The 56,081-nt window shown below is 54.6% G+C and carries 59 protein-coding genes, 3 tRNA genes and 1 pseudogene (1 of these 63 running past the window's edge); 39 read left to right on the top strand and 24 right to left on the bottom strand.

Going from position 1 to position 56,081, the window contains the following annotated elements; translation table 11 throughout:
- Nucleotides 1–359 precede the first annotated feature (359 nt).
- On the bottom strand, nt 360–1,487 hold the full coding sequence (rlmG, locus tag FVB43_RS16825; protein WP_167864342.1) for a 23S rRNA (guanine(1835)-N(2))-methyltransferase RlmG: 1,128 nt from the start codon (nt 1,485–1,487) through the stop codon (nt 360–362).
- 82 nt (nt 1,488–1,569) lie between these two features.
- Between rlmG and FVB43_RS16830 the strand changes: the two genes are divergently transcribed.
- Entirely contained in the window at nt 1,570–2,073 is a 504-nt protein-coding gene (locus tag FVB43_RS16830; RefSeq protein WP_159336820.1) for a M48 metallopeptidase family protein, read from the top strand.
- 214 nt (nt 2,074–2,287) lie between these two features.
- On the opposite strand, the gene FVB43_RS16835 is transcribed toward FVB43_RS16830, so the two are convergent.
- Together FVB43_RS16835 and FVB43_RS16840 are read right to left on the bottom strand one after the other, a co-directional pair.
- Nucleotides 2,288–3,139 carry a DUF4435 domain-containing protein gene (locus tag FVB43_RS16835; protein ID WP_167864343.1) on the bottom strand — a complete coding sequence of 284 codons (852 nt, stop codon included), beginning with the start codon at nt 3,137–3,139 and terminating at the stop codon, nt 2,288–2,290.
- Nucleotides 3,140–3,145: 6 nt separating this feature from the next.
- The gene (locus tag FVB43_RS16840; protein ID WP_167864344.1) at nt 3,146–4,423 is read right to left on the bottom strand and encodes an AAA family ATPase; all 1,278 of its coding nucleotides are present in this window, start codon (nt 4,421–4,423) and stop codon (nt 3,146–3,148) included.
- A gap of 303 nt (nt 4,424–4,726) precedes the next feature.
- Here FVB43_RS16840 and FVB43_RS16845 point away from each other — a divergent pair.
- A pseudogene (locus tag FVB43_RS16845) lies at nt 4,727–4,849 on the top strand (metal-dependent hydrolase); the annotation flags it as partial.
- Nucleotides 4,850–4,868: 19 nt separating this feature from the next.
- Here FVB43_RS16845 and FVB43_RS16850 read toward each other — a convergent pair.
- From FVB43_RS16850 to FVB43_RS16860, 3 genes are all read right to left on the bottom strand, one after another.
- Nucleotides 4,869–5,801 carry a TPM domain-containing protein gene (locus tag FVB43_RS16850; RefSeq protein ID WP_167864345.1) on the bottom strand — a complete coding sequence of 311 codons (933 nt, stop codon included), beginning with the start codon at nt 5,799–5,801 and terminating at the stop codon, nt 4,869–4,871.
- A 9-nt stretch (nt 5,802–5,810) separates the two neighbouring features.
- Entirely contained in the window at nt 5,811–6,425 is a 615-nt protein-coding gene (locus FVB43_RS16855) for a LemA family protein (RefSeq protein ID WP_167864346.1), read from the bottom strand.
- Between the two features lie 72 nt (nt 6,426–6,497).
- Entirely contained in the window at nt 6,498–8,198 is a 1,701-nt protein-coding gene (locus FVB43_RS16860; RefSeq protein ID WP_167864347.1) for a chloride channel protein, read from the bottom strand.
- Nucleotides 8,199–8,331: 133 nt separating this feature from the next.
- On the opposite strand from FVB43_RS16860, the gene FVB43_RS16865 reads away from it, so the two are divergent.
- From FVB43_RS16865 to FVB43_RS16880, 4 genes are all read left to right on the top strand, one after another.
- Nucleotides 8,332–9,315 carry a Gfo/Idh/MocA family protein gene (locus FVB43_RS16865; RefSeq protein WP_167864348.1) on the top strand — a complete coding sequence of 328 codons (984 nt, stop codon included), beginning with the start codon at nt 8,332–8,334 and terminating at the stop codon, nt 9,313–9,315.
- Between the two features lie 372 nt (nt 9,316–9,687).
- Nucleotides 9,688–10,650 carry a TerC family protein gene (locus tag FVB43_RS16870; RefSeq protein WP_133842491.1) on the top strand — a complete coding sequence of 321 codons (963 nt, stop codon included), beginning with the start codon at nt 9,688–9,690 and terminating at the stop codon, nt 10,648–10,650.
- Between the two features lie 164 nt (nt 10,651–10,814).
- A complete protein-coding gene (gene sstT, locus FVB43_RS16875) occupies nt 10,815–12,053 on the top strand; it encodes a serine/threonine transporter SstT (protein ID WP_133842492.1) in 1,239 nt (412 codons plus the stop codon).
- A gap of 142 nt (nt 12,054–12,195) precedes the next feature.
- Nucleotides 12,196–13,353, top strand: a complete 1,158-nt coding sequence (locus tag FVB43_RS16880; RefSeq protein WP_167864349.1) for an integrase core domain-containing protein — start codon at nt 12,196–12,198, stop codon at nt 13,351–13,353.
- An 84-nt stretch (nt 13,354–13,437) separates the two neighbouring features.
- Here the strand turns inward: FVB43_RS16880 and rutG are convergent, their stop codons facing one another.
- From rutG to rutA, 6 genes are read right to left on the bottom strand one after another with little or no spacing between them, the layout of a single operon-like run.
- Nucleotides 13,438–14,766, bottom strand: a complete 1,329-nt coding sequence (rutG, locus tag FVB43_RS16885) for a pyrimidine utilization transport protein G (protein ID WP_133840975.1) — start codon at nt 14,764–14,766, stop codon at nt 13,438–13,440.
- Between the two features lie 51 nt (nt 14,767–14,817).
- The gene (rutF, locus tag FVB43_RS16890; protein ID WP_133840974.1) at nt 14,818–15,351 is read right to left on the bottom strand and encodes an NADH-dependent FMN reductase RutF; all 534 of its coding nucleotides are present in this window, start codon (nt 15,349–15,351) and stop codon (nt 14,818–14,820) included.
- Nucleotides 15,336–16,160, bottom strand: a complete 825-nt coding sequence (gene rutD / locus FVB43_RS16895) for a pyrimidine utilization protein D (protein ID WP_133840973.1) — start codon at nt 16,158–16,160, stop codon at nt 15,336–15,338. Before rutD ends, rutF begins: the two co-directional genes overlap by 16 nt.
- Before the next feature lie 10 nt (nt 16,161–16,170).
- Entirely contained in the window at nt 16,171–16,557 is a 387-nt protein-coding gene (gene rutC, locus FVB43_RS16900; RefSeq protein ID WP_133840972.1) for a pyrimidine utilization protein C, read from the bottom strand.
- Nucleotides 16,558–16,586: 29 nt separating this feature from the next.
- A complete protein-coding gene (rutB, locus tag FVB43_RS16905; RefSeq protein WP_167864350.1) occupies nt 16,587–17,333 on the bottom strand; it encodes a pyrimidine utilization protein B in 747 nt (248 codons plus the stop codon).
- Entirely contained in the window at nt 17,333–18,424 is a 1,092-nt protein-coding gene (gene rutA, locus FVB43_RS16910; protein ID WP_133840970.1) for a pyrimidine utilization protein A, read from the bottom strand. Before rutA ends, rutB begins: the two co-directional genes overlap by 1 nt.
- A gap of 299 nt (nt 18,425–18,723) precedes the next feature.
- Here rutA and rutR point away from each other — a divergent pair, with 299 nt between their 5' ends.
- Both rutR and FVB43_RS16920 read left to right on the top strand, forming a co-directional pair.
- Nucleotides 18,724–19,389 carry an HTH-type transcriptional regulator RutR gene (rutR, locus tag FVB43_RS16915; RefSeq protein WP_133840969.1) on the top strand — a complete coding sequence of 222 codons (666 nt, stop codon included), beginning with the start codon at nt 18,724–18,726 and terminating at the stop codon, nt 19,387–19,389.
- Nucleotides 19,390–19,414: 25 nt separating this feature from the next.
- A complete protein-coding gene (locus FVB43_RS16920) occupies nt 19,415–20,395 on the top strand; it encodes a metal-dependent hydrolase (protein ID WP_133840968.1) in 981 nt (326 codons plus the stop codon).
- 35 nt (nt 20,396–20,430) lie between these two features.
- Here the strand turns inward: FVB43_RS16920 and cycA are convergent, their stop codons facing one another.
- Nucleotides 20,431–21,825 carry a D-serine/D-alanine/glycine transporter gene (gene cycA, locus FVB43_RS16925; RefSeq protein WP_133840967.1) on the bottom strand — a complete coding sequence of 465 codons (1,395 nt, stop codon included), beginning with the start codon at nt 21,823–21,825 and terminating at the stop codon, nt 20,431–20,433.
- Nucleotides 21,826–22,027: 202 nt separating this feature from the next.
- On the opposite strand from cycA, the gene FVB43_RS16930 reads away from it, so the two are divergent.
- From FVB43_RS16930 to FVB43_RS16940, 3 genes are all read left to right on the top strand, one after another.
- Complete coding sequence (locus tag FVB43_RS16930; RefSeq protein WP_242462158.1) at nt 22,028–22,726, top strand: extensin-like domain-containing protein; 699 nt, start codon at nt 22,028–22,030, stop codon at nt 22,724–22,726.
- Nucleotides 22,727–23,490: 764 nt separating this feature from the next.
- Complete coding sequence (gene sdiA / locus FVB43_RS16935; protein ID WP_133840965.1) at nt 23,491–24,213, top strand: autoinducer binding domain-containing protein; 723 nt, start codon at nt 23,491–23,493, stop codon at nt 24,211–24,213.
- Between the two features lie 129 nt (nt 24,214–24,342).
- A complete protein-coding gene (locus FVB43_RS16940) occupies nt 24,343–24,969 on the top strand; it encodes an autoinducer synthase (protein ID WP_133840964.1) in 627 nt (208 codons plus the stop codon).
- Nucleotides 24,970–24,974: 5 nt separating this feature from the next.
- On the opposite strand, the gene FVB43_RS16945 is transcribed toward FVB43_RS16940, so the two are convergent.
- Together FVB43_RS16945 and FVB43_RS16950 are read right to left on the bottom strand one after the other, a co-directional pair.
- Nucleotides 24,975–25,313 carry a GlpM family protein gene (locus FVB43_RS16945; protein ID WP_133840963.1) on the bottom strand — a complete coding sequence of 113 codons (339 nt, stop codon included), beginning with the start codon at nt 25,311–25,313 and terminating at the stop codon, nt 24,975–24,977.
- 87 nt (nt 25,314–25,400) lie between these two features.
- The gene (locus FVB43_RS16950) at nt 25,401–25,625 is read right to left on the bottom strand and encodes a DUF2594 family protein (RefSeq protein ID WP_133840962.1); all 225 of its coding nucleotides are present in this window, start codon (nt 25,623–25,625) and stop codon (nt 25,401–25,403) included.
- Between the two features lie 479 nt (nt 25,626–26,104).
- Here FVB43_RS16950 and uvrY point away from each other — a divergent pair, with 479 nt between their 5' ends.
- From uvrY to FVB43_RS16980, 6 genes are all read left to right on the top strand, one after another.
- On the top strand, nt 26,105–26,764 hold the full coding sequence (uvrY, locus tag FVB43_RS16955; protein ID WP_167864352.1) for a UvrY/SirA/GacA family response regulator transcription factor: 660 nt from the start codon (nt 26,105–26,107) through the stop codon (nt 26,762–26,764).
- The gene (gene uvrC / locus FVB43_RS16960) at nt 26,757–28,589 is read left to right on the top strand and encodes an excinuclease ABC subunit UvrC (RefSeq protein WP_133840960.1); all 1,833 of its coding nucleotides are present in this window, start codon (nt 26,757–26,759) and stop codon (nt 28,587–28,589) included. The genes uvrY and uvrC overlap by 8 nt, the downstream gene beginning before the upstream one ends.
- Before the next feature lie 71 nt (nt 28,590–28,660).
- Complete coding sequence (gene pgsA / locus FVB43_RS16965) at nt 28,661–29,209, top strand: CDP-diacylglycerol--glycerol-3-phosphate 3-phosphatidyltransferase (RefSeq protein WP_133840959.1); 549 nt, start codon at nt 28,661–28,663, stop codon at nt 29,207–29,209.
- A 173-nt stretch (nt 29,210–29,382) separates the two neighbouring features.
- Nucleotides 29,383–29,458 (top strand) — tRNA-Gly (locus tag FVB43_RS16970).
- 44 nt (nt 29,459–29,502) lie between these two features.
- Nucleotides 29,503–29,576: transfer RNA gene (locus FVB43_RS16975), tRNA-Cys, on the top strand.
- A 12-nt stretch (nt 29,577–29,588) separates the two neighbouring features.
- Nucleotides 29,589–29,674 (top strand) — tRNA-Leu (locus FVB43_RS16980).
- A 126-nt stretch (nt 29,675–29,800) separates the two neighbouring features.
- Here the strand turns inward: FVB43_RS16980 and FVB43_RS16985 are convergent.
- From FVB43_RS16985 to FVB43_RS17020, 8 genes are all read right to left on the bottom strand, one after another.
- Nucleotides 29,801–30,763, bottom strand: a complete 963-nt coding sequence (locus FVB43_RS16985; protein ID WP_167864353.1) for a KpsF/GutQ family sugar-phosphate isomerase — start codon at nt 30,761–30,763, stop codon at nt 29,801–29,803.
- Nucleotides 30,764–30,767: 4 nt separating this feature from the next.
- Nucleotides 30,768–31,535, bottom strand: coding sequence for a glucitol operon DNA-binding transcriptional repressor SrlR (gene srlR / locus FVB43_RS16990; protein ID WP_167864354.1), 768 nt, complete (start codon nt 31,533–31,535; stop codon nt 30,768–30,770).
- A 90-nt stretch (nt 31,536–31,625) separates the two neighbouring features.
- Nucleotides 31,626–31,988 carry a transcriptional regulator GutM gene (locus FVB43_RS16995; RefSeq protein WP_167864355.1) on the bottom strand — a complete coding sequence of 121 codons (363 nt, stop codon included), beginning with the start codon at nt 31,986–31,988 and terminating at the stop codon, nt 31,626–31,628.
- A gap of 48 nt (nt 31,989–32,036) precedes the next feature.
- Nucleotides 32,037–32,816 carry a sorbitol-6-phosphate dehydrogenase gene (srlD, locus tag FVB43_RS17000; protein WP_062743790.1) on the bottom strand — a complete coding sequence of 260 codons (780 nt, stop codon included), beginning with the start codon at nt 32,814–32,816 and terminating at the stop codon, nt 32,037–32,039.
- A 12-nt stretch (nt 32,817–32,828) separates the two neighbouring features.
- The gene (locus FVB43_RS17005; RefSeq protein ID WP_167864356.1) at nt 32,829–33,197 is read right to left on the bottom strand and encodes a PTS glucitol/sorbitol transporter subunit IIA; all 369 of its coding nucleotides are present in this window, start codon (nt 33,195–33,197) and stop codon (nt 32,829–32,831) included.
- 14 nt (nt 33,198–33,211) lie between these two features.
- Nucleotides 33,212–34,204 carry a PTS glucitol/sorbitol transporter subunit IIB gene (srlE, locus tag FVB43_RS17010; protein WP_167864357.1) on the bottom strand — a complete coding sequence of 331 codons (993 nt, stop codon included), beginning with the start codon at nt 34,202–34,204 and terminating at the stop codon, nt 33,212–33,214.
- A gap of 14 nt (nt 34,205–34,218) precedes the next feature.
- Entirely contained in the window at nt 34,219–34,767 is a 549-nt protein-coding gene (gene srlA, locus FVB43_RS17015; protein ID WP_062743787.1) for a PTS glucitol/sorbitol transporter subunit IIC, read from the bottom strand.
- Nucleotides 34,768–35,011: 244 nt separating this feature from the next.
- Complete coding sequence (locus FVB43_RS17020) at nt 35,012–35,488, bottom strand: GNAT family N-acetyltransferase (RefSeq protein ID WP_340139009.1); 477 nt, start codon at nt 35,486–35,488, stop codon at nt 35,012–35,014.
- 143 nt (nt 35,489–35,631) lie between these two features.
- Between FVB43_RS17020 and FVB43_RS17025 the strand changes: the two genes are divergently transcribed.
- The 22 genes from FVB43_RS17025 (at nt 35,632) to FVB43_RS17130 (ending at nt 55,193) form a co-directional block, all read left to right on the top strand.
- Nucleotides 35,632–36,063: a MarR family winged helix-turn-helix transcriptional regulator gene (locus FVB43_RS17025; RefSeq protein WP_133840957.1), complete on the top strand. Its 432-nt coding sequence runs from the start codon at nt 35,632–35,634 to the stop codon at nt 36,061–36,063.
- Nucleotides 36,064–36,124: 61 nt separating this feature from the next.
- Entirely contained in the window at nt 36,125–37,756 is a 1,632-nt protein-coding gene (locus tag FVB43_RS17030) for an MFS transporter (RefSeq protein ID WP_205945556.1), read from the top strand.
- A 37-nt stretch (nt 37,757–37,793) separates the two neighbouring features.
- Entirely contained in the window at nt 37,794–38,885 is a 1,092-nt protein-coding gene (locus tag FVB43_RS17035; RefSeq protein ID WP_167864359.1) for an HlyD family secretion protein, read from the top strand.
- Nucleotides 38,882–40,264: an efflux transporter outer membrane subunit gene (locus tag FVB43_RS17040; protein ID WP_167864360.1), complete on the top strand. Its 1,383-nt coding sequence runs from the start codon at nt 38,882–38,884 to the stop codon at nt 40,262–40,264. The genes FVB43_RS17035 and FVB43_RS17040 overlap by 4 nt, the downstream gene beginning before the upstream one ends.
- Before the next feature lie 289 nt (nt 40,265–40,553).
- Nucleotides 40,554–40,940, top strand: a complete 387-nt coding sequence (locus tag FVB43_RS17045) for a hypothetical protein (protein WP_167864361.1) — start codon at nt 40,554–40,556, stop codon at nt 40,938–40,940.
- Nucleotides 40,941–41,212: 272 nt separating this feature from the next.
- Complete coding sequence (locus FVB43_RS17050) at nt 41,213–41,941, top strand: beta-ketoacyl synthase chain length factor (RefSeq protein ID WP_133840951.1); 729 nt, start codon at nt 41,213–41,215, stop codon at nt 41,939–41,941.
- Nucleotides 41,934–42,728 (top strand): lysophospholipid acyltransferase family protein, encoded by a 795-nt coding sequence (locus tag FVB43_RS17055; RefSeq protein ID WP_133840950.1) that lies wholly within the window; start codon nt 41,934–41,936, stop codon nt 42,726–42,728. The genes FVB43_RS17050 and FVB43_RS17055 overlap by 8 nt, the downstream gene beginning before the upstream one ends.
- Nucleotides 42,729–42,743: 15 nt before the next feature.
- A complete protein-coding gene (locus FVB43_RS17060; protein ID WP_133840949.1) occupies nt 42,744–43,013 on the top strand; it encodes a phosphopantetheine-binding protein in 270 nt (89 codons plus the stop codon).
- A 22-nt stretch (nt 43,014–43,035) separates the two neighbouring features.
- The gene (locus FVB43_RS17065; RefSeq protein ID WP_133840948.1) at nt 43,036–43,284 is read left to right on the top strand and encodes an acyl carrier protein; all 249 of its coding nucleotides are present in this window, start codon (nt 43,036–43,038) and stop codon (nt 43,282–43,284) included.
- A 29-nt stretch (nt 43,285–43,313) separates the two neighbouring features.
- The gene (locus FVB43_RS17070; protein ID WP_133840947.1) at nt 43,314–43,865 is read left to right on the top strand and encodes a COG4648 family protein; all 552 of its coding nucleotides are present in this window, start codon (nt 43,314–43,316) and stop codon (nt 43,863–43,865) included.
- A gap of 17 nt (nt 43,866–43,882) precedes the next feature.
- A complete protein-coding gene (locus FVB43_RS17075) occupies nt 43,883–45,193 on the top strand; it encodes an AMP-binding protein (protein ID WP_167864742.1) in 1,311 nt (436 codons plus the stop codon).
- On the top strand, nt 45,180–45,524 hold the full coding sequence (locus FVB43_RS17080; RefSeq protein WP_133840946.1) for a 3-hydroxyacyl-ACP dehydratase FabZ family protein: 345 nt from the start codon (nt 45,180–45,182) through the stop codon (nt 45,522–45,524). The genes FVB43_RS17075 and FVB43_RS17080 overlap by 14 nt, the downstream gene beginning before the upstream one ends.
- Nucleotides 45,518–47,233 (top strand): glycosyltransferase family 2 protein, encoded by a 1,716-nt coding sequence (locus tag FVB43_RS17085; protein ID WP_167864362.1) that lies wholly within the window; start codon nt 45,518–45,520, stop codon nt 47,231–47,233. Before FVB43_RS17080 ends, FVB43_RS17085 begins: the two co-directional genes overlap by 7 nt.
- The gene (locus FVB43_RS17090; protein WP_159337103.1) at nt 47,227–47,649 is read left to right on the top strand and encodes an acyl-CoA thioesterase; all 423 of its coding nucleotides are present in this window, start codon (nt 47,227–47,229) and stop codon (nt 47,647–47,649) included. Before FVB43_RS17085 ends, FVB43_RS17090 begins: the two co-directional genes overlap by 7 nt.
- The gene (locus FVB43_RS17095) at nt 47,646–48,251 is read left to right on the top strand and encodes an outer membrane lipoprotein carrier protein LolA (RefSeq protein ID WP_133840943.1); all 606 of its coding nucleotides are present in this window, start codon (nt 47,646–47,648) and stop codon (nt 48,249–48,251) included. Before FVB43_RS17090 ends, FVB43_RS17095 begins: the two co-directional genes overlap by 4 nt.
- Nucleotides 48,223–50,541, top strand: coding sequence for an MMPL family transporter (locus FVB43_RS17100; RefSeq protein ID WP_167864363.1), 2,319 nt, complete (start codon nt 48,223–48,225; stop codon nt 50,539–50,541). The genes FVB43_RS17095 and FVB43_RS17100 overlap by 29 nt, the downstream gene beginning before the upstream one ends.
- Nucleotides 50,538–51,104 carry a DUF3261 domain-containing protein gene (locus FVB43_RS17105; RefSeq protein WP_133840941.1) on the top strand — a complete coding sequence of 189 codons (567 nt, stop codon included), beginning with the start codon at nt 50,538–50,540 and terminating at the stop codon, nt 51,102–51,104. The genes FVB43_RS17100 and FVB43_RS17105 overlap by 4 nt, the downstream gene beginning before the upstream one ends.
- Nucleotides 51,104–52,255 carry a beta-ketoacyl-[acyl-carrier-protein] synthase family protein gene (locus FVB43_RS17110; RefSeq protein ID WP_133842083.1) on the top strand — a complete coding sequence of 384 codons (1,152 nt, stop codon included), beginning with the start codon at nt 51,104–51,106 and terminating at the stop codon, nt 52,253–52,255. Before FVB43_RS17105 ends, FVB43_RS17110 begins: the two co-directional genes overlap by 1 nt.
- Complete coding sequence (locus tag FVB43_RS17115) at nt 52,255–52,731, top strand: hotdog family protein (protein WP_133840940.1); 477 nt, start codon at nt 52,255–52,257, stop codon at nt 52,729–52,731. The genes FVB43_RS17110 and FVB43_RS17115 overlap by 1 nt, the downstream gene beginning before the upstream one ends.
- Complete coding sequence (locus FVB43_RS17120) at nt 52,728–53,459, top strand: 3-ketoacyl-ACP reductase FabG2 (protein WP_167864364.1); 732 nt, start codon at nt 52,728–52,730, stop codon at nt 53,457–53,459. Before FVB43_RS17115 ends, FVB43_RS17120 begins: the two co-directional genes overlap by 4 nt.
- A complete protein-coding gene (locus FVB43_RS17125; protein WP_167864365.1) occupies nt 53,459–54,685 on the top strand; it encodes a beta-ketoacyl-ACP synthase in 1,227 nt (408 codons plus the stop codon). The genes FVB43_RS17120 and FVB43_RS17125 overlap by 1 nt, the downstream gene beginning before the upstream one ends.
- Nucleotides 54,686–55,052: 367 nt before the next feature.
- On the top strand, nt 55,053–55,193 hold the full coding sequence (locus FVB43_RS17130) for a hypothetical protein (protein WP_162900974.1): 141 nt from the start codon (nt 55,053–55,055) through the stop codon (nt 55,191–55,193).
- Here FVB43_RS17130 and FVB43_RS17135 read toward each other — a convergent pair.
- On the bottom strand, nt 55,174–56,081 hold the 3' portion of the coding sequence (locus FVB43_RS17135) for a beta-glucosidase (protein WP_159337097.1). 244 nt of this gene lie beyond the right edge of the window; 908 of the gene's 1,152 nt are visible here — the last part of the coding sequence; the start codon falls outside the window, past its right edge; it ends in the stop codon at nt 55,174–55,176. The genes FVB43_RS17130 and FVB43_RS17135 overlap by 20 nt on opposite strands.

Consider the following 56,081-nt stretch of genomic DNA (forward strand, 5'->3'; position numbering starts at 1 on the left):
TCTCCTCCGCTATGCCGTTTATAACTGTTACCCATGTGGTCAGTCTAAAGTGTTACCCATGTGGTCGGTCTGTACCCGTGCCTCGCCCCTACGGAATGCGGTTTACGGAATGCGGTGTGCGTAGGGGTCGGGCATGCCCGACCCGCAGGCCGACGCGGATTGAGGGCGCGGGCGAGGCGTGCCTCACCCCTAAGGAGTACAGTTTACGGAATGCGGTGTGCGTAGGGGTCGGGCATGCCCGACCCGCAGGCCGACGCGGATTGAGGGCGCGGGCGAGGCGTGCCTCACCCCTAAGGAGTACAGTTTACGGAATGCGGTGTGCGTAGGGGTCGGGCATGCCAGACCCGCAGGCTAACGGGTTAAGGCATCTTCACCGAACGTAACACCACAAATTTCTGGTTGCTTGCCACGGTGGTGCAGTTACCAAATAGCTTTTTCATTTTGTGGTAATTGTCGAGATGACGGTTACCGACAATACGCAGTTCGCCGCCATCTTGCAGGCAACGGCGTGCATCACGCAGCATCTGCCAGGCAATATGGTCGGTGACCGCACTCTGCTGGTGGAACGGCGGGTTACACAGCACCGCATGCAGGCGGTCTGACGGATAGCCCGCCAGCGAATTGTTAACGTGGAACGTCGTGCGATCCCGATCCTGTGGAGAGTTCACTTCAATGTTCATCCGGCTGGAAGCGACCGCCATATAGGATTCATCAATGAAATGGACCTGCGCCAGCGGGTTCTGTTGTAACGCCATCAGGCCAATCACACCATTGCCACAGCCCAGGTCGGCAATCTCACCTTCCAGATCGGAGGGCAGATGCTGTAAGAAGAAGCGCGCCCCCACATCCAGCCCGCCACGGGAAAAGACGTTGGCATGGTTGTGGATCTGGTATGGCGTACCGTCCAGCGGCCAGGTGGTAATCACATCACTTTCTTTCAGCTCCGGTGCGCTAAAAGTACCGAAGATCAGGCGTGCTTTTTTGCGTGCCAGCGAGGTGGTGGTGGGGCCCAGCACTTTTTCAAACAGCTGCAACGTCGAGGTATGGATATCTTTCGCTTTACCGGCGGCAATAATCTGGGTTTCCGGGGTCACGACATCACGCAACGCACGCAGCTGGTATTCCAGCAGGGCGAGGGTTTTCGGGACTTTAATCAGGACACGTGCCGGTGCCGCAGGAAGCGGGCTCAAACTGTCGAGCAGCTGTACATCGGCTTCATCGAGGTGATTCAGCGCCAGATTCTGGCGTGTCGCCTGCTGGTTCAGCCAGGAGTCGCTGATGCTGTAAACACCCTCACCCGCCAGCGCACAGGCCAGCGCGCCAAAGGTGTCATTGAAGATCAGCGTTGGGCCGCTGACCGGGGCATCGCCCAGATGCTGCAACACATATTCGTCGGCCGCATCCCAGGCCTGCAACGGGCTTTCTTCGCGCATTTGGGGAAAACGATGCAGCGTCAGCATGCGGTTGCTTAGTTCGAGTTGGCTCATGGGATCACCTTAGTGGTAAAATTCCCGCGTTTTATCCCCTAAAACGGGCGCACAGTAAACGTTTTTCTTCACCGGAGTCCGCATGTCGTCGCTTATTTATCTACAAGGTTACCCTGAATCGCTGCTGTCACAGGTCCGCACGCTGATTGAGCAACAGCGCCTGTCAGAGGTGCTGAACCAGCGTTATCCCTCTATGCACAGCATCACCAGCGACAAAGCGCTCTATGACTACGCACTGGATTTAAAGAACCAGTCGCTGCGCAATGCGCCGCCGCTCAACAAGGTGATTTATGACAGTAAGATTAAGGTCATGAAACATGCGCTGGGGTTACATACGGCGATATCTCGCGTGCAGGGCGGCAAGCTGAAAGCCAAAGCGGAGATCCGCGTGGCGACGATTTTTAAACAGGCCCCGGAAGCATTTCTGCGCATGATCGTGGTCCATGAGCTGGCGCATATCAAAGAGAAAGACCACAACAAGGCGTTTTACCAGCTCTGCTGCCATATGGAGCCGCAGTATCACCAGTTGGAGTTCGATACGCGCCTGTGGCTGACCGCACAGGCGCTGGAAGGACGTGAGGGGTAAGAGGAAAGTGTTGAAGCCGGTCAGGATACTTCAATCCCCCCAATTTTACCCAGCGCTAGGTTAGAAAATATGTATAGATTAACCATAGCATTCAGACACATGAAAAATCGCCACCTCATTCCTTAGGGGTGGCTAATAAATCTACATTAGGAAAAACGACCCAATAATTACCTAACCAGATATATCATCGACAGAAAAATAATTACTGATAGTCTCAGGCCACTAAGACCGACTCTATATTTCTATTCAATGAGGTTTCTATAAATTTTTCAGTTGAATATGCCAACCGCATCATATGCTCAACAGACGAAAATTTTAGATTCCTTCCACGGGAAAAACCTTGACGATATACAATTAACAATATATGCATAAAATCATGTCCATTGCATATATGCAATTGATCAGCATTCATTGCCGTTAGCTTTTCAATTCCATCTTTTAGATATTCTTTTGAAACTGTAATTCGTTCACTACAAATAACAATCCTATTGATAAAAATATCCAGATCAATATTAACACACTCATTACTAACGGTGATAAACTCCGAGTGATTCATACCCTTAAAGTTAAGGTTCAATGACTCTCTGCAATTTAACCATTTCAACATGCCAATTTTGTAACATGCATCCATAATTGATTTCTTTAATGAATCCTTAAACTGATCGGAAGAAAATGGACGAACGCTATCATAATCGGTGAAATTATCAATAAACTTATCAATAACTCCCCCCTGAACAAGCATCATTTCAAGATCATGAAAATCAGTAAAGTAAACATGCTCATATGTTACACCTTGAATATGGTCAAAATCAGCATCACAAATTCCATAAACCTTCAGCACATCCCGCAAACGAAGTTCACGAACGGCTTTAATAACCTCTGGCTTCCCACTGCAAGGTGAATCATAAATTATTCTATCGTGGCACTTATAAAGTTTAAAAAATGCCAAATCAGTTTGTCCCTCAAGAAGAAGGAGAATTTTATGCTCATTCATAGGATTTCTAAAGAGCATAGTCATTCTATCGATCCAATTACCGTCCCTATCTATTTCATCCAAAGAAAACATATCGCATCACCTCCCTTGTGATAATTTGTAAAGATCAGTCACCGACTCCCAGTCATGATCGATTATGCTAGTTGAATGTGTTGCAATGATAACTTGTGAGAAATCATTAAGTGCTATGATTTTATTTATTGATGTAAGAAAATCCTGCTGCCAAGCAATATGCAATGAATTTTCAGGCTCATCTATCAATATTAACTTGTGTTTATTTGCGTTAAAAATCAAATCAAACAATATTACAATTTGATTTTGTTCTCCAGACGAAAGTACGTTCCTATCTATAACGTTATTATTCACGCCATTAAAATAAAAACCTTTTTCTTTAGAGATAATAACGCTCTTGTTCGCCATCACTTTATCTTTGATAGAACTCTCAAAAAGTTTTATTTTTGTGTAGAGATTCTCAAGAGGCTCGAGCTTTTGAAAAGCATCCGATATATGTAAATCCAGCACAGTATAAAATTCAGAACTGTCCAGAGTTTCATTGTCATAGTCTGCACTTATGACATCCTCAGATTCAATCAAACCACTAGCCATATATAACTTTCTTCTTTCTTGTAGAGTAAACAGACGCTCACGGAGAAAAGAACGGTTAGGGGATTTACTTTTTTTCAATGATGAAAAAAGCCTCGACGGAAATGTAGAATCAAGTTTTTGAGAAATAGCAGCCGACTGGTCATTAACCTCATTAATTAACTCCCTTAACATTTCCGCTCGATTGTCAATTATACTAACATTGCCACCTAAATTATCTAAACGTTCAGCTTTAATGAAAAAAATAAAATCATCTGGAAAATTAGACTTTAAAAATTTCACATTGAAATTACTTTCACTTTTCTTCTTTTTATCTGATATGGATTTATTAAGATTATAGAAAATCTTAATAAACCTATCACTATCGGGCCCATGCCCTGTAACACTAGATATTCCATCATCTATAACTTCATTTTCACCAGAAAATAAACCATCATCACCTTCAAAGCCGTCAACAATCAAAGATATTAACTTCTCCCTAACTTCTTCATTTTTATTTAAAATAACCTTTATGCTACTCCTTGTCTTTATTAACTCAACAAATCCAGATGTTGTTGACAGTTTTATGTTTTTAAAAGGTAGGTTTTTAAATAAATAAAGCTCACCTTTAGATATTGATTTAATAATATTTAAAATAATAGTTTTACCATAACCGTTAGGCCCGGTCAGGAATGACACTTTTCTATTATCTAATGGTATCAAGTAGTCAAAGTTGTCAAAAAGCTTTTCAATTCTTAGAGAAATTAGTTGCATTTCATGTAGTCCATAAAGAAAAACAATTATGGCGGTGTTATATAGTAGATAACCCATAAGAAACACCAAGAAAATAATTCAAATTACAAGAGTAAAAAATAACAAAGGAAATCCATATGAGAAACTGGGGGAATTAGGAAAATAAGAGAATCAATTAAAAACCAACATATTCTAATACTAGATACATAGGTTCAAAAAAACATCCATTATGAAAACTCCAGTTTAGTTGTTGTAAAATATAAACATATCATAACTAAAACACAACTTACTTATCTACAATACATTAAAAAAATTTTAGACTAAGAGAAAGACCACAACAAGGCGTTTTACCAGCTCTGCTGCCATATGGAGCCGCAGTATCACCAGCTGGAGTTCGATACGCGCCTGTGGCTGACCGCACAGGCGCTGGAAGGACGTGAGGGGTAAACCCTCACGCGCTAGAGCGTTACCATTTCCCCGATGCGCCGCCGCCGCCGCTGCGACCGCCGCCACCGCTGAAGCCGTCATCACTGCTGTCGGAATCCCGGCTATGACTGGAGCGGGAGTCAGAACTGTCGTCAGAACGATCGCGGCTACCGCCACCGCCCAGCAGGGTGCCAATTAGCGATGAGATAAGCATCTGTACCATCAGGCTGCCGCCAAACAGCAGGCCGACATTATCACCATTTACAGCCTCGATACCTGAGGACAGCAGCGTGCTGATCAACGAAATACCGGTGACAATCCCGCTGACAAAAAGCGCCCTCAGCAGCGGGTTGCGGCGCAGGAAGAAGAACGGCAGCACTATCATGCCCAGTAGCCAGAGACCGACGCTGCCGCCGGACAGGGTAATGGCGTCATTAGATACTGTCGGAGCAGGTTCAGCCAGCGGACGCGGTGGCGTTGCCGGGGCATCGCCCTCGACCGGGACGCCCAGCTGGCGTGAAATACTCTGCACACCGGCGACTAATCCGGGGCCCATTTCCCCCTGTTTAAAGTGAGGAATGATGCTGCCGTTGATCACCTGTGCGGCCTGCACATCGGTGAAATCCCCTTCCAGCCCGTAGCCGACCTCAATGCGCACCGTGCGGTCGGTTTTCGCCATCACCAGCAGCAGGCCGTCATCGCGCTGTTTGTCACCGAGTTTCCAGGCATCGAATACCCGCGTGGCAAACTGCTCAATGCTGTCATCCCCGGTAGTATCGACGGTCAGCACCGCAAGCTGGTGGCCGGTTTTTTTCTCCAGCGCCACTATCTGAGTCGTAATCTGCTGGACATCCGTGGCGCTCAGTACGCCCGCGTCATCCGTCACGCGCTGCTGCAATGTCGGTACGGCCACTGTCGCGGCCAGACTGGTCAGGGGCAGCACCGCTAGCAGGATCAGGGTGAAAAATCGCATGGTGATCCCTTATTTCGCGCGGGCAGGCTGTGAAAAATCCACTTGAGGGGCGGTGGATATCTGCGCCACATTTTCCGGCTGGAAATTTTCTTTACGCTGGTAGCCCATCACTTTGGCGGTCAGTGAACCCGGGAACTGGCGGATCATCAGGTTGTAGTCCTGCACCGCACGGACATAGCGCTGGCGCGCCACGGCAATACGGTTTTCCGTACCTTCCAGCTGCACCATCAGGTTGTTAAACATCTGATCCGCTTTCAAATCAGGATAGCGTTCGCTGATCACCAGCAGGCGCGACATCGCGCTACTCAGCTCTGACTGCGACTGCTGGAAAGCCTGCATGGTCTGCGCATCTTCCGGGGCATTTTGTACCTGGGTCAGGCTGCCGATTTTCGCGCGGGCGTCGGCGATGCTTTTAAACACCTCGGCTTCATGGCTGGCGCTGGCTTTTGCCGTGGCCACCAGATTCGGGATCAGGTCGGCACGGCGTTGATACTGGTTCAACACTTCTGACCATTCAGTGGAGACGGCTTCGTCGCGCTGCTGGATTTGGTTATAGTCGCAGCCGGAAAGCCAGAACATCACAGGCAGCAACAGCAGCCAGCGAAAACGTGCAGGGAATAACATGATTTCGTCCTTAAAATAAAGAAAGGGGCAAGGTGAGCATTATACAGGCACCGCCCGATAGCGCTGTTTTACTTATATAAAATCTTTCGCCTGCTGGATCAAACTGGTTTTGGTCAGCGCCCCCAGATATTTCCGCTCCAGCGGATTATTCAGCACCGGCAGGCGCTCCAGCGTGACGCGCGCGAACGCTTCCCAGCCTTCTTTGATGGTCTGGTTCTCGTAAACCGTGGGGAATTGGGTGTCGACCACACAGCTGACCGGGGAGGTCAGGGTGATCTCTTTATCCAGAACCTTATGCGAGATATCGTGGATCGACACCGCGCCAATAAACTCCCCTTGCTCGCCAATCACATAGACAAAGCGTTCACGCTTGAGTGAGCTGACCGCCAGCGCTTTACCGACAGAATCCTGTGGCGTCAGCGCCGCGCCGGAGACGATAAACTGCGAAATAATGCCGTTATCAAAATCAAACTTGGCGTCAGAGCGGCTGAAGTGGCGGGTCATTACCGAGTAGGTGCTGCTGGAGTGCAGACGGTAGACGGTCATGGAAGCCAGTACGCTGGCGATCATTGCCGGGAACAGCAGGCTGCTGTTGAGCGTCATCTCCAGCACCATCAGCATCGCCATCAGCGGCGCCTGACTGACGGACGCCAGCACCGCGCCCATCCCCACGGCGGCAAACACTTCGGCATTGCCAACCGGTAATCCGGCGGCGGCGGCCAGCAACGCCACCATTTCCCCCATCAGTGCACCAATCAACAGCGCCGGAGTAAACAGGCCGCCCACAGCATTGGAACCGACGGAGATCGCCGTGGCCAGCATCTTCAGCAGCAGCAGTGCCAGCAGCATCGGCAGCAGGAAATCCCCCGCCATAATGCGCACAATCACTTCATAGCCGTTACCGAGGATCTGGGTGCTGCCAATCGCCAGCGCGCCCACCAGCAGTCCGCCAAGGCCGAGGCGTAGCGGCAGGCTGCGAATGGGCGCGAAGCAGCGCTTACTCTGACCAATCAACCACAGCATGCCCCAGCCCAGCAAACCCGCCAGCAACCCGATGACCACGGTTAGCGCAATACTGCCGGGCGTCAGATCAAACTGGCTGTGGGAAAACGGGTACATTGCCGAACGGTGCCCGAGGGACCACATGGTCAGCACCGCCACGCCGGACGCGATAATCAGGGGGATCAGACGCTGCATGGCAGAGATACCGAAAGCGATTTCCGCGACAAAAATCGCCGACGCCAGCGGCGCATGGTACACCGAGGCCAGCCCGGCGGCAGCAGCCATCGCCACCACGTCACTGTTTTTCAGCGGCAGCGATTTGAACCACCAGCGCCCCATCAGGCTGCCTGCCAGCGCCGACAGCTGCACCATCGGCCCTTCACGCCCGATAGACGCGCCGCTGCTGATACTCGCCAGCGATGACAGCCCGCGAAACAGCGAGGTGCGCGTGGGCACCGCATCCAGCTGGGCGTTAATCACTTCCAGATAATCGGTTCGCACCGTCTGCTTTTGCTCAATGGCGGTGGCATAACGCAGCAGGAAACCGGCAATCAGCCCCCCCGCACCGACAATCAGCGGCCAGCAGTACCAGGGGTAAACACGCATCGCCTGGGTAATATCGGTTTGTCCATTAAACACCAGACCATCAATCAGGTTTATCGCTTCACGAAAGCCCAGCGTCACCAGGGAGGCCACCAGCCCGACCGGGATCGCCACCAGAATACTGGTCCAGTTAAGTGCATGTTTACTCTGCGGGCTGCGAACGCTCATCGGGTTCCCTCGGGATGATTTTCTGTATGGTGCGAGAGGTGAGCTGAAAAATCAAATCACTCCTTTTAGTCATTGCCAGGCTGCACACAGATGGTAATCTGCTTTTTCGTTCACTCAGCCGCACAGGAACACTATGATTCGCTTTGCCGTCGTTGGAACCAACTGGATCACCCGTCAGTTTGTCGATGCTGCCCATGAAACCGGAAAAATGAAGCTGACCGCCGTTTATTCACGCTCGCTGGCACAGGCAAAGACCTTCGCCAGCGACTATCCGGTAGAAAAGCTGTTTGATTCGCTGGAGGAGATGGCCGAATCCGATGCTATTGATGCCGTCTACATCGCCAGCCCCAACGCTCTGCACTGTCCACAGTCACTGCTGTTCCTACGCCACCGTAAGCACGTAATCTGCGAAAAGCCGCTGGCCTCGAATCTGCGCGAGGTTGAAGCCATGATCGCCTGCGCCGCTGAACATCAGGTGGTGCTGTTTGAAGCCTTTAAAACCGCCAGCGTGCCGAACTTCCTCACGCTGCAACAGGCGCTGCCGAAAGTGGGCACGCTGCGCAAAGCCTTGATCAATTACTGCCAGTACTCCTCCCGCTATCAGCGTTATCTGGATGGCGAGAATCCCAACACCTTTAATCCGGCATGGTCTAACGGCTCAATCATGGATATCGGCTATTACTGCCTCGCTACGGCGGTGAATCTGTGGGGGGAACCTGCCAACGTGATGGCCAGCGCCAGCCTGCTGGAGAGCGGCGTTGATGGTCACGGTACGGTGATCCTCAACTACGGCGATTTCGACGTGACCTTACAGCACTCAAAAATCAGCCAGTCTACGCTGCCAAGCGAAATTCAGGGTGAAGAGGGATCGCTGGTGATTGAGCAGGTGTCTGAGTGCCAGCGCGTCAGCTTTATCCCGCGCGGTGGTAAAGCGCAGGATCTGACGCAGCCGCAGCATATCAATACCATGCTGTATGAAGCGGAGGTTTTTGCCCGCCTGGTGGAGAATAATCAGTGGGATCACCCCGGACTGGAAACGTCACGCATCACCGCGAAGCTGTTGACGGAGATCCGCCGCCAGACCGGGGTGATCTTCCCGGCCGATGCCACTGTGTAAATATTTCTAAATATTACTGAAGAAGATTGACCTTCGGCGGCTGCCCGCCTATCTTTTGCAACAGCAAAGGGGAGTAACTTCTTCGTCAGTTAATCGTCAATACGACATCCACATGATGTCCGGTTACTGAGCAACCAAATGCTGGTTGTAAGTGAGACCTTGCCGGAAGGCGAGGTTTGCTTACAGCATCAATAATATTGTGGCTAATCCCTTCCGATATACCCTATAGATTTCAGGTCGCAGAAAGGCGGCAACTGAGTGAATCTCCATGAGCTTACATCAGTAAGTGACTGGAGTTCGTGAAGGCAGCCAACGCATCTGCGGCATGAAAGATGACGGGTAGTTGGCCATTTTTGTTATTGGGGCAAAAAAATGAATACTGTCGGTACGCCGTTACTCTGGGGCAGCTTCGCTGTCGTTGTCGTGATTATGCTGGCGATTGACCTGCTGTTGCAGGGCCGTCGTGGCGCACACACCATGACCATGAAACAAGCGGCCGCCTGGTCGCTGGTCTGGGTCACCCTCTCACTGTTATTTAACGCTGCCTTCTGGTGGTATCTCACCGGCACCGCCGGGCGCGAAGTCGCGGATGCGCAAGCGCTGGCCTTCCTCACCGGTTATCTGATTGAAAAAGCGCTGGCCGTCGACAACGTGTTTGTCTGGCTGATGCTGTTTAGCTATTTTGCCGTTCCGGCCGCATTGCAGCGCCGGGTGCTGATCTACGGCGTGCTGGGCGCGATTGTGCTGCGTACCATTATGATCTTTGCCGGAAGCTGGCTGGTGACCCAGTTTAGCTGGCTGCTCTATATCTTCGGCGCATTCCTGCTGTTTACCGGGATCAAAATGGCGCTGGCGAAGGAAGATGACAGCGCGATTGGCGATAAGCCGCTGGTGCGCTGGCTGCGTAGTCGTATGCGCATGACGGACAAAATCGAAGGTGAACGCTTCTTTGTGCGTAAGAATGGCGTGCTGTTTGCCACACCGCTGCTGCTGGTGCTGATTATGGTTGAGCTGAGCGACGTCATCTTCGCCGTCGACAGTATTCCGGCTATTTTCGCGGTGACCACCGATCCGTTTATCGTGCTGACGTCTAACCTGTTTGCGATCCTCGGCCTGCGTGCCATGTACTTCCTGCTGGCAAACGTGGCAGAGCGTTTCACAATGCTGAAATACGGCCTGTCGGTGATCCTGGTGTTTATCGGGGTGAAGATGTTGATTGTCGACTTCTTCCATATCCCCATCGCCATTTCACTCGGCATTGTGGGCGGTATTCTGGCGCTGACGCTGATCATTAATGCCGTGGTTAACTATCGGAACGATCAGAAGACATCCTGATCGATAGCGGCAAACATCCAGGGGCCGATCGTCTTTTTCGATCGGCCCTTTTTGTTGTGGATGGCATAAAAACACGCACTTTTCCCTTTCCCTGTCAGATGATTTCCTTATACTCCCCTGCGCAAACACCCCAGAAACATCGATAACGATAGCGATTTTAAAATATGCGTACAGAAAACAGTGACCGTGGGCTGGTTCAGCGCCTGCTCCAGGGCAGCCTGGTAACACAAATTATGATTGGGCTGGTGGCCGGCATTGCCCTGGCCTGGTTCTCAAAAAGCAATGCGCTGGCCGTCGGCCTGCTGGGTGAGCTGTTTGTCAGCGCACTGAAAGCCGTGGCCCCCTTGCTGGTCCTGGTACTGGTGATCGCCTCAATTGCTAACCATCAGCAGGGACAAAAAACCAATATTCGCCCGATTGTGATGCTCTATCTGCTCAGTACCTTCTGTGCCGCCATTGTGGCGGTGGTCGCCAGCCATCTGCTGCCGCAGACGCTGACATTACAAGCCGCCAGCACCGAGATTGTGCCGCCGTCCGGGATTCTTGAAGTGCTGCGTGGCCTGCTGATGAGCATGGTCACCAACCCGATTGAAGCGCTGATGAAAGCCAACTATATCGGCATCCTGGTGTGGGCTATCGGTCTGGGCTTTGCATTCCGCCACAGCAGCGATACCACCCGTGCATTTCTCAATGATGCCTCCGATGCCGTGACGCGTCTGGTGCGTATTGTGATCCGCTTTGCGCCCATCGGGATTTTCGGCCTGGTGGGATCGATTCTCGCCTCGACCGGCTTTGATGCGCTGTGGGAATATGCCAGCCTGCTGATCCTGCTGCTGGGTTGTATGCTGCTGATGGCGCTGGTGTTTAACCCGCTGCTGGTGTGGTGGCAGATCCGCCGTAATCCGTATCCGCTGGTGTTTACCTGCCTGCGTGAAAGCGGCGTAACCGCCTTCTTTACCCGCAGCTCGGCCGCCAATATTCCGGTGAATATGGCGCTGGCGAAAAAGCTGGGTCTGGATGAAGACACTTACTCGGTGTCCATTCCGATTGGCGCCAATATCAGTATGGCGGGCGCATCGATCACCATTACCGTGCTGACGCTGGCAGCGGTGAATACGCTCGGGATCCATGTCGATGTGGGTACCGCTATTCTGTTAAGCCTGGTGGCGTCGATTTGTGCCTGCGGGGCTTCAGGTGTGGCGGGCGGTTCGCTGCTGCTGATCCCGGTCGCCTGTAATATGTTCGGGATACCGAATGAAGTGGCGATGCAAGTGGTGGCTGTGGGCTTTATTATCGGGGTCTTGCAGGATTCAGCTGAAACCGCGCTGAACTCATCGGCGGACATTCTGTTTACGGCTGCGGCCTGTATGGCGGAAGATCGCCGGGTTGAGCAGAACGCGTAAATTAACCCAGGGCGAGGCGTGCCTCGCCCCTACGTTGTTCAGGTGTAGGGGTCGGGCATGGGTACAGACCGACCACATGGGTAACACTTTAGACTGACCACATGGGTAACAGTTATAAACGGCATAGCGGAGGAGACTCACTATGCCCTGGACTGAGACTGTTACCATGCAACGCCTCGATTTTATCCGTGCCTGCCTCGCAGGCACACACTCTGTCGCTTCACTTTGCCGCCAGTTCGGCATCAGCCGCAAAACCGGCTACAAATGGATTGAACGCTTTGACCCCGGCGACCTTCGCTCCCTTGAAAACCTCTCCCGGGCGCGCCTCACCTCATCCTGCGTTATCCCTCCCGGCATGGCACAGTGCCTGATATCCCTGCGCCGCGCCCACCCGGACTGGGGACCAAAAAAACTGCGCCACTGGCTGATTAACACGGGCCATCCCGGCCACGTTCCTGCCGCCAGCACCATCGGCAGCCTGCTTGACCGCGAAGGGCTGGTCACGCCCCGTAAAGTCCGCCGCCGCACGCCCGGTAACGCCGCCGGTCTGACGGATATCTGCCGCGTTAATCAGGTCTGGAGCGCAGACTTCAAGGGCTGGTTCCGTCTGCGTGACCGCAGCCTCTGTCGGCCCTTCACCCTGACGGATAACCTCAGCCGCTACCTGCTGGCGTGTGAAGCAGGCACCCGTGAAACCGGGGCGTTCGTCCGCCAGAATCTTGAGCGGGCCTTCCGGGAATACGGGCTGCCGGACGTGATACGCACGGACAACGGGCATCCCTTCGCCGGTACGGGCATTGCCGGCCTGAGCCGGCTCAGCGTCTGGCTGATAAAGCTGGGCATCCTGCCGGAACGGATCAGGAAAGGGCATCCGGAAGAGAACGGACGGCATGAGCGGATGCACCGTTCACTGAAGGGTGCGCTGGCGTGCGGCAACATCTTCACGACGCAGGCAGAGCAGCAGGCGTGGTTCGACGCATACCGGCGAGAGTTCAACGCAGAACGGCCGCACGAGGCGCACGGAGGAAAAACGCCGTCGACGGTATGGACACCGTCAGCACGGAGGTGGGACGGGGAGGTACCGGAGGTGAAATACCCGGAGGGCTCAAGGCTGCTGCGGGTTCAGGCAAAGGGAGGGATAAAGCTGGATGAATGGATGTTCCTGAGCGAAGCGCTGAGGGGAGAATACGTGAGGCTGGTCGAAGTGGATGACGGCGTGGATGTCATCCTCTTCGACCGGCTGATACTGGCTTACTATGAACGGGCAGAAAAGCGTATTATCAGGGTCGACCCGGCATAAAAGTGTTACCTGTGTGCCCGGTCTGATCTGTTACCTATGTACCCGGTCCTACACATGCCCGACCCGCACATTCGTACAGAGGGATTAATGATCCTGACGCACTACACTACTGCCGCTGAGTGCGGCGGCGCGTTTATGGCTGAGTAGGGCGTTCAGTAAAATCGCCCCAAACGTTGCCGTACCGATCCCACCGAGCGTAAAGCTGCCGATTTTTAGTGCGAAATCTCCCGCACCCAGTACCAGTGTCACGGCAACCATAATCAGATTACCATTCTGGCTGAGATCGACATTGTTCTGTACCCAAATGCGAGCACCGGCTACCGCAATCAAACCAAACACAACGATTGATGCGCCGCCAATAACAGGCCCCGGGATGGTATGAATCAGAGCGCCAAATTTGGGTGAGAAGCCCAGTACCATGGCAATCAGAGCCGCGGCGACAAAGACCAGCGTGGAGTAAACTTTCGTCACCGCCATCACGCCGATATTTTCCGCGTAAGTGGTGACGCCGCTGCCGCCAACGCCGCCGGATAACATCGTTGCCACCCCGTCACCGACAAATGCCCGGCCCATATAAGGGTCAAGATTGCGTCCGGTCATACCGGCTACGGCCTTGATATGTCCGAGGTTCTCGGCCACAAGAATGACCGCCACCGGCGCAATCATCACCATGGCCTGAGTACTGAACGTCGGGCTGGTGATCAGCGGCATGCCAAACCAGGGGGCATTCGCCAGCAGGCTGAAGTCGACGGGTTTCCCTAATCCAAAGCCGTTGGTCAGCAGCGCATAGATTGCCCAAGCGACAATCAGCCCAACGAGGATCAGCAGGCGCTGCACCATGCCGCGGGTGAATACCGCGACCACGCCGATACACAACACGGTCATGACTGCCATCCAGCTATCGAACATCGAGGCTGAAACGCCGCGCACGGCAATCGGTGCCAGGTTCAGACCAATCGCCATGACAACGGCACCCGTCACCACGGGCGGCATCAATTTTTCTATCCAGCGGGTGCCTGCTTTCATCACCACAAAACCGATCAGGGTGTAAACCAGACCGCAGGCAATGATGCCACCCAGCGCCACGCTGAGGTTCGGGTTCAGTCCCTGACCGCTAAAGCCCGTCACGGCGATCACCACGCCCACAAACGCCGCGCTGGAGCCCAGATAACTGGGTACGCGGCCTCCGGTGATCAGGAAGAACAGCAACGTACCCACGCCCGACATCAGGATCGACAGGTTCGGGTCCAGCCCCATCAGCAAAGGCATCAGCACGGTGGCACCAAACATGGCGACCGCGTGCTGCAGGCCCATCACTACCGTTTGCCCGAGGGGCAGTGTTTCATCAGGCGCGACAATACCGGTTGTCGACGCTGTCGTTTTCGACCATTGAGGGAACCAGGAACCTGCCATCGTTATCTCCAGAGTGTGAGCACTGCATTGACCGGCGAGTAAAGCCCGGGATCAGAAACTACGTTGTGGTAACGGGTGGTAGCCACGATCGAAATAGATCAGGCCATGATTGCTGTCGCTGAACACCAGTGCCTGTGCCTCGCACACTAAAATATCGTGGGTGCCGACGCTCATCACCTGTGTCACCAGACAGTCAAACGACACCAGTGCGCCGCTGAGGATCGGCGATCCGGTGACCTGCGTTGACCAGTCAGCGGCGATAAATCGCTCGGCCATCGGCGTTTTACCGCCAAACAGGTTAGATAGCGCTTCATGACCGGACGCCAGCGTATTCACGCAAAGCTGTCTGTTTTCTCTGAAGGTCTCATACACCGATGCGGAACGGTTCAGGCACACCAGCAGCGTCGGTGGCGTGTCGGTGACGCTACACACCGCCGAGGCAGTAAATCCGGCACGTCCGGCAGGGCCATCGGTGGTGATAATATTGACGGCGGCACCCAGGCGTGCCATCGCATCGCGGAATTGTTGCTTTTCCACGCCGGTGACAGGCGGGGTGGGTGCCAGGGTATTCAAGGTTTCTGCCATAGTGGCTCCATATCAGCGGTATTCGCGGCCAGGCTGTCATCTTGCAGCCAGCCCATCAGCAGGTGATTAAAGGTGGAAGCGTCGGTGACACTCATAGCGTGGCCACCCCAGTTCATGCGTTGCAGGGTGGCGTGCGGCAATGCTGCCAGCAGTTGTTCGGAACAGGTCCATGGCACCAGCAGGTCGTCGCGTGAACAGAGCAACAGCACGGGCTGGGTAATCTGTGCGGCATGAGAACTGTAGTCGCAGGCCATCAGCGCATGCAGGCGCTTGAGCAAGTTATCCATACCCTGAAAATGCGCCGTATGCAGCGTATCTTCAGCTTCAATACGTGCCTGATGTTCCGACAGCCAGTCAGCGGGATAAAGAAACAGTGGCTGGGCACGAACATAAGCCTCGACCCCGACATTAAGCAGCAGATCCTGGCGTACGCGGAAACAGCGACGGGTGTGTGCATCCAGTTGTAACCAGCCGTTAACCAGCACCAGCCGCGACACACGTTCGGGGTAGTCGAGTGCCAGCTGTAGGGCAACCATGCCACCGAGCGCATGGCCAACTATATCGAACTGCATAATATTGTGCTGTTCCAGCAGCATCGCCAGCTCACTGGCCATCTGCGACATACTGTAGCCTTCAGGCAGCGTATCCGGACTTTTTCCGGTGCCGCGCTGGTCGTAAACCACCACGCGAAATGCCGCGCGTAGCGCATTCATTTGCGGCAACCAGAAACTCCCCAGTCCGCCCAGTCCGGCAGATAACACTACGGTTCTGGCCCCGGGTTCATCGCGACCTGACAGCTCAATATGCATGAGTCACTCCTTATTTACCGATATGCGCCACGCTGGCGATTTCAATCAGCGCATCGGGTTTCACCAGTCCGCACTGAATGCAGAAGCGGGCGGGCTTTTCGCCGGGAAAATAGTCTGCGTACACCGCGTTCACGGCAGCGTAGTTACTCCAGTCGGTAATAAAAATGGAGTTAAATGTCACGTCATCCATTGTGCCGCCTGCGGTTTCAATCACGCTCTTAATCGTTTCCAGCACGTGGCGGGTTTGCGCGGCGGCATCTCCCACGTGAACCACATTATTGTCTTTATCGAACGGCAGCGTGCCGGAGACATACACCACGCCATCGGCCAGCGTTCCCGGAACAAAAGGGGCGATCGGTACGCTGGTGCCTGGTGGGGTAATAATCGTTTTTGGCATTGTTTTTTTCTCCGTTTAAAAAGCAGGTGTCAGGCTGTCTGGGCTGCAGTGGCCGGTTCCGTTTGTAATGCCGAGCAGAAACTGCCGACGTCAGACACCCAACCAAAGAAGGTTTCAATATTGAACAGGGCGGCCTGCTGGGCAAACAGTGGGCCTGCCTGATAGGTGGCGTCCTCAAGGACGATGCCGAAGTATTCAAGGAAGAAACCGTCACGCAGGGTGGACTCCACGCATACGTTGGTGGCAATGCCGGTAAACACTAAATGACGGATGCCCCGACTGCGCAGCATGCTGTCGAGTGCAGTATTAAAGAAGCCGCTATAGCGCGGTTTAGGCAGCACGATATCGCCCGGCTGCGGTGTCAGCTGATCGACCAGCTCATAATCCCAGCCACCCTTTGCCAGCAACGTGCCCTGCAGTTCCGGGTTCTGGCGCATGGTTTTCAGCGCATTCGATTTATGCCAGTTCGGTGAACCGGGTCCGCCGGCTTCGACGTACTGATCGTCCCAGCCATTCTGGAACCAAATCACCTGGATCCCGGCCTGACGGGCAGCCTTGACCGCCACATTGATCTGATCGATGACCGGGCGAGTGGCCGACACGTCAAACCCGGCGAGATCGAGATAGCCGCCGGTGGTGGCATAAGCATTCTGCATATCCACGACGATCAGTGCCGTTTGCTCCGGTGGGAAGACAATCGCTTCCGGGCGCGCGGGCAGGGTGATAGCGTCCAGGGTGGATGCGGTAGTGCACACAACAGCAGGTTTGTTATTCATTATGCCACCTCCTGTGCAGCATCAATCACATCGATACGGCACTGCATCAGCGGCTGGATACGCTCGCCAAAGTTCTCAATACCTTGCAGGAAGTCATCGAAGGTCAGCAGCACGCCGTGGGTGCCTTCCACCGTGGCAACGTCGTCGAGCATCCGCGCCACGTTGGCATAGGAGCCGACGAGGGTGCCCATATTGATATTCACGGCGGAAGTCGGGTCGGCCATCTGGCGTACGTTGGTGTCGCTGCCGGATCGTTTGTCCTGCTGGCTTTGGGTGGTCAGCCACGACAGCGCCTCTTCATCGGCACCGGCTTTGTAATGTTCCCATTTGGCGCGTGCGGCCTCATCGGTTTCATCAGCGATGATCATAAACAGCACATAGGAGCCGACATCGCGGCCTTGTGCATCGGCTGCGCTTTTCATCCGAGCCGCCGTCGGGGCGAAAGCGGTTGGCGTATTCACACCCTTACCAAAACAGAAGTTGTAGTCGGCGTGTTTGGCTGAAAATTCCATGCCTGCGTCGCTCTGTCCTGCGCAGATGACCTTCATCGGTTTCTGCGGTTGCGGGCTGAGGCGGCAGTCATTCATGGTAAAGAACTCGCCTTTCAGGTCGGACTTACCGTTGCCCCAAAGATCGCGCAGGACGCTGACATATTCAGTCAGATAGTCGTAACGGCGTGAGAAGTATTCATCACCCGGCCACAGGCCCATTTGATCGTATTCGGGTTTCTGCCACCCGGTCACCAGGTTGACGCCAAAGCGGCCATTAGAGATGGAGTCGATGGTTGACGCCATGCGGGCCACAATCGCCGGAGGCAAGGTCAGGGTGGCGGCGGTGGCATAGATTTCAATGCGCGAGGTGACGGCGGCCAGGCCTGCCATCAGAGTAAAGGACTCGAGGTTATGGTCCCAGAATTCGGTTTTGCCACCGAAGCCGCGCAGTTTGATCATAGAGAGCGCAAAATCGAAGTGATAATGCTCTGCCTTCTGCACAATCGCTTTGTTCAGTTCAAAGGTCGGCATGTATTGCGGCGCGTTTTGAGAAATTAACCAGCCGTTGTTACCGATCGGGATAAAAACACCAATTTTCATGTGACATCCTCTGCTTGAGTGAAAGAGTGAATCCCGGCGCTGCGATGCATCCTGCAGTTTCCTTTGAAGCGGCGCTGTGAATCAAATTGCAAAGGCTGTGCCAGTTTGAAAATTGTTATTTAAAACAGTGAGTTGTTTTTTGTTTGTAAAACTCTGGTGGAATGAGTGGTCCATTTCAGACCATTTGGTAAAAAATGTTGCACAAAAAGCAGGCGAGGATGGTCAATTAGAGTGCATGCCTAAGGGATAGCGCTAATTAGGTATGCGTCAGCTGTTTTGCTATTATCCCCGCAACCCACATGGATCATGGAGTCACGGTGAATTCTACTGATAAGTTACCGGCTAAAGCCCCGACGCGTCGTTCGCGCGCGGTGGCTGCAAAGCGTTCCGCTATTCTCTCTGCGGCGCTGGAGTTTTTCTCACAGTTCGGCATTCATGGCACCAGCCTGGATAAGGTAGCCGAACGTGCAGATGTATCGAAAACCAATCTGCTTTACTACTTCCCCTCTAAAGAAGAACTTTATATTGCTGTGCTGAAGGACCTGCTGGATGTCTGGCTGGCACCGCTGCGCGCGCTGCGCCACGATCAGCATCCTCTGGAGGCAATACGCGATTACATTCGTCTTAAGCTGGAGGTTTCACGCGATCACCCTCAGGCTTCACGTCTGTTCTGCATGGAGATGCTGCAAGGCGCACCGTTACTTAAAGCCGAACTGGCGGGGGATTTGCGTCATCTGGTTGAAGATAAGGCGGCCATCATAGAAACCTGGGTTTTGCAGGGAAAACTGGCCGCTGTTCAGCCTGATCATCTGATCTTTATGTTGTGGGCCACGACCCAGCACTATGCTGACTTCGCCACCCAGGTGGAGGCGATAACCGGGCAGACGCTGAATGATGAGCATTTCTTCAACCAGACGGTCGAAAATGTGCAGCGTATGGTGATTGAAGGTATCCGCGTACGCTAAGAGCCGTGATTAACAGGGAGCGATGATGGATTCCGTTTCACAACTGGTATTGGGCGCATCGGTCGCTGTTGCCGTGATGGGGCGTAAAGCCCCGGTATGGCAGGCGGCTGCCGTGGGGGCGGTTTGTGGTACGCTGCCCGATCTGGATGTCTTTATTGATCACGGCGATGCCATCCGCAATATGACTCTGCACCGCACTGAGAGCCATGCGTTGTTCTGGCTGACGCTGGCGTCGCCGCTGCTTGCCGGGTTGTGCAGCCGTCTGTGTCGCCAGCCGCAGGCTTTCGGACGCTGGTGGGCGGCAGTGTGGCTGGCGCTGATTACTCATCCTCTTCTTGACCTGACCACTATATATGGCACGCAGTTAGCGCTGCCTTTCACCGATCGTCCTTTTGCCATCGGCAGCATGTTTATTATCGATCCGCTATATACTCTGCCCTTGCTGGCCGGGCTGATAGCGGCACTGGTATGGCGACACCGTCACGGGCGGCGCTGGAATACGCTGGGCTTAAGTCTGAGCTGCCTGTATCTCGTCTGGAGCATGGTGGCGCAGGCATGGGTCACTCACGAGGTGAAGCAACAGCTGGTTCAGCAGCACGTCAGCGCAGAGCGACTGCTGGTGACGCCCACGGCATTTAACACAGTACAGTGGCGTGTGGTGGTGATGTCGGCTGATGATTATCAGGAAGGATTTTGGTCGTTATTGAGCCCGGATAAGCCGCTGGCGCTTACCCCTCATGACAACGGCAGTGCACTGTATCAACAGTACAGCAGTAACTGGTATGTTCAGCGCGTGGTCTGGTTCAGTCGTGGTTTTTATGCGATGAAGCGGGTGGGGGATCATATTACGATCACTGACCTGCGGATGGGGGAAGAACCCAATTACAACTTTACCTTTGATCTCGGCCCTGAGCCATTACAAGACGGGCCATTTAAACCGGAACGCTTACCGGTTCAGCGCCCTCCACTGGGGCAGGCGCTGCATAAACTGTGGTCACGATTCTGATGCAGCAGGCAAGGTTGACCTGGCCTGCTTGTTTATCAGGCAGATTTACGCTGACGCAGGAACCATCCCACCGCCAGAATGATAAACCACAGTGGCGTGACCATCAGCGCCTGACGGGTATCCTCTTGCAGCGTTAACAGTACCAGCACAAAGGCAAAGAAGGCCATACACACCCAGCACATAAATTTGCCCAATGGCATTCTATAGCTGGATGTCGCGTGGCGTTCCGGATGCTTCTTGCGGTAGGCCAGATAAGAGCAAAGGATAATCGTCCAGACAAACATAAACAGAATGGCAGATACCGTCGTGACCAGCGTGAACACCGTCATCACATTGGGGATCAGGTAAATCAGCGCGACGCCGCCCAGCAAACACAGGCAGGAGAAGAACAGACCTGTGGTCGGCACCGAACGGCGTGACAGCAACCCAAAGCGGCGATGTGCCACACCCTGCTGAGCCAGACCGTAAAGCATGCGGCTGGTCGAGAAGATGCCGCTGTTAGCCGATGAGGCCGCGGAGGTCAGTACCACAAAGTTCACGATGCTCGCCGCTGCCGGTAAACCAATCAGCATAAACATTTCAACAAACGGGCTACGATCGGCCACCACCTGATCCCACGGCGTCACCGCCATAATCACCATCAGCGACAAAACGTAGAACATAATGATGCGTAAAGGGATGGCGTTAATGGCGCGTGGCAGGACGGTCTTAGGGTCATGCGTTTCTGCCGCCGCAGTACCGACCAGTTCGATACCCACAAAAGCAAACACCGCAATCTGGAAGCCGGCGAAGAAACCACTCAATCCTTTCGGGAACATCCCGCCGTGATCCCAGATGTTGCTCAGGGAAGCGGTACCGCCACCCGGTGACGGATAATGCATCGCGACCAGCACAATGCCGGTGGCAATCAGCGCAACAATGGCGACGATTTTAATAATCGCAAACCAGAACTCCATCTCGCCGAACAGTTTCACCGTCGCAATATTGAGCGACAGGAAAACGACGATGCACAGCAGGGCGCTCATCCAGATAGAGAAGTCCGGGAACCAGAGCTGGAAATAGGAACTGATGGCCACGACATCGGCAATCCCGGTGACCACCCAACAGAACCAGTAGGTCCAGCCGGTGAAATAGCCTGCCCACGGACCCAGCAGGTCGGCGGCGAAGTCGCTGAAGGATTTGTACTCAAGATTAGAGAGCAGCAGCTCGCCCATCGCGCGCATGACAAAGAACAGCATAAAACCGATGATCATATAAACGAAAATGATCGACGGCCCGGCAAGGCTGATCGTTTTTCCAGATCCCATAAACAGACCGGTGCCGATAGCACCGCCGATGGCGATCAGCTGAATATGGCGATTGTGCAGATTGCGCTGGAGCTGGTCCGCTCCTTTTTCAGAGGCAGCAGCCTCTTTTGATTGATCAACCATTAATGGGTTTCCTGTCCTGTGGTAATGATATGAAAGCTCTGATGGCTTTTCGTATGTCTGATGTTGTTGAGGTTAGTGCGATCAAGAGCTTAACGTAAAATCCCGGTCGATAAAGCAAAATTGCAGCTAAACTACGATAACGAAGCGTCATATGCTTAAAAACCCGGCATCACTTCTTTGTGCCAGGGTAAAAGGAGGGGAGTTGAAGCGATTCATCACGTTGGTTGCTGTTCTCCTCGCCGGAGGATGGCTGTGTTCGCTGCTGTTACGTGTTTTACCCCCCGCCTGGGATCCCTTTGCGCCATTGTCGGTCACCGATGCACCGACGCTGGTTACACGTTATAAACTGAAGAGACTGGCTGCCAACCCGGAGGCCTGTTTCGCGGTGCTGCAACAGGCTCGAACACAGGGATATCTGAGCTACACCCGACCAGGCACACAGCAGGGACGTTGTCCGTTGGTTGACCCGGTCAGAATAACGGGCTTTGGCGATGTGACCCTCAGCAGCACCTTCCTCAGCAGCTGCACGCTGGCGGTCAGCAGCGCGATGCTGGTCACTCAAACGCTCAAACCCATGGCTACTCGTGAGCTGGGGTCGCCACTAACGCGCATTGATCACCTCGGTAGCTACGCCTGTCGTAATATTTATCACCGTGCAGAAGGTCGCTTAAGTGAGCACGCCACGGCTGACGCCTGGGACCTCAGCGGTTTTCGTTTACAAAACGGCCAACGCATCAGTGTACTGAGTCACTGGAGAGGCGGAGATGATCGCAGCCGATGGTTGCACCTCGTCTTTGCCCGTAGCTGCCATCTGTTTGGTAATGCCTTAGGACCGGAATATAACGCGGCACATGCCAATCATTTTCATCTCGGTATGCGCGGTTTTGGTTTGTGCCGCTGAAAGCGCGTGGAGATGGCTGATACCTGCGGACAATAAATGAGACAACGAGTGATGAGCAATATTGATATAGCGCGATGCAATTAATGATGCATAAAGTCGATGCATTTGTAGGGCATGCACTCATGCTGCTTGTTTCAGGAGGCAGGTATTCGCAGAGACGTATTTTCGCATAACAATACGCAGCTGAACTTAAAACGAAAAGATGATGATGCAAATTGTACATATTGCCGTTAACCCCATGTGATAACTGTGGGATTGTCTGCTGTTGCTACATAGTCATTAACCTATTGCGTGAAAGCCAAATGGTAACAGGAGGGAGGTAATTGATAGTTATATCAATAAGTTTTGACTTTTTGTCGGACGAGTCACATTTTTTTTACTGAAAAAAAGCCCTGAAACACTGTAAAACTATTGTGCGTAAACGCCATGACAAAAGGGGCAAAATTATTGAATCTTTATAGGAAAAATCCTATTCTAACCCCTGTGGTGAGTGGTGCGATAAATCGATGTATCTCGTTGGCGACACTGAGAACAAAATGTTACATAGGTTATTATCGGTCTGGTGTCCATTTTTTGGGCTTATTTTCCTGGTGATTTTTATGCCCAAACAGATCAATACCTGAACGTTGTAAACTGTTTTTTGTTCAGAAATATCACTCTGGACAATTAAAATTTTTACTCGATTTCATTCATTTTTTTACTGCCATATTCACAATGACAATTATAATCAGGGCGGGGATTTTCCCTGTCGGACTGAGGCATTAATGACATCTGAGAACTATTTCAGTTGGCGAAACAGGATGCAATTGGCTTTTGGTACGGGAAGCAACACCGCTCATATTACCAGGATAATTGAGCAACAGGCGGGGGAGCTGGAATTCGATTTTTATGCTCTTTTTATTCGTCATCCCGTTCCTTTTACCCGGCCAAAAACTTTTTTTTACAGTAATTATCCGCAGAAGTGGATTGAGTATTATTTGCATGAAGACTTAGTGCAGCGCGATCCTGTGATGAAGAAGTGCCGTTCACCGGGAGCGATGTGGTTGTGGGGAGGCGATCTGCTCCCCGAGGAGCAGTGCGTTCTGCAAGCTGCCAGAGAACATGGTATTTATCACGGTATTTCTTGTTCCGTGATGGCGAAAAACAGATCCGTAGGTATATTATCGCTGTCGTCTGCCAATCCTTCTAAAATGATAGCGTTAACGACAGAACTTGAACTTAAACTCCAGTATATTTCGGAGCTGTCAATGGCTGCATTGATCGAAATGGATGATATTTCGATGCTGGCAACGAAACTGGAATTAAGTGAAAGAGAACTCGAAATTCTCAAATGGACCGCAGAGGGAAAAACATCGGCAGAAATATCACTGATCCTCTCTATCTCAGAGAATACCGTTAATTTTCACCAAAAAAACATGCAAAAACGATTTAATGCACCAAACAAAACGCAAATTGCCTCTTATGCCGCAGCAATCGGTTTAATCTGAAAGAGGATGCAACTACCAAATTTGGTAGTTTCGAATTGCCACCCGGTTGTCTACCCTGCGCCCAGGGTAACAACCCTGCCCGAACCGTCAGGAGCGGCGCTCACGAGGGAATGCGACAGGGGATCATGAATGAAGATTATCCAGACCAAGCTGAAGGACATGCCGTCATCTTTACTGGCAGAATTAGGAAGTTATCGTTACAGCGTCTTTGCCAGAGGTGAAGGTTGGTCGATTCCGTCTCGTCTCAGTACCCCGGGCCAGGAGTACGATCGCTTCGATCGTTCCGATGTGATCTGGTTGATTGCCTGGACTGCGCAGTTTGGTATCTGTGGTTGTGCGCGTTTAATGGCATGGCAGGATCCGGACAGCAACCGTTCAGCCGCAGGTGCTGAAAATAGTAACAATGAGAGTGATATCGTCTGGGAAATGTCACGTTTCTCTGCCCGGCTTGAAATTGATGCGGAGTTGCCGCTGAACATTTTATGGCATGCGGTGCAGTTGGCGGGACAATCGGGCATTCAGTATCTCTACAGTGCGGCAACGCCGATGCTGGAGCAGATGTTTGAACAGCATCAGGTGAACTATGATCCGCTCACACCAGGGATCATTCAGTCAGAAGACAACCTGTTTGCGGTCAAAATCCCGATTGCTCAGCCGAATCTGGCTGAAAAGTTCCATGGCGCACGTCGCTTCCGGCCTGAAGAAGTGCTGCCTACACTTGGGGTATCTGTTAGCTGGGGGCCACGCGGGCGCTAAGTTTATTATCCATGCCATTTCGACCACAGCGTGATCAGCACCCACGCTGCTACGCCCCAGCATAATACGGCTGCCAGCAGTGCCAGTGGCAGCCGCATCATCGTAATAAAATACCAAAGTGCCAGCAGATAGATAAAGTAGGGCAGAATCGCCCACATGCCAAAGACGATGGTGGTTCGCAGCGCCTCGATGCCCCGCTCACTGGCCACAATATAGTGGGCTATCAGTGCGAAGGTGGGAAACAGCGGAATGAGACCGGCAAGATAGTAATGACGGGTTCTCGATAACAGGCCGATTAACACCACGACCGCAGCACCCAGTATTGCTTTGAAAAGTAAGCCCATTGCTTTGTTCTGTCAGTTAAAACACTACGGTGTGACAAAACCAATAAAAAAGCAACGGGCGTTTAACGCGGCGGGAAGGCGGGTGTATTACTGACGATAAGCGTGTTTGATCTGCTTGACCGTATTGCTGAACACTTCTGCCTGCTGCTGATCTTCCAGCGCGGCGATGTAGCGTTCCATATTGATGATGACTTTCCCGGCATCTGCCTGACCCATACCTTTCAGCATCAGTGTGACAAGTGCTTTCATGCACGTCACTTCGTTAGCTAATGCCTGCACTTCTTCGCTGGTTGAAAAGTCAGTCTCGCTCATGATTTCTCCCGATAGTCTTTGAAAAAACAGTGCTTCCGGTTAGTTTACCAGGCACGTAAAGTGTTCGAAAGTATATCATATAATGGCATGAAGAAAGCAGTGAGTCGGTTAAGATTAATGATAAAACAATCGGTTGTGCGTTAGTGTTATGTCACGTTGTAGAAAGTGCTAAAATTTAGGAAAATATTGACTTTATTTTTAAATGAAAAATAGCATTTTTTATACAACTTATTGTAAATTATAATTTATTTTATTATGGTGCTGGCGGATGAGATTTTTTTCGACCTAAAAGATTAACGTTTACAAGTTACACCTTTGCATTATTGAAGAATTTACGTGCTATTTAGCTTCTGCAGATAAATTAGATTTGGTATAAAGTTCGACATTATTTCTGTTCTAACAGCCGTGAAAAAGTAGTAACATCATCGGCCTGCCAATGTTTTTTTCGCCACCTGCCTTAGCCGCTTAAGGAGCATCGTTTGATAAGCGTTTTTCTTGTTGATGACCACGAGCTGGTTCGCGCAGGTATTCGTCGCATCCTGGAAGATATCAAAGGTATCCAGGTTGTTGGAGAAGCGAACTGCGGTGAAGGTGCGGTAAAATGGTGTCGTGCTAACAGTGCTGATGTGGTGCTGATGGACATGAATATGCCGGGTATTGGCGGACTTGAAGCGACGCGCAAGATTATCCGTTACACGCCAGACTGCAAAATTATCATGTTAACGATTCATACCGAAAACCCGTTGCCAGCAAAAGTGATGCAGGCGGGGGCTTCTGGTTATCTCAGCAAAGGGGCAGCGCCGCAGGAAGTGATCAGCGCGATTCGCTCTGTCAACTCGGGGCAGCGCTATATTGCCTCCGATATTGCGCAACAGATGGCACTGAGCCAAATCGAACCGCAAAAAGCGGAATCGCCGTTCAACAGTTTGTCGGAACGCGAGTTGCAGATTATGCTGATGATTACTAAGGGCCAGAAAGTGACGGAAATCTCCGAACAACTCAATCTGAGTCCTAAAACTGTTAACAGCTATCGTTACCGCATGTTCAGCAAACTGAATATCAGTGGGGACGTGGAGTTAACGCATCTGGCCATCCGTCATGGCCTGTACAGCGCGGAGCCGTTAATCAGTAGTGAATGATCAGTTTGATGCAAAGTATTTCCTGAAAACCGTCACCAGCCAGCCCGGCGTTTACCGGATGTATGATGCTGCGAGTACGGTTATCTACGTTGGCAAAGCGAAAGATCTCAAAAAACGGCTCTCCAGCTATTTTCGCGGAAACCTCGCCAGTCGTAAGACGGAAGCGCTGGTGGCGCTGATTTGCCAGATAGACGTGACGGTGACCCATACGGAAACCGAAGCGCTGCTGCTGGAACATAACTACATCAAACTTTACCAGCCGCGCTACAACGTGCTGCTGCGTGACGATAAATCCTATCCCTACATCTTTCTGAGCGCGGATGCCCATCCGCGCCTGGCAAGCCATCGCGGTGCCAAGCATGCGAAAGGGGAATACTTCGGTCCTTTCCCTAACGGCTATGCGGTACGAGAGACGTTATCGCTGTTGCAAAAAATTTTCCCGGTACGCCAGTGTGAAAATAGCGTGTATCGCAACCGCTCACGTCCGTGTCTGCAATACCAGATTGGTCGTTGCCTTGGGCCTTGCGTGAAGGGGCTGGTGACGGAAGAGGAGTATGCGCGCCAGATCGACTATGTGCGCTTGTTCCTTTCGGGTAAAGACGATCAGGTCCTGAATCAGCTAGTTGCACGCATGGAACATGCCAGCCAGGAAATGCGCTTTGAAGAGGCCGCCCGTCTGCGCGATCAGATACAGGCGGTGCGCCGCGTCACGGAAAAACAGTTTGTCTCCAATCAGGGGGACGATCTGGATGTCATCGGTGTTGCGTTCGACTCTGGAATGGCCTGTCTGCACGTATTGTTTATCCGTCAGGGTAAGGTGTTGGGCAGCCGAAGTTATTTCCCGAAAGTGCCCAGTGGCACAGAACTGGCTGAAGTTGTGCAGACATTTGTGGGGCAATTCTATTTGCAGGGTAGCCAGGCACGCACGTTACCCGCTGATATTCTGCTGGATTTCCAGTTACCGGAAAAAGAGCTGCTGGCGGACTCGCTGACAGAGCTTGCCGGAAGGCGTATTGCCATCCAGAGCAAACCCCGGGGCGACCGCGCCCGTTACCTGAAGCTTGCCCGCACCAATGCGGCTACCGCGCTGGTGACGCGTCTGGCACAGCATTCCACTATACACCAACGGCTAACGGCTCTTGCCGACACCCTGAAGTTACCGGCTATTCGTCGTATGGAATGTTTTGATATCAGCCACACGATGGGGGAGCAGACGGTCGCCTCCTGTGTGGTTTTTGATGCCAACGGGCCACTGCGCAGCGAATATCGTCGCTATAACATCACGGGCATCACCCCCGGTGATGACTATGCGGCCATGAACCAGGTGCTGCGTCGCCGTTATGGCAAGGCCATTGAAGAGAGCAAAATTCCTGACGTAATTCTGATCGATGGTGGCAAAGGCCAGCTTTCACAGGCGAAAGACGTTTTCGCTGAACTGGATGTGACCTGGGATAAACATCATCCTCTGTTGCTGGGGGTGGCAAAAGGCACCGATCGTAAAGCCGGGCTGGAAACGCTGTTCCTTGAACCGGAAGGGGAGGGATTTGCTTTGCCGCCAGACTCTCCGGCGTTACATGTTATCCAGCATATTCGTGATGACTCTCACAATCATGCAATAACAGGCCATCGTAATAAACGGGCTAAAGTGAAGAACACCAGTGCGCTGGAAACCATTGAAGGGATCGGTCCAAAACGGCGCCAGATGCTGCTCAAGTACATGGGAGGCCTGCAACCGTTGATCAATGCCTCTATGGAAGAAATCGCCAGTATCCCTGGAATTTCACATGCGCTGGCTGAAAAAATCTTCTATGCGCTGAAACACTAAGCATTGCAACACCCGTAGCAATGTAGGAACATAGGGACAAATTCTACTCTGTCCAAACAGTTAGCGTAATTATGCCATTTAATATTCCGACCTTACTTACCCTGTTTCGCGTTGTATTAATCCCATTCTTTGTACTGGCATTTTACCTGCCATTTCAATGGGCTCCACTGGCATGCGCACTGATTTTCATCTTTGCTGCGGTGACTGACTGGTTTGATGGTTACCTGGCCCGTCGCTGGAAACAAACGACCCAGTTCGGGGCGTTCCTGGATCCGGTGGCCGATAAAGTGATGGTGGCGATCGCGTTAGTGCTGGTGGCCGAGTATTTCCACTCATGGTGGATCACCTTACCGGCTGCCACCATGATTGCCCGTGAAATCATCATTTCAGCTCTGCGCGAGTGGATGGCTGAAATCGGCAAACGCAGCAGTGTGGCCGTTTCGTGGATTGGTAAAGTCAAAACCACGGCCCAGATGTTGTCACTGTTTGCGCTGTTATGGCGCCCGAACAGTATTGTTGAGGGCGTTGGCGTTGCCGCGTTGTACATTGCCGCTGTGCTAACCTTCTGGTCAATGTTCCAGTATTTGAGCGCTGCACGTGGCGATTTGCTCGAACGGTGATCGAAGCGACTTAAAAAGCAGCAAACGGATGCATTGTGAGGATAATTTGGTTGACTCATTGCGCCAGAACAGTAGAATGCAACGCATCGAAAGGCAGCTCAGGCAGCCAGAAGATAAAGCAAATCAGCAAGTTCTGAAGGTTTCATTTAAAACAGAATAAAACTGATGGCAATGCGGGAATAGCTCAGTTGGTAGAGCACGACCTTGCCAAGGTCGGGGTCGCGAGTTCGAGTCTCGTTTCCCGCTCCAAATTAGTCGCCAGAGATGACTCTCTGATGACAAAAAGATTTAAAGGCGCGTTGGCAGAGTGGCCATGCTACGGATTGCAAATCCGTCTACCTCGGTTCGACTCCGGGACGCGCCTCCAATTAACACCCATGCCCGGGTGGTGAAATCGGTAGACACAAGGGATTTAAAATCCCTCGGCTTATGGCTGTGTGGGTTCAAGTCCCACCCCGGGCACCATATTATCAGTACCGATTAAAACGAATAAAAACAAGCAGTAAGCAATGTCGTAACCGCCCCGAAAGGCGGTTTTTTTACGTCTGAATCTTTTTCCTGATACATCATTTACAGATGTCCTGGTTGGCCTTAGAGCCCCGCATCATGGATATCATGCATTGCCAGGGCACCGACCACCCGGTTATCCTCCGACAGCACTGGTGCAGCAGAAATTTTCCTTTCATGGAACGCAGCCAGCGCTTCAGAGGCCAGTTGCGAAGGGGAAAGGCTGAAGCCCATGGGGGTCATTGCATCGACTATCGCCGCGGAAATATGGCCACCTTTCAGTAGCCAGCGACGTAAATCACCATCACTGAATACGCCGCGCAGCCTACAATCCCGGTCCGTTACCGCCACCAGACCCAGCCCTGTGCGCGTCAGTTCAAACAGAGCATCACTTATCAATGCGTCCTCCTGTACCTGGGCTATTTTCCCGCCATTCCGCATAATATCGCCGACCCGACAGAGCAGACGCGCGCCGAGACTGCCGGCTGGATGGGTACGCGCATAGTCATTCTCATCAAAATTACGTGCCTTCATCAGGGCGATGGCTATCGCATCCCCCATCATCAGGGTACAGACAGCAGAAGAGGTAGGGGCCAGGCCAAGCGGGCAGGCCTCACGTGACACTTCTACGTTAATCACGTGGTCAGCCTCCTGCGCCAGCGGTGAATCGGCATTGCCAGTAAAGGCAATGATCCCCACTGGAAGGGCACGTAACAGTGGTATCATGCGGCGAAATTCGGCAGCGTGACCCGAGTAAGAGATCAGCACTACCACGTCGCCTGTGGCAATCATGCCAAGATCACCATGCAGGGCTTCGGCGGGATGCACATAAAATGCAGGGGTTCCGGTGCTGGCCAGCGTAGCAGCGATTTTTTTTCCAATGTGGCCTGATTTACCCATGCCACTGACGATCACTTTTCCCCGGCAGGCCAGCATCATTGTGCAGGCATCCGCGAAAGCGTTATCAAGCCTGTCAGGCAGACTGACGATCTGATCTATCTCCGTCTGCAGAGTCTCTCGGGCTGCTTCGATCAATATTTCACGCATCAGGTTATTTGTCTCCCGCGATAATCACATCAATGCCGCGATCACGCAGTTGTGCCGCCACATTATCAGCAATCCCACTGTCTGTGATCAGCACATCCACCGAGTCGAGACTGCATACCACATTTGGACTTTTGCGGCCAAATTTGGACGAGTCGACCAGCAGGATAATTTTTTGTGCGGCACGGCACATGGCCTGGCTGACGCCGAACACTTCATTAAAAGTTGTGACTCCGGCATTAAGGTCAACGCCGTCCGCTCCAATAAACAACTTGTCGAAGCTGAAATGGCTGAATGCGGCTTCCGCCAGACTACCGTGGAATGAAGCGGACGTGCCGCGATAGGTACCGCCTGGCATCAGTATCACCTGATCGTTATTGAGCTCGACCAGCTCGTTAACGATGGTCAGGCTGTTCGTCATCACAGTGATATTATTAAATTTAGCAAGGTGGGGGACCATCTGCTGCACGGTGCTGCCGGCGTCAAAAATAAGCGAATCACCTTCAGAAACCCACTGGGCTGCACGTGAGGCAATCTGTTTTTTCTTATCCGAGTTAATAAAGGTTTTCCTGTCGATAGGCTGGTCGCCATCGTCCCGGTTCAGCATAACGCCGCCGTAAGTGCGGATCACTGCACCCTGCTGCTGGAGCAGAGAAAGGTCTTTGCGGATGGTGGTACCTGTGGTGTCAAAATAGGCACTCAGTTCTTCAACCGTAGTACGACCTTTGCCCTGGAGGTATTCAAGTATCAGTGCTTGCCGCTGTATAGGTTTCATCCTGGTTTCCCTGTCGTAGGCCAATAGATTCCTTTCGTATTCGCACAAACAAAGCAAACAAGGAAGGGAAATCTTTCAAAATGAAAGATATCACCGTTTGTTTGTTATGGCCAATTCCAACGCCGTGCGCATGGCCTTATTGTGGGGATAAATGTGAGCTGGCACCAGGTTCTGAATATTCAGTCCGTTCAGGGCATCATCTGGGATGGGCTGCGAGAAGACGGTCAGCCCGCGCATGACAAAGTTTCCCGTAATCATGTGGCGGCTGTCAACGCTGATAACCAGTACCGCCCGCGGTTTAAAGCGACCTGAAGAACGGCCAATCCCGATGCGGCCCTCTGATGGGAGCTGCGTCAGGGCATGATTAAAACGTGACATCTGTAACCAGCCCAGGGCAATTTGTCCCAGCCAGGCGAAGCCTGCTACGCAGATAAACATATTCACTGAACTCATCGTGTTCTCCATTAAAAAAACCGGCAGCGTTGTGCTGCCGGGCGGGGCTTAAAACATCACCTGGCCGCCGGTGATATTGATGGATTGCCCGGTACAATAGGCGGCTTTATCACTGGTATAAAACAGCAGAACGTTGAGCACGTCCTGATAGTCACAGCCCCGCTTTAGCGGGACTTTATCGATGTAATATTGCTCCACGTCGTCCGGTTCAATCCCCAGTTTCTCGGCGTATTGTGGCAGCAGCGACTGGAACATCGGTGACTTAAGCAGATTGCCCAGCATCAGCGAATGAACGGTAATGCCGTACTCCGCCAGATCAAGGGCCAGCGATTGTGTCAGGCCCACGCCGCCGAATTTAGCGGCGCTGTAGCCTGCATTATGTTTACTGCCCACTTTCCCCGATTTAGAGTTTATCTGGATAATCCTGCCGCCTGCACCGTCGCGGATCATCAGTCTGGCGAACTCCCTGGCACACAAGAAATAGCCCACAAGGTTGACCTGTAAAGACAAATCGAAATCGTTGAGCATAAACTGGGTGATAGGGGCCGCCCGCGCCACCCCGGCGCTGTAAACCAGCACATCGGCACGACCAAATGCCTCATCCACGGCGCGAGCAAGCTCTGCCACACTTTCTTCTCCGGTGGCATCGACCTGAAAACCTGTCGCCACATTTTTTCCCTGTGCGCGATTAATTTCAGCCGCGATGGCTTGTGCATTACTGATATTGAGGTCCGCAACGGCAACTTTATAACCGTTTTCAGCAAGACCCTTACACAGGTAAGCACCCAGTGTCTGACCACCACCGATAACTACAGCAACCTGATCCATTGATTTCTCCTGTTAATGACTTAAAACACGAAACTTCTGACCCGGTTTAATGCCGGCTGGCACCTGGCCTGCAACATGCACTGTGCCAGGGAATTCGGCTGTGGTGGCACCATCAAACTTCACCGTGATATGGCCCAGTTCACGCAGATTGATATCGGCGACATCACCGACCGCTGTCACCGACCAGCTCTGTTCGCCGATGCTGAGCACACCACCTGCGACAATCGGAGTGTCGCCACGCTGTTCAGCTCGGTGGATAAAACAGTACTCCGCAACATCACTGGGGGCGCCTTCACCGAAGGTGATCAGGAAGTGGTCTTCAAGCGCTTCCATGGCACAGTCGCCAACGGCAATAAAGGTGGATTCATAGACAGTTTTCATCATCACTCCGTCAGTTACTGATAGATCAAGCCGGACACGGCCCACGCGAGCAGAACAGCCGGTGCACCGGTCAGGAAACGCCCTACCAGCACGGAAGGAACGCCAACACGCACGGTTTCCTGGCGCGCTTCCGCCAGTGAAAGTCCTACCGGGATAAAGTCACAGGCGGCCTGCGAATTGATGGCAAATAGCGCGGGCAGAGCCAGATGTGGTGGGATAGTGCCCTGGCCAATCTGTACGCCCACCAGCACGCCGATCACTTGTGCGATCACCGCACCAGGGCCGAGAAATGGTGACAGAAGAGGAAAGGAGCAGATCAGCGCCAGCGTGACGAGTCCAACCGGGCTGTTCGCCAGTGGCGTCAGGCCATGGGCGATAAAATCGCCGAGGCCGGACGCTATAATGATGCCGATCAGCGCTGATACGAACGCCATAAAGGGCAGGATGGTTTTGAGAACCGTATCAATGGTTTCGCGCCCCGCCTGGAAAAAGACGGCGACGACAGACCCCATCCCCATGCCGACTTTCGCCAGCAGGCCATCACTTTGCTCAGTAATTTTCTTGCTGGTGTCATAGTCGGTGTGTTGAGTTCGCATCGGTTTTTCCTGTGGAAGGGAAACCTGTGGCGCGTCGCTGTTTTCCTCGGATGTGCGGATGTCACCAGGGCGTACACCGGACACATAGATATCTTCGGTAATAAACTGCGCCAGAGGGCCCGATTTACCGGTGGCATGAATATTGACGGTGGGGATACGTCGCTTTGGATACAGACCACAGCGCAGGGTGCCACCACAGTCAATGACTGCCACGCCGATCTCTTCAGCCGGTGGTTCGCCCTCTTTAAAGGCATCCACCGTTTCCCAGCCAGTCAGTTCGTGCAGGCGGTCAACGATGGCCGGACGAGTGCCAGCGGTGACATAAACGATTTTTTTGCCCGGTGCTGGCACTAAAAATAAGGGACCACCCCAGCCGCTTTCGCCTTTATGAATTTCAATAATCTTAGCCATGATTCTCTCCGCTCTTATAAACGAACGTGACGGTCAAGTTGGATGTGCATTTTTCTTTCGAAAATGGAGGTGGTGAGATCGGTCACCCAGCCGCGGAAGAAGTTCATTACCATCCCGACCAGCAGATAGCTCACCGCCAGCGGGCCAAGTGGTAAGTTCAGGGTGGTCAGGCCGTTAGCAATACCGAGATAAACGAAGAGCTCGCCTGGGTTGATATGAGGAAAAAGGCCGTTCATTGAGTGGCAGCTGTACGATGCAGAGGCGTAATAGCTCGGCTTGTACTTCTCAGGCATGAACCTGCCGAGGCTCAGTGTCATCGGGTTGCAGAAAACAAAGGTGCCAATCACTGGCAGTAACAGATAGCGTGAAACCGGGTTACCTGCGCAGCGCTGAGCCAGTTTCTCGATCCTTTTCTGACCCACAAAGACAATTAACGCATTCATTATCACTAGCAGGCTGATCAGCAGGGGGAGGATCCCTGTCACCATGCCGACAAAAACGTCCCCTCCTTTCTGGAAGAGCCCGATAAACCATTCGGCTCCGTGCGTAATGCTTTCAATCATGATGAAACCTCTTTACGTGGATAACAGTGGATATTGTTATTTTCTGTGGAAGCTAATCTAGCCCTTAAGAGATTTATAAAAAACCACATTGATCACAAAACGAATGAATTATCTTTCAGATAAAAAGTAAAAATGAAAGATTTTACCTTTCATTTGGTCTTTTTTCCCGGCGGAACTGGCCGCAAGGCGGAAGGAGAAAGCAGGAGGGGGGAGGTTTCGATAGGCTAAAACGGGAGCGGGGGAGTTACGGGTGCTGTGTCAGGCATAGCACCATCACCGTCACCCACTCTTCTGAAATCCAACGCTGTTCCACATCCTGCCAACCGAGTCGGCGATAAAGAGCCTGTTGGTCCGGCGTATACAGCCATAACGCGTCTATCTGTTGTGCGCGGGCGCGGTCAATACAGGCGTTTACCAGGCTGGAACCTATTCCTTTACCGCGCCACTCTTTGGGTGTGAACACTTCGCCCAGCCAGTAACGACGTTCTGGCCTGTCATCCAGTTCATATTCGATCACGCTGGCCGTGCCGGTCAGCGTGCCGTCAGTGTCACAGGCGATCAGGGTAAAACTGCCGCTGTCGTGCTGGTTACGCTCATCAAGACGTTGGCTGATGGTGGCTAACGAGGACCAGTTCGCGAGTTCAGACCATTCGCTATGCAACAGACGAGCAATCTCATGGCGGCGTTCAGGCTGCTGGCGCAGGGTAAAAATGGGCATCATGCTGTTCCTTAAGCGGTAGCCGCCTGGCGAGGCGGAAAAGAATTATCTACACTCTTCTGAGGTTGTCTTCCTTTCTTTATCTCATCGTGGCTATAATTGCTATATCGTTTAGTTAGAGCTCTAATTATCAGGCATCTTACCTATTGAATACCCAGGAACTGAATTTCTCCCGTTTGCTGCATCTTACTGCCCACGCCTGGCGTCAGGCGATAGATCGGCGGATGAAAGATAATGGTCTCAGCATGAGCAGCTGGATGGCCGTGGCGACGATCGCCCTTCAGGATGAGCCGATGAGTCAGAAAGAACTGGCGCAGTCGTTGGGTCTGGAAGATGCCAGCGTCGTGCCGCTGATTGACCGTCTGGTAAAGCAGCAACTGGTCGAGCGGGTACAGCCTCCTGAAGATCGGCGTAAACGACTGCTGCATGTCACGCCGAAAGGCGAGGTGTTGTATCAGCGTTTGAAAACGGAGGCTGATGCACTGCGCAATGAGCTGCTGTCTGGCGTGAATGCGGGCGATCTGGCGGTCACCCAGCGTGTACTGCAGCAACTGCTGGCGGCGACAGAGGTGAAGTAAGGTGTCCCGCATTAAATCCAATCCCTATGGTCCGCGTGAGTGGGCGCCTGGCGAAAAGCCCATGCTGCCTGGATCGCCCTCTACGCCGCTGCACCCCACCCATAAACGCATTGCCTTTGGTATCGTTGGCCTGTTGATTTGCATCACCGGGGCGCTCAGTAACGCGCTGGTGACTGCCAACCTGACCAATTTGCAGGGCGTGTTTGGTGCCTACAATAACGAGATTGCCTGGCTGCCCGCCGTTTACGTGATGGGAAATATCTCGATTAACCTGCTGCTGGTGAAGTTTCGCCAGCAGTTCGGGCTGCGGGTATTCACCGAAGCGTTTTTGGTGCTGTATGTGCTGGTGGCGTTCTTCCATCTGCTGGTCAACGACCTCAGTTCCGCGATTATCGTCCGTGCGGCGCACGGCATGGTCGGTGCCGCACTCAGTTCACTGGGTATCTATTATCAGGTTCAGGCCTGGCCCGCGAAACATCGCCTGAAAGCGCTGGCGATTGGTCTGGGGGCTTCACAGCTCGCCATTCCTCTTGCGCGTCTGTTCTCGACGGAACTGCTGCAACTGGATGAGTGGCGCGGGTTGTACCTGTTTGAGCTGGGGCTGGCGTTAATGGCGCTCGGTGCGGTGCTGATCCTTAAACTGCCTCCGGGAGAGCGCACCAAAGTTTTCGAGAAAAAAGACTTTCTGACCTTCTTCCTGCTGGCACCCGGTATGGCGCTGTTCTGCGGCGTACTGTCGCTCGGGCGCATTGAATGGTGGACCAGCACGCCGTGGCTGGGCGTTTGCCTCGCCCTCGGGCTGGTGCTGGTCACGGCAGCCGTGCTGGTGGAACACAATCGCAGTAATCCACTGATTAACACCCGCTGGCTGGGGAGCGGGGCGATATTCCGTCTCGGTATTGTGATGATCCTGCTGCGTATCATGCTGGCCGAACAGAACACCGGTGCGATTGGTTATCTGCAACAGATTGGCATGTTGAACGATCAGATGCAGGGGCTGGCGCTGGCGATCCTTGCCGGGGTGGCGGCGGGGATTATCTGTAGCGCGCTGACCATTAATCCCAAACATCTGAGCTGGCCGATTGTCCTGTCGCTGATTATCGTGATGGTGGCCTCGCTGATGGATGCCCAGTCCAGCCCGCTGACCCGCGCCAGTAATATGTATTTCAGTCAGTTCCTGCTGGGCTTCAGTACCTCCTTCTTTATCGCACCAGCGATGCTGCTGGGCGTGGGCAGCGTGGTGACTCAGCCGAAGAACCTGGTCAGCTTTGTAGTGCTGTTTGGTATGAGTCAAAACCTCGGCGGCCTGATGGGTTCGGCGCTGCTCGGGACCTTCCAGACCTGGCGCGAAAAATATCACTCCAGCCTGCTCGGTGACCAGCTGTCGCTGCTGGATCCGAACGTGACCGATCGTTTAGCCCAGTACAATAATCTGTTTGCCAGCCTTGTGGGTGACAGCACCCTGCAAAGTGCTCAGGGCACGGCACAGCTGCAAACCGTTGCCACATTACAGGCGAATGTACTGGCCTATAACGATGTGTATATGCTGACTGCCATCATGGCAGGGATCACTTTACTCTGGGTGCTGTGGCGTCTTTCGCGTCTGCGTTATCTCAACTGGCAGCAGGCCAAACGCGAAGCCGAAGCGGAACAGCGCGCGATGCAAAATCTTAACAAGACTATTGCCCGGTAAGCGTTCTGTGGAACGAAGAAGGGAACACGGGGAAAACATGAGTCAACAGGAACAGCAGCAACTCACCGAGCGTCTGAGAAATAATAAGCTGCGTATTTTATCGATTGCCCTTGGATCGGGGATTGCCCTGGTCGGCGTACTGGTGATCCTTTACGCCTGGCAGCTACCGCCCTTTACCAGCCAGACACAGTCAACGGAAAACGCCTATGTGCGCGGCCAGGTGACTTTTATCAGCCCGCAGGTCAGTGGTTATATCACTGAGGTTAAGGTGTTGGACTTCCAGCCGGTCCACCAGGGCGACCTGATGATGACCATTGACGACCGCATCTATCGCCAGCGCGTGCACCAGGCGATGGCGCAGCTGGATATGAAAAAAGCGACGCTGGCCAACAATATTCAGCAGCGCCGCAGCGCGGAAGCGGTGATCAAACGCAATGACGCCGCACTGCAAAACGCCAAAGCCCAGGCGGTAAAAGGTGGGCTGGATCTGAAGCGTGTGGAAAATCTGGTCTCAGATGGTTCACTTTCTCTGCGTGAACGCGATGCATCGCGTGCCAGCAATAGCCAGACACTGGCGGATGTGCAGCAGGCGCAGGCCACACTGGAAGTCTCTCGCCAGGATCTGCAAACCGTGATTGTTAATCGTGCCTCGCTGGAGGCGGATGTCGCCAGCGCGCAGGCCGCGCTGGAACTGGCGCAGATCGACCTCGACAACACCAAAATTATCGCCCCGCGTGATGGTCAGTTAGGGCAAATCTCTGTGCGGCAGGGCGCTTACGTCACGGCGGGAACCCGGCTGACCTCGCTGGTGCCGCAGCAGATGTGGGTGGTGGCTAATATGAAGGAGACCCAGATGGCGCGCATCCGTCCGGGGCTGCCTGTGACGTTCCACGTTGATGCACTGGACGGTGAACAGTTTAACGGTGAGGTTGAGTATATCTCCCCGGCAGCGGGATCGGAGTTCAGTGCGATCTCACCGGATAACGCCACCGGCAACTTTGTGAAAATTGCCCAGCGCATTCCGGTGCGAATTAAAATCACCAGCGATAACACGGCCCATCTGCGTCCGGGCATGTCGGTCGAGGTCAATATCGATACCGCGGCCGCGCAGGATGGAGATAAAAAATGATGCCTGCGCCGAAAACTCTGGTGATGATGATGCTGACGGCCACGCTGGCAGGCTGTGCTACGGAAGTGCAGCAGGCACCGTCGGCGCTGCCAATACCGATGCAGTGGCGCAATCAGGTTGGACCGGGTGCGGCGGTGGAAGCGAGCTGGTGGCGGGCGTTTAACGATGCATCACTGAACCAACTGGTGGAGCAGGCGCTGCGCAACAACCCGGATATATTAACCGCCCGTTCACGCGTCGATCAGTATCGTGCTCAGCTACGTGGAGCGCAGGGGGATAACTACCCGACGCTGGATGCCGGCGTGGCGGCAAGCCGTGCGCGGGCTATCTCCGCGGCAACGGGCCAGCCTGCGCAATCCACCGTCTTCCAGGGCCTGTTACAGGCCAACTACAACGTCGATTTATGGGGTGAACGCAGCAGCAGCATTGATTCAGCCAAAGCCTCGCTGGCAGCCCAGCAGGCGGCGGCGAGCGCGGCCGAACTGACCATCGCCAGTTCGGTGGCGTCAGGGTATATGACCCTGGTGTCGCTCGACGAACAGCTGCGGGTTACAGAAGCCACGCTGGCCAGCCGTGCCAACTCGTTAAAGCTGGCACAGCGCCAGTTTGAAACGGGTTACACCTCGCGCCTGGAGTGGGTGCAGTCGCAGTCGGAATATCAGACGGCAAAAGCGCAAATCCCGCTGTTACAACATCAGATTGCTGAGCAGGAAAATGCCCTGAGTATTCTGGTTGGAATGAACCCGCGTCAGATTGCCCGCCAGAACCACTTTGACCACGTGGCACCGCAGACGCTGCCTGCCGTGATGCCGTCTCAGCTGTTGCAGCGCAGGCCGGATATCGTGCAGGCCGAACGCCAGCTCCTGGCGGCGGATGCATCACTTCAGTCTTCACGCGCCAGTCTGCTGCCTTCACTGAATCTCACCGCCACCGGAACAATGCAAAGCTCGGTGCTCCATGAACTGGTGGAGAATCCGTTCCGCCTGTGGAGTATTGGTGGCAGCGTGCTGGCACCGTTACTGAACCGTGAAGCACTGACTGCGCAGGTCGATGTCTCCATGGCCACGCGTAATCAGGCACTGTACAACTACGAAAAAGTCGTGCGCAGTGCGTTTGGTGAAGTGAATAACGATCTGGATGCTATTACCCGCTATCAGGAGCAACTCTCCGAGTTACAGGCTCAGGAAAAAGTGGTGCAGGAGGCACTGCGCATCGCGCGCAACCGCTATCAGAACGGCTACGCTTCCTATCTGGATGAACTGGATGCCCAGCGTACGCTGTTCAACATCCAGCTCAGTGTGGTGCAGGCCAAAAATAACCTGTTGCTGGCACAAATCGATCTCTACCGGGCGCTGGGCGGCGGCTGGCAGGGGGCGTAAATAACCAAGGGCCGGCACATGCAGGCCCTCTCTCCACTCTGCTTCATTTCTTTGCCCCCTTAGTCAATCTGCCTGCCAGCACAACGGCAACTGAGCCCTGCATGTCAGTGATCAATACGGATTAACCTTATTTTTTCAACCTGTTTAGGGCTTCTCATTGCTTAGCAACGAATGCTATTATGCGAATCTTTACAATTAATAGTCTGAGTCATGCGGAAAGACTGATTCCGTATTGGGTGCTTTTTGTGAAAGTAACTAGCTGGAAATTATAGATTATTTTAGGGATGCTATGAAAAAGTCACGTCTTTTCGCCACACTGTTATGCGCCTTTGCGCTGGCAGGCTGCGCACGCACTGAGCCGGTAAAAAATATCAATCAAACGCTCAATACTCATTACAGCGATAATCAGTTGCAAACGGCCATTCTGGACGCCGGGCGCGCACGTCAATGGGTGATGCAGCCTCAGCAGCCGGGCGTGATTACCGGGCGGATCATTCAGCGCAACCACAGCGCAGATATTCGTATTACCTACGGCGCGAACCACTATTCTATCAATTATGTGGGCAGCAATAATTTGATGGCTGGACCGGGTGAAATTCACCGTAATTACAATCGTTGGATAAATAACCTCGATAAGGACATCCAGTTACGTCTGGCATCCTCAAAAACACCCTAATCGTCAGGCGCCGGTCCGCTCAGGCATTAAAGATCCTGCCAGCCTGGCCGACAACCCATTAAATGTGGTGAGTCGTTAACAGCGTTTTATATCGCAAATGCGGTTAATTCCGAATGCCAGCACCCGTTGCTAAACGCTATGCTGTGGTTTAGCCATGCGGCACGGGTGCCGCTGAATGGACCGATGAACCGCAGTGACGATCCCTCTGTGGGCATGATCAAATTACTCGAATACAGGGCGGAGAACGTTCCCGCGCTGCAAGAAGAATCAGCATGAATTTAGCCTTTACACTCCTCGACTGGCAGGCTAGCGCGCCCGGGTTGAATGAGCCTGAGCACTGGCAAAACTGGGCAATGCAGCCGCCCGTCATCGACAGCACGCAGCAACTGGCCAAATGCAGCCAGCTGCCGATGATGACTGCGCGGCGTCTGAACAGCGGCAGCCGTTCGGCGGTGGACTGTGGGCTGTCTGTCATGCGTCGTCAGCCCGTGGATGCGCTGGTATTTACCAGCCGTCACGGTGAGCTGGAGCGTAATCTACGTATTCTCACTGCCCTGGCAAAACAGCAGAATCTGTCGCCGACAGACTTTGCGATGTCGGTGCACAATGCGGCGGTAGGCAGCCTGACCATTGCCGCCGAAGCCCCGTTGGTCTCAACGTCATTGTCAGCCGGAGTGGACTCTTTTCAGCAGGGTATGCTGGAAGTGGCCGCGTTACATGCCGCGGGCTATCACCATGTGCTGCTGGTTGATTTTGACGGCACCATTCCTGATATCTATCACCCGCATATTCCTGACCTGACGCTGTTTTCTGCGTATGCGGTGGCATTGCTGCTGGCACCGGGTGATGCCTGTCAGTGTGTGAGCCAGCCGCAGGCTACGCCGCGTGCGCCTGCGCTGCCGCAAAGCCTGCTGTTCCTGCACGGTTGGCTGGCACGTCAGGCGCAGTTCAGCGTGCCGGGCGATCGTTTCCACTGGCAGTGGGCGTGTCGCTATGACTGATCTCACCCTGCGAGCCCGACCTTATCGTTACCTCAGTCGCTACTGGCGCATTCTGATGACCGGCCTGTGCTTTACGCTATTTGGTCTGGGAGGGCTGATGCTGTCGCTGGTGTGGTTTAACCTGCTGCTGCTGTTGCGCAATCCTCAGCAGCGCCGCCGCCTGGCGCGGCGCAGTATCTCGCGCTGTTTTCGTCTTTTCCTGCGCTGTTGCCGTACCCTTGGGGTGTTTGACTACCGCATTGAAGGGGCCGAACTGTTGCAACAGGATCGACGTTGTCTGATCGTGGCGAATCATCCTTCGCTGGTGGATTACGTGTTTCTGGCGTCAGTGATGCCGGAAGCAGATTGCCTGGTGAAAGCCGGGTTACAGAAAAACTTTTTCCTTTCCGGCGTGGTGCGCGCTGCGGATTATCTGGTGAACAGCCAGGGGGAAACGCTGCTGCCGGACAGCCAGCGCCGTCTGGATCAGGGTGATGCGATTATCCTGTTCCCGGAAGGGACACGTACCCGTTACGGTGAACCACTGAAACTCCAGCGCGGCGCTGCCAATATTGCAGTGCGCTGCCGTTGCGATCTGCGTCTGGTTCATATTGTCTGTACCCAGCGTATGCTCGACAAGCAGAGCCGCTGGTATCAGGTACCAGAAGAAAAACCGCTGTTCACCGTGCGCGTGCAGCAGCGCATTGACGGCAGCACATTTTGGGCCGAAGAGGGGGAGCTGGAGTCACGTGCCGCGCGTCACCTCACTCACTATTTGCAAGATGCATTAACACCAGAACATCAATAATTATTCGGAAACAGTATGGAAGAGTTATCGCTCGAAATTAAACAGATGATCATCGACACGCTTAATCTGGAAGAAGTGAGCGTGATGGATATTGAAACCGACGCGGCGCTGTTTGGCGACGGCCTGGGTCTTGATTCTATCGACGCACTGGAACTGGGCCTGGCGGTGAAAAGCCGTTACGGCGTGGTGCTCTCTGCCGAAAGTGACGAAATGCGTCAGCATTTTTACTCCGTTGCCACCCTGGCGGCGTTTATCCATGCCCAGCGTTCTGCGCTGACGGCCTGATTGTATCCAGGAGAAGACCGTAATGGATAAGAACGAAATTTATCAGGAAATCACTGGCCTGCTGGTCAAATTGTTTGAGCTGGATGCGGACGATATCAAACCGGAATCGCGTCTGTATGAAGACCTTGAACTGGACAGCATTGATGCCGTCGATATGGTCGTGCATTTGCAAAAGCGCATTGGCCGAAAAATCAAACCTGAGATCTTCAAATCAGTCCGCACCGTGCAGGATGTGGTGGATGCAGTAGAACAATTGCTGCGTGAAGGCTGATCGTTAACGGCGGCAGGGAAAGCGAACCGATGCTACGTATGCTCACCGGGCTGTTGCTGGTGCTGTGGCCATTTCTGGTCGGGTTCAGCCTCACTCACCCTCAATATCACTGGCTGCTGCCATTGATGGCACTGCTGTTTGTGCTGCGCTGGCTGGGGTTGCGTCGGCAGCAGGGGGCATTTGCGATGACAGGCAAATGGCTGGCAGTGGCCGGGGCAGCGCTGTGTGCGGCCAGCATGCTGCTGCGCGACCATCATTTGTTGCTGTGGTACCCGGTGGCGGTAAACGCCATTCTGTTGTTGCTGTTCGCCAGCTCCTTATTCAGCGCCATGCCGCTGGTTGAACGCCTGGCCCGTCTGCGTGAAACCGATTTACCGCCGCGCGCGGTGGCATACACCCGTCGCGTCACGCAGGTCTGGTGCCTGTTCTTTCTGATGAATGGCGGGGTGGCGCTGGTCACCTGCCTGCAAACTTCTCTTTTCTGGTGGACGTGGTGGAACGGACTAATCAGCTATCTGTTAATCGGGCTGTTGATGGCGGGCGAATGGTGTGTACGCCAGCGCATAAAGGCCTCGCGGTGAGTCACAACGTTTTGCCAATGGGCGACTGGCTGACCACCGTTACGCCGGGCATCGTGGCACGCAGCGGCACGCATCAATGGACCCGACAGCAGTGGCAGCAGCAGGTCACCGCGCTGGGTACGCGTCTGCTGGCGCACCCGGGGCAACGCTGGGCGCTGTGCTTTGAAGACTGCTATCTGTTTAGCGTGGCGTTACTGGCGGCGCTGCATGCGGGAAAAACGCCGCTGATCCCCGGCCACTGTCGGCCCTCACTGCTGGCGGAGCAAATCGCGGAATTCGACGGCGTGCTCAGCGATCAGGCATTTCCCCTCGACTGCCCGGTCTGGCAGGTCGACGAGGCGGGCAGGGCGTCAGACAATGTGTTGCCGCCGATGGCCCCTGATGCCGCCATTATCCTGTTTACCTCCGGTTCTACGGGCGCGCCACGGCAGGTCAGTAAACCCGTTGCCAGCCTGGATGAAGAGGCGCGCTGGTTGCATACGCTGTGGGGCGAACGTCTGCAAGGCTGCACCCTGATTGCGTCGGTCACTCATCAGCATCTCTACGGGCTGAGTTTCCGCCTTGTTATGCCGATGGCGCTGGGGCTGCCGTTTGACAGCCGCCAGGTCTGCTACAGTGAACAGCTGGTGGCGCAACCCCCAGGGCGCTATGCGTTTATCAGCAGTCCGGCCTTTCTGCGCCGTATTGATTTCTCCCTGGCGGCCCCTTACTGCTGCCTGACGGTGTCAGCCGGAGGGGCATTGCCCTGGCGGGATGCGCAGTCGGTGACGGAGTGGACCGGGTATCCGGTCGAAGAGATCTACGGCAGTACCGAAACCAGCGCCATCGCCAGCCGTACCCGCGCGCGTGATGACGCCGCGTGGCAGCCGTTCAGCGGGGTGGCATTCCGCCAGGATGAGCAGAAAAACTGGTGGGTGCGTTCGGCGCTGATCCCACTGCCGCAGGGTGCGATGCTGGACGATAAGCTGGTGTTCAGTGAGCAGGGCTTTCAGCTCTGTGGCCGCCATGATCGTATTGTGAAAATCGAAGATAAACGTGTGTCGCTCAGTGAGATTGAGCGGCGGCTGCTGGCGCTACCGGAGGTGGCCGATGCGGTGGCACTCCAGGTGGTGCGCGGCGATCGCAGCGGCATTGGGGTGGTACTGGTGCTTTATCAGCCGCAGAGCGATCTCAACGGACTCAAACGCCAGTGGCGTCATGAACTGCAGCGCTGGCTTGAGCCGGTGGCGATGCCGCGGTTCTGGCGGGTGGTTGAGATCATCCCGCATAACAGTCAGAGCAAACGTGCCTGGCCGCAGATACAGGAGTTATTTCATGTTGCCCGTTGAGCTTGCGGTACAACAGCAGGGCAGCGAAGCGGAACTGCTGTTGCGCGTCGATGCGGATCTGTTCTGGTTCCAGGGCCATTTCCCTGAGCAGCCCCTGTTGCCCGGCGTGGCGCAGCTGGACTGGGTGATCCACTATGGCACCTCGTTGCTGGCCCCAGGGCTGCAGTTTGCCTCCGTGGATAACATTAAGTTTCAGCAGCCGATCCTGCCGGGCGCTACGCTGAAACTGACGCTGAGCTGGCAGCCTGAAAAAGGGCTGAGTTTTCAATATCAGCGGGTGACCGATGCGGGGCTGCACCCGGCCAGTAGCGGGAAGATCCGCCTGTGTTAAACGAGACGTTCCGCCCCTGTGTGGTGATCCCCTGCTATAACCACGGCATGATGATGGCCTCGGTATTGGCCCGTCTGGCCCCGTTTACGTTACCGGTACTGATTGTCGATGATGGCAGTGATGCCGCCACCGCCGTTCAGCTCGATGCGCTGGTGGGGCCGGACGTGCAGCTCCACCGCCTGACGACCAATCAGGGCAAAGGCGTGGCGGTACTGGCCGGGCTCACGGAGATGGCCCGTCAGGGCTTTACGCATGCTGTGCAGGTGGACGCTGACGGGCAACATCAGATCGAAGACTGCCCGCGCCTGCTGGATGCAGCGCGTGCCGCGCCAGAAGCGCTGATCTCAGGCCAGCCGCAGTATGACGACTCGGTGCCTCGGGCGCGGCTGTATGGCCGCTATATCACCCATTTCTGGGTCTGGGTGGAAACCCTGTCCTTTTCCCTGAAAGACAGCATGTGCGGATTCCGTGTGTATCCGCTGGCCCCGACGCTGGCGCTGGCACAGCGCCATGCTATCGGTCAGCGTATGGATTTTGATACGGAAATTATGGTGCGCCTCTACTGGGCGGGCACGCCTTCGTACTTCGTTGCCACCCGCGTAACCTACCCGCAGGACGGGCTGTCACACTTTGATGCGCTGCGCGATAACCTGCGTATCTCCTGGATGCACACCCGGCTGTTCTTCGGCATGCTGCCGCGTATACCTTCCTTACTCTGGCGCAGAAAAACCGCACGACACTGGTCTGCTACCCCGGAACGCAGCGGGCTGTGGGGCATACGCTTTATGCTCACCGTGTATCGGTGCTTTGGCCGCCGGGCGTTTACGTTGTTGCTCTGGCCAGTGACCGCCGTGTACTGGCTCACCGGCGGCGAACAGCGCCGCGCCTCCGTGCAGTGGCTGAATGCCGTTCGTGATTACGCACAGTCGCAGCAGATGACATTGCCCAAACCGCTGAGCAGCTTCCGCCACTTCCTGCGTTTTGGCGATGCCATGCTGGACAAAATTGCCAGCTGGCGCGGCGATCTGCGCTGGGGTAAAGACATTGATTTCGCCCCCGGTGCCGGGGTGATTATCAACCACGGCCCGCCGGGCGGGCGACTGATCCTGGCCTCGCATCTGGGCGATATTGAGGCCTGCCGTGCACTGGCACAGCAGGTGAGTGGGCTGGTGATCAACGCGCTGGTGTTTACCGACCACGCGCAGCGCTTCAAACAGGTCCTGGACGAGATTGCCCCACAAGCCAGTGTTAATGTGATCCCGGTGAGTCATATCGGCCCGGAAACCGCCATCATGCTGCGGCAGAAGCTCGATGCCGGAGAATGGGTGGCGATTGTCGGTGACCGTACGGCGGTCAACCGCCAGCGCGGCGGCAGTCGTCGTGTGATATGGAGCGAGTTTCTTGGCAAACCGGCCCCCTTCCCGCAGGGGCCTTTTGTGCTGGCGGCGGCGCTACGTTGCCCGGTGATGCTGATGTTTGCCCTGCGTCAGGGCAGCACGCTGCGTCTGCACTGCGAGCCGTTCGCCGACCCGCTGGAACTGCCGCGTGCGACACGGCAGCAGGCCTTACAGCAGGTCGTCGATCGTTATGCACAGCGGCTGGAATACCATGCGCTGCTGTCGCCACTCGACTGGTTTAACTTTTTCGACTTCTGGCAACTGCCGGAAGCTCCCCCGACCGAACATGAAGAGAAGGATTCCCGGTGTTAAACGATGCGCGTTTCTCTGTTGAGGTTGAGCTGACCGTTCCGTTCCACGATGTGGATGCGATGGGCGTGGTCTGGCACGGCAACTATTTCCGTTATTTCGAAATTGCCCGCGAAGCGCTGCTGGGCAAGTTTAATTATGGCTACCGCGAGATGAAGGCCTCGGGGTACGTCTGGCCCGTGGTGGATACCCGGGTAAAATATCGCGGCACCCTGACGTTTGAGCAGCGTATCCGCGTGCGTGCCACCATTGAAGAAGTGGAGAATCGCCTGCGTATCGCTTATCAGATTTTTGATGCAGAGAGCGGCCAGCGTACGACCACCGGTTACACCATTCAGGTTGCGGTGGCCGAAGGGGAGACGGGCATCAGCTTTGTCTCGCCGCAGATCCTGTTTGATCGTCTGGGAGTCACGCTATGATCAAAATGCTTTTCACCTTGCTGATGCTCACCAGCCTTAGCGTGCAGGCCGTCACGCTGGACGCACTGCAACAGCGCTTTGCCAGCCAGCCGGTGGTGCGGGCTGACTTCAGCCAGCTGCGTACCATCAAAGGCATGGCGCAACCCCTGAAATCCAGTGGCCAACTGCTGATAGCCCAGGATAAAGGGCTGTGGTGGCAGCAGTCGAAGCCTTTCCCGCTGACGCTGGTGCTGGATGAAAAACGCATGGTCCAGGTGATGAATGGCCAGCCGCCTGAAATTGTCACTGCCGACAGCAATCCGCAGATGTTCCAGTTCAACCATCTGCTGCGCGCCCTGTTTCAGGCAGACCGTCAAGTCCTGGAGCAGAACTTTGCGCTGGATTTTCACGATCTCGGGCAGGACCGCTGGCGCCTGGTGCTGACGCCAACCACTTCGCCGCTGGATAAACTTTTTAACAACATCACCTTACAGGGTGCTGCGTATCTCGACAGCATTCAGTTGAATGACCGACAGGGCGATCGTACGGATATAACCCTGAGCAATCAGCGCCTGACGCCGACTCACCTGACTGATGAAGAGCAGCAGCATTTTGTTTTCTAACCGACCGCGTCAGATTGCCGTTGCCTGGCTGATCGTCTGCCTGCTGCTGTTGGCCGGGCTGGCGGCATTGCTGCCGCAGGCGCGTATTAACAGTAGCGTGCTGGCGCTGCTGCCTGCTCAGTCGATGGGGGCGATGCCAGCCGACCTGGAACAGGGCTTTATGCAGCGTCTTGACCGCCAGATGGTGTGGCTGGTCAGCGCCGGGAAGCAGGATAACCCGGCCGTGGCACAGACGTTGCTGACGAAGCTGCGACAGCTTGAAGGACTGAAGCAGGTGAAAGGGCCGCTGGACGCACAGCAACAGCAGGCCTGGGGGCAATTTGCTTTTCAGCACCGAAACAGCATGATTGATGCCGCCACGCGCGCACGGCTGGAAAACGGCGGAGCCGCCCAGGCCGACTGGGTGCTGGCACAGCTCTATTCCGCGTTTGCCGGGGTGAGCGGGCAGGAACTGAATCACGATCCGTTGATGCTGGTGCGTGGCGCACAGCTAATGATGCAACAAAATGCCAGCCAGCTCGGGCTGAGCAACGGTTGGCTGACCACCCGCGATAAGCAGGGGCAGCGCTGGTACTTTATTCATGGCGAACTGGCCAGCAGCTCGTTCGATATGCAGCAAAGCCACGCCATTGTTGGCCAGCTTCAGGATATCGAGCAGCAACTGCGACAGCAGTACCCGAATGCACAACTGCTGTCACGCGGTACCGTCTGGTTCAGTGATTATGCCAGCCAGCAGGCGCGGCATGATGTCTCCACCCTTGGGGTGGCCACCATTGTTGGTGTGCTGCTGCTGGTTTTCTCGGTGTTTCGTTCACCGCGACCGCTGCTGCTTTGCGCGCTCTCCGTAGGGATTGGTGCACTGGCAGGGACGGTGATCACGCTCCTCTGCTTCGGTGAGCTGCACCTGATGACGCTGGTGATGAGCCTGAGCATTGTCGGGATTTCGGCCGATTACACCCTCTATTACCTCACGGAGCGCATGGTTCACGGGGCAGATATGACCCCGCAGGAGAGCCTGCATAAGGTGATGCGTGCGTTGCTGCTGGCGCTGGGCACCACCGCCATTGCCTGGCTGATTATGGTGGTGGCACCCTTCCCGGGGATTCGCCAGTTGGCGGTGTTCGCTGCCGTTGGCCTGACGGCATCCTGCCTGACGGTGATCTGCTGGTATCCGCTGTTGGTGAAAGGCTTGCCTGTGCGCCCGGTGCCGATGATGGCGCTGATGGGGCGCTGGCTGGCGGCGTGGCGACGCAACAACCGCCTGCGTATCGGTCTGCCGCTGCTGGTGGCACTGCTGTCGCTGGGCGGGATCAGCCAGCTGCGCGTTGATGATGATATTTCCCAGCTCCAGGCGCTGCCCGCGCATTTGCTGGCCGTGGAGCGGCAGGTCACTGCGCTCACCGGTCAGAGTGCCGACCAGACCTGGATGGCGGTTTCCGGCGATAACCCGCAGCAGACCTTGCAACGTCTGGAGGCGCTGGCCCCGAAACTGGGCGATGCGCGCCGTCAGCAATGGCTCAACAGTTACCGTCTGTTGCCGCTCTCCTCCCTGGCGCAGCAGCAGCAGGATTTACAGAGGCTGCAGCAGGCGGCTCCGACGGTGATCGCCCGTTTGCACGAGGCCGGGGTGACGGTGAATGCCCCCGATCTCAGCGCGCAGCCGCTGACGCCGGAAGCCTGGCTTAACAGTCAGAACAGCGAAGGCTGGCGCCTGCTGTGGCTGACGCTGCCTGACGGGCGCAGTGGTGTACTGGTGCCGTTGAGCGGCGTGAGCAATCGTGCCGCACTGGCGCAACTGGCTGACAGCCTGCCGGGCGTCAGCTGGATTGACCGTAAACAGACCTTCGATACGCTGTTTGCCTTTTACCGTACCCTGCTGGGCTGGCTGCTGGCAGCCGCGCTGGTGGCGATTGCCCTGAGCAATGTGCTGCGCCTTGGCTGGCGTCAGGGGCTGCTGACGGTGATCCCTTCCGTACTGTCACTGGGCGGTGGACTGGCGGCGCTGGCGTTGTCCGGCCATTCGCTTAACCTGTTTTCGCTGCTTGCGCTGGTACTGGTGCTGGGCATTGGGATTAATTACACCCTGTTCTTCAGCAATCCGCGTGGGACGCCGATAACCTCTCTGCTGGCGGTGTTGCTGGCGATGGCGACCACGTTGCTGACGCTGGGGATGCTGGTGTTCAGCAGTACCCAGGCGATCAGCAGTTTCGGCATTGTGCTGTGCAGCGGCATCTTTACCGCGTTCTTACTGTCCCCGCTGGCACTGCCGGCGAAACGGAGAAAAAAATGAAAAGCCTTCTGGCGCTGTTCTGCGCCGCGTTGCTGCTCACGGGCTGTGCCGGAAAACCGGATGACACCCGGGCGCAGGCCTGGCTTAAACCGGGCGTACGCGTGACGTTACCGCCCCCGGCCATTGATCCGGCGTTCAGTCAGCAACAGCTGCTGACCGGGAGTTTCAAGGGCAAACAGCAGTCGCTGCTGGTGTTGCTGAGTGCCGATGGTCAGCAGCTGACGCTGGCCGGGTTGTCATCACTCGGCATCCGCCTGTTTCGGGTAACGTATGATGCCAGCGGCATTCACGCCGAACAGGCGCTGGTTCTGCCGGAGATGCCGCCAGCCAGCCAGGTGCTGGCTGATATTATGCTCAGTCACTGGCCTGTTTCCGTGTGGCTTCCGCGCCTGCCGGAGGGCTGGACGCTGGCAGACCAGGGCGACCGCCGGCAGTTGCGTGATGACGGGGGCAAACTGATCACGGAGATCCGCTACCTGCAACGCGGGACACAGCGGATGCCGATCAGTGTTCAGCAGTTTGCTTTTGGCTACCATATCTTGATTCAGAATCTGGACGGATGATGATGTTTATTTCTGCGGTGGGTATGCTCAATGCGCTGGGTGCAACGTCCGATGACATCGCCGATAACCTTGTGCGCGGCGTGGCACCGGGGATGCGTGCCGACAGCGGATGGTTGATCGGCGATAAACCCTGCTGGACCGGGCGGGTGGATGCGGAATTACCCGCGGTTCCGGCCCGGCTGGCGGCGCATAACAGCCGGAATAACCAGCTGCTACTGGCGGCGCTGGCACAGATTGAAACGGAAGTGCAGTCGGCGATCGCGCATTTTGGTGCAGACCGCGTGGCGGTGGTGCTCGGCACCAGCACGTCTGGCCTGGATGAGGGCGATCGTTTTATCAGCGGTGACAGCGAGAATTATCACTATTTTCAGCAGGAGCTTGGCGATCCCTCGCGTTTTCTGGCGGACTATCTGCAACTGAGCGGCCCGGCCTACACGCTGTCGACGGCCTGCTCTTCCAGCGCGCGGGCGCTGATCAGCGGGCAGCGATTGATTGACGCCGGACTGGCGGATGTGGCGATTGTCGGCGGGGCCGATACGCTCAGTCGTATGCCACTCAACGGTTTTGACAGCCTTGAGTCGTTATCAGCGCAACGCTGCGTGCCGTTCAGCCAGCAGCGTGATGGCATAACGATTGGCGAAGGGGCGGCGCTGATGCTGCTGACCCGCGAGCCGCAGCCCGTAGCGATTCTGGGTTATGGTGAGTCCTCGGACGCCTGGCATATGTCGGCACCCCATCCTGAAGGGGAAGGGGCCAAACGCGCGATTACTATGGCGCTGCAACAGGCGGGTCTGGCCCCGGAGCAGGTGGGGTATATCAACCTGCACGGTACGGCAACGCGGTTAAATGATCAGATTGAAGCGGGCGTGGTCAGTGCGCTGTTTGGCGACCAGGTACCCTGTAGCTCCACCAAGCACTTAACCGGACATACGCTCGGTGCCGCAGGCATTGTTGAGGCGGCGCTGTGCTGGCTTATCCTCACACGTCACCTGCCGCTGCCGCCGCAAGATTTCAGCGCCAGCACCCCGGACAGCGGCCTGCCAGATTGCGGTCTGCTGACGGCGCCCGAGCCGCTGGAACGCCCGGTGATCATGAGTAACTCTTTTGCTTTTGGCGGCAATAATGCCTGCCTGATTTTAGGAACGCTGTGATGTCAGAGTATCAACCCGCCGCGTATTACCTGCCGCATGCCTCACCGATGGTGCTGGTAGAGCAGGTGCTGAATGTCAGTGACGAAGAGGCCCATTGCCGTGTACGGGTCAGTGCTGACAGTGTGCTGGCACCCTTTCTCAACCCGCAGGGGGCATTGCCTGCCTGGTTCGGCATTGAAATTATTGCCCAGACGATAGGTGTCTGGTCAGGCTGGCATGGCCGCCAGCAGCATCAATGCCCCCCGCGTCCCGGGATGCTACTGGGCGGGCGCGGCTACCGCTCCCAGCAGGCGATTTTCCCCGCCGACAGCGTGCTGGATATTCGCGTCAGCCTGCTGATGTGCGATGAAAAAATAGGCAGTTTCGACGGCGTTATCACCATTGATGGCGACACCTGGGCTCATGGCCGACTGAATACCTATCAGCCAGATGACCTGGAACTTCAACAACTTATGCAACAGGATATTCAGGAATGACGCGTTCTGTTTTAGTCACCGGAGCTAGCAAAGGTATCGGCCGTGCGATTGCGCTGCGCCTGGCCGCCGATGGATTTACCGTGATAGTTCATTTTCACAGCGATGAGCAGGGCGCACGGGATACGCTGCACCAGATAGAAACGGCCGGAGGCATGGGCCGCGTGCTGGGCTTTGATATTGCCGACCGCGAGATGTGCCGCACCCGTCTTGAAGCGGATATCGAGCAACATGGCGCTTATTATGGCGTGGTCAGCAATGCCGGTATTACTCGCGACGGTGCATTTCCTGCACTGAGCGATGACGACTGGGACCAGGTGATCCACACTAACCTCGACAGTTTTTATAACGTGATCCAGCCTTGTGTGATGCCGATGATCGGACTGCGCAAAGGCGGGCGCATTATTACCCTCTCGTCGGTTTCCGGCATGATGGGTAATCGCGGACAGGTGAATTACAGTGCGGCCAAAGCGGGTATTATCGGTGCGACCAAGGCGCTGGCGATTGAGCTGGCGAAACGCAAAATCACCGTTAATTGCATTGCTCCGGGTCTGATTGATACGGGAATGATCCAGATGGAACCGATGGCGGTGGATGAGGCGCTGAAGATGATCCCGATGAAACGCATGGGTGCCGCAGAGGAAGTGGCCGGGCTGGCCAGCTATCTGATGTCTGATATCGCGGGATATGTCACCCGTCAGGTCATTTCGATTAACGGGGGGATGCTCTGATGCGCCGTGTTGTGGTAACAGGAATGGGGGGCGTGACCGCCTTTGGTGAAAACTGGCAGGCGGTGTCTGAGCGTTTGCGCGCGGGCACCAATGCGGTCCGTAAGATGCCGGAATGGCAGATTTATGACGGCCTGAATACCCTGTTAGCGGCACCCGTAGATGATTTTACGCTACCGGAGCATTACACCCGTAAACGTATCCGTTCCATGGGGCGCGTCTCACTGATGGCGACCCGTGCTACCGAACTGGCGCTGGAGCAGGCCGGGCTGCTGGGGCACCCGGTGCTGACCAATGGCGATACCGGTATTGCTTACGGTTCCTCAACCGGCAGCACCGGCCCGGTCAGTGAATTTGCTACCATGCTGACGGAAAAGCACACCAACAACATTACCGGCACCACCTATGTGCAGATGATGCCGCACACCACAGCGGTGAATGCCGGACTGTTCTTTGGCCTGCGAGGCCGGGTGATCCCGACCTCCAGCGCCTGCACCTCCGGCAGCCAGGCCATCGGTTATGCATGGGAAGCGATCCGCCACGGCTATCAGACGGTGATGGTCGCAGGTGGGGCAGAGGAGTTATGCCCTTCAGAGGCGGCGGTGTTTGACACGCTGTTTGCCACCAGTCAGCGCAACGACCGCCCACAAAGCACGCCTTCACCGTTTGATACCCAACGTGATGGTCTGGTGATTGGCGAAGGGGCCGGGACGCTGGTGCTGGAAGATCTGGAACACGCTGAAGCACGCGGTGCGACGATTTATGCGGAGATCGTCGGTTTTTACACCAACTGCGATGCTGCGCATATTACCCAGCCACAGCGTGAAACCATGCAAATCTGCATTGAGAGGGCATTGCGCTCGGCAGGGCTGACAGCCGACGATATTGGTTATATCAGCGCTCACGGCACCGCGACCGACCGTGGCGATGTGGCGGAAAGTCATGCCACGGCGGCGGTCTTTGGCGACCGTACGCCGGTTTCATCGCTGAAAAGTTATTTTGGCCATACGCTGGGTGCCTGTGGCGCGCTGGAAGCCTGGATGAGCATTGAGATGATGCGTGAAGGCTGGTTCGCCCCTACATTAAACCTCACTCAACCCGCTGAGGATTGTGCCGCGCTGGACTACATCATGCAGCAACCCCGTGCGATACAGACGGACTACATTCAGTCCAACAACTTTGCCTTTGGTGGCATCAACACCTCTCTGATCTTCCGTCGCTGGTCCTGACCCTGCTAAGGCGTTGCAACTGCAACGCCCTTCTTGTTATTTTTGTCTGGAAATATTAGTTAAGGTTGATAATAATTTTGTCTGACTGTTCAGTCGAGGAATCACTGCACCTGCCTGATTTCAGAAGAAAAGAGTCTATCTTATTCCTTTTTTAGCAGTGATGAATCAATTTATTACGTTAATCAGACTGGGAGTTGTGCTATTATCCTGCGCGATTATTTGAGAATGATTGACACTTTTTGGTGCTATAAACCCTCGTGGAATACTGTACTTTCGTTAGTGTTGCTTATTTTTTAGGTGAAAGGGACGTCTTTCATTTTTTACCGGCACCCCAACAGGATTGTTTGCCGGTACGCTGTGGCTGAACATGAAAAACAGTTCCAAACCTGAATCTGAAAAAGAACCTCGTGTACCGTTAGATGATGCGCAGTTTGCCATTGTGGTCCTCGCTGTCACCTCTTTTACGCTGATTATCTTTGTCCTCGGCATTACGTTGTGGATGTCCTGATCGGCTCCTGCTGATGTTTTATCTGCTGACTGCGTAGCATCAGCGCCATGGATTCATTGATGGTGCGATTGCCATTCGCATCGGGTAGACCAAATAATCCGGCAGGTAAGCGACGGTCATCATCCCATGCCGGGTAGTCGACAACGGGATAGAGTGAAATGCCCTCCAGCTGTACGCCCGCTTTCAGTGCCAAATCGCATTCCTGACTGACGAGGTTAAGCCACGTCTGAGACTGGCCTGCTTCTGCACCGGTTTCGGCGATCAGCAGGGGGCGTTGATAGCGTTGCCACACTTCCTGTAACAACACATTTAACGGCCGGTAGTCCGGGTGGTGCGGTTCCAGCGGGTCGCCGTTATGGAACCACTGATTGTCCGGGTACCAGGTCAGGCCCATAATATCCAGCAGATCTTCCGATCCCCCCAGTTCCGGTTCGCTTCGCCCTGCCAGCCAGTCCCAGACTTCATATTGCGCCTGATGCTGTTGCTGCGCCTGTAAGCGGGCGGCGGTGGAATATCCGGATGCCGCAACGTTGACCAGTGGATCGGTGAGCACAAAGCGCACCCCAGGCAGTTCTTCACGCATGGCATGCATTGCCGCTATGCTGGCGCGAGCGAGTTGTCGTTTCAGTTCGCGACCACGCCCGGTAACAAAAGGGTTAAACCAGGCGATTTCCGCACCGGCCCATGACCAGAATGAAATCTGATTCATGGGGGTAATAAACGGGCGGGTATGACCTTCTTCACGCATCAGGCGGGCGAGGGCGCGGGCAAAGGCGCTGAAACGATCAACGAATTCAGGCTGCCAGATATCCAGCCCGTCCGGCCAGCCAAAGTGGGCCAGCTCCCAGATCATTTCAATACCGTACTTTTCCGCCGCTTTTAGCTGCG

Source organism: Erwinia rhapontici (genome assembly GCF_012271765.1).
GTDB classification, from domain to species: domain Bacteria; phylum Pseudomonadota; class Gammaproteobacteria; order Enterobacterales; family Enterobacteriaceae; genus Erwinia; species Erwinia rhapontici.

Bases quoted from the DNA above. Each gene is read 5' to 3' on its own strand.
- FVB43_RS17130 (WP_162900974.1), top strand. From the start codon at position 55,053: ATGAAAAACAGTTCCAAACCTGAATCTGAAAAAGAACCTCGTGTACCG.
- FVB43_RS17115 (WP_133840940.1), top strand. From the start codon at position 52,255: ATGTCAGAGTATCAACCCGCCGCGTATTACCTGCCGCATGCCTCACCG.
- FVB43_RS16865 (WP_167864348.1), top strand. From the start codon at position 8,332: ATGATTCGCTTTGCCGTCGTTGGAACCAACTGGATCACCCGTCAGTTT.
- FVB43_RS17050 (WP_133840951.1), top strand. From the start codon at position 41,213: ATGAATTTAGCCTTTACACTCCTCGACTGGCAGGCTAGCGCGCCCGGG.
- FVB43_RS17075 (WP_167864742.1), top strand. From the start codon at position 43,883: ATGGGCGACTGGCTGACCACCGTTACGCCGGGCATCGTGGCACGCAGC.
- rutC (WP_133840972.1), bottom strand. From the start codon at position 16,557: ATGCCAAAAACGATTATTACCCCACCAGGCACCAGCGTACCGATCGCC.
- FVB43_RS17055 (WP_133840950.1), top strand. From the start codon at position 41,934: ATGACTGATCTCACCCTGCGAGCCCGACCTTATCGTTACCTCAGTCGC.
- srlR (WP_167864354.1), bottom strand. From the start codon at position 31,535: ATGAAACCTATACAGCGGCAAGCACTGATACTTGAATACCTCCAGGGC.
- pgsA (WP_133840959.1), top strand. From the start codon at position 28,661: ATGCCATTTAATATTCCGACCTTACTTACCCTGTTTCGCGTTGTATTA.
- FVB43_RS16855 (WP_167864346.1), bottom strand. From the start codon at position 6,425: ATGTTATTCCCTGCACGTTTTCGCTGGCTGCTGTTGCTGCCTGTGATG.
- FVB43_RS16840 (WP_167864344.1), bottom strand. From the start codon at position 4,423: ATGCAACTAATTTCTCTAAGAATTGAAAAGCTTTTTGACAACTTTGAC.
- FVB43_RS17035 (WP_167864359.1), top strand. From the start codon at position 37,794: ATGAGTCAACAGGAACAGCAGCAACTCACCGAGCGTCTGAGAAATAAT.
- FVB43_RS16880 (WP_167864349.1), top strand. From the start codon at position 12,196: ATGCCCTGGACTGAGACTGTTACCATGCAACGCCTCGATTTTATCCGT.
- FVB43_RS17095 (WP_133840943.1), top strand. From the start codon at position 47,646: ATGATCAAAATGCTTTTCACCTTGCTGATGCTCACCAGCCTTAGCGTG.
- srlE (WP_167864357.1), bottom strand. From the start codon at position 34,204: ATGGCTAAGATTATTGAAATTCATAAAGGCGAAAGCGGCTGGGGTGGT.
- FVB43_RS16995 (WP_167864355.1), bottom strand. From the start codon at position 31,988: ATGAGTTCAGTGAATATGTTTATCTGCGTAGCAGGCTTCGCCTGGCTG.
- FVB43_RS17125 (WP_167864365.1), top strand. From the start codon at position 53,459: ATGCGCCGTGTTGTGGTAACAGGAATGGGGGGCGTGACCGCCTTTGGT.
- FVB43_RS16830 (WP_159336820.1), top strand. From the start codon at position 1,570: ATGTCGTCGCTTATTTATCTACAAGGTTACCCTGAATCGCTGCTGTCA.
- FVB43_RS16945 (WP_133840963.1), bottom strand. From the start codon at position 25,313: ATGGGCTTACTTTTCAAAGCAATACTGGGTGCTGCGGTCGTGGTGTTA.
- cycA (WP_133840967.1), bottom strand. From the start codon at position 21,825: ATGGTTGATCAATCAAAAGAGGCTGCTGCCTCTGAAAAAGGAGCGGAC.
- FVB43_RS17065 (WP_133840948.1), top strand. From the start codon at position 43,036: ATGGATAAGAACGAAATTTATCAGGAAATCACTGGCCTGCTGGTCAAA.
- FVB43_RS16835 (WP_167864343.1), bottom strand. From the start codon at position 3,139: ATGTTTTCTTTGGATGAAATAGATAGGGACGGTAATTGGATCGATAGA.
- FVB43_RS17070 (WP_133840947.1), top strand. From the start codon at position 43,314: ATGCTACGTATGCTCACCGGGCTGTTGCTGGTGCTGTGGCCATTTCTG.
- FVB43_RS17020 (WP_340139009.1), bottom strand. From the start codon at position 35,488: ATGATGCCCATTTTTACCCTGCGCCAGCAGCCTGAACGCCGCCATGAG.
- FVB43_RS16940 (WP_133840964.1), top strand. From the start codon at position 24,343: ATGAAGATTATCCAGACCAAGCTGAAGGACATGCCGTCATCTTTACTG.
- FVB43_RS17040 (WP_167864360.1), top strand. From the start codon at position 38,882: ATGATGCCTGCGCCGAAAACTCTGGTGATGATGATGCTGACGGCCACG.
- FVB43_RS17105 (WP_133840941.1), top strand. From the start codon at position 50,538: ATGAAAAGCCTTCTGGCGCTGTTCTGCGCCGCGTTGCTGCTCACGGGC.
- sstT (WP_133842492.1), top strand. From the start codon at position 10,815: ATGCGTACAGAAAACAGTGACCGTGGGCTGGTTCAGCGCCTGCTCCAG.
- rutA (WP_133840970.1), bottom strand. From the start codon at position 18,424: ATGAAAATTGGTGTTTTTATCCCGATCGGTAACAACGGCTGGTTAATT.
- rutB (WP_167864350.1), bottom strand. From the start codon at position 17,333: ATGAATAACAAACCTGCTGTTGTGTGCACTACCGCATCCACCCTGGAC.
- rutR (WP_133840969.1), top strand. From the start codon at position 18,724: ATGGATCATGGAGTCACGGTGAATTCTACTGATAAGTTACCGGCTAAA.
- FVB43_RS17100 (WP_167864363.1), top strand. From the start codon at position 48,223: ATGAAGAGCAGCAGCATTTTGTTTTCTAACCGACCGCGTCAGATTGCC.
- FVB43_RS16920 (WP_133840968.1), top strand. From the start codon at position 19,415: ATGGATTCCGTTTCACAACTGGTATTGGGCGCATCGGTCGCTGTTGCC.
- FVB43_RS16950 (WP_133840962.1), bottom strand. From the start codon at position 25,625: ATGAGCGAGACTGACTTTTCAACCAGCGAAGAAGTGCAGGCATTAGCT.
- FVB43_RS17120 (WP_167864364.1), top strand. From the start codon at position 52,728: ATGACGCGTTCTGTTTTAGTCACCGGAGCTAGCAAAGGTATCGGCCGT.
- FVB43_RS17080 (WP_133840946.1), top strand. From the start codon at position 45,180: ATGTTGCCCGTTGAGCTTGCGGTACAACAGCAGGGCAGCGAAGCGGAA.
- FVB43_RS16850 (WP_167864345.1), bottom strand. From the start codon at position 5,801: ATGCGATTTTTCACCCTGATCCTGCTAGCGGTGCTGCCCCTGACCAGT.
- rutF (WP_133840974.1), bottom strand. From the start codon at position 15,351: ATGGCAGAAACCTTGAATACCCTGGCACCCACCCCGCCTGTCACCGGC.
- rlmG (WP_167864342.1), bottom strand. From the start codon at position 1,487: ATGAGCCAACTCGAACTAAGCAACCGCATGCTGACGCTGCATCGTTTT.
- FVB43_RS17030 (WP_205945556.1), top strand. From the start codon at position 36,125: ATGCTGCCTGGATCGCCCTCTACGCCGCTGCACCCCACCCATAAACGC.
- rutG (WP_133840975.1), bottom strand. From the start codon at position 14,766: ATGGCAGGTTCCTGGTTCCCTCAATGGTCGAAAACGACAGCGTCGACA.
- rutD (WP_133840973.1), bottom strand. From the start codon at position 16,160: ATGCATATTGAGCTGTCAGGTCGCGATGAACCCGGGGCCAGAACCGTA.
- FVB43_RS16860 (WP_167864347.1), bottom strand. From the start codon at position 8,198: ATGAGCGTTCGCAGCCCGCAGAGTAAACATGCACTTAACTGGACCAGT.
- FVB43_RS16985 (WP_167864353.1), bottom strand. From the start codon at position 30,763: ATGCGTGAAATATTGATCGAAGCAGCCCGAGAGACTCTGCAGACGGAG.
- srlD (WP_062743790.1), bottom strand. From the start codon at position 32,816: ATGGATCAGGTTGCTGTAGTTATCGGTGGTGGTCAGACACTGGGTGCT.
- sdiA (WP_133840965.1), top strand. From the start codon at position 23,491: ATGACATCTGAGAACTATTTCAGTTGGCGAAACAGGATGCAATTGGCT.
- FVB43_RS17045 (WP_167864361.1), top strand. From the start codon at position 40,554: ATGAAAAAGTCACGTCTTTTCGCCACACTGTTATGCGCCTTTGCGCTG.
- FVB43_RS17110 (WP_133842083.1), top strand. From the start codon at position 51,104: ATGATGTTTATTTCTGCGGTGGGTATGCTCAATGCGCTGGGTGCAACG.
- FVB43_RS17005 (WP_167864356.1), bottom strand. From the start codon at position 33,197: ATGAAAACTGTCTATGAATCCACCTTTATTGCCGTTGGCGACTGTGCC.
- srlA (WP_062743787.1), bottom strand. From the start codon at position 34,767: ATGATTGAAAGCATTACGCACGGAGCCGAATGGTTTATCGGGCTCTTC.
- FVB43_RS17060 (WP_133840949.1), top strand. From the start codon at position 42,744: ATGGAAGAGTTATCGCTCGAAATTAAACAGATGATCATCGACACGCTT.
- FVB43_RS16870 (WP_133842491.1), top strand. From the start codon at position 9,688: ATGAATACTGTCGGTACGCCGTTACTCTGGGGCAGCTTCGCTGTCGTT.